The 55,423-nt window shown below is 72.1% G+C and carries 53 protein-coding genes (2 of these 53 running past the window's edge); 23 read left to right on the top strand and 30 right to left on the bottom strand.

The window, feature by feature from the left end:
• The 3 genes from C1N81_RS41430 to C1N81_RS41420 form a co-directional block, all read right to left on the bottom strand.
• Window positions 1-1,177: the 5' portion of an ABC transporter substrate-binding protein gene (locus tag C1N81_RS41430; protein ID WP_394436602.1), read on the bottom strand. It extends 155 nt beyond the left edge of the window; the window shows 1,177 of its 1,332 coding nt (coding positions 1-1,177); it begins with the start codon at window positions 1,175-1,177; its stop codon lies off the left edge, out of view.
• Window positions 1,178-1,307: 130 nt separating this feature from the next.
• The gene (locus tag C1N81_RS41425; RefSeq protein WP_394436601.1) at window positions 1,308-2,171 is read right to left on the bottom strand and encodes an endo alpha-1,4 polygalactosaminidase; all 864 of its coding nucleotides are present in this window, start codon (window positions 2,169-2,171) and stop codon (window positions 1,308-1,310) included.
• A 222-nt stretch (window positions 2,172-2,393) separates the two neighbouring features.
• Window positions 2,394-3,614 (bottom strand): hypothetical protein, encoded by a 1,221-nt coding sequence (locus C1N81_RS41420; RefSeq protein WP_394436600.1) that lies wholly within the window; start codon window positions 3,612-3,614, stop codon window positions 2,394-2,396.
• A gap of 307 nt (window positions 3,615-3,921) precedes the next feature.
• On the opposite strand from C1N81_RS41420, the gene C1N81_RS41415 reads away from it, so the two are divergent.
• Together C1N81_RS41415 and C1N81_RS41410 are read left to right on the top strand one after the other, a co-directional pair.
• A complete protein-coding gene (locus C1N81_RS41415; protein WP_394436599.1) occupies window positions 3,922-6,480 on the top strand; it encodes a discoidin domain-containing protein in 2,559 nt (852 codons plus the stop codon).
• 182 nt (window positions 6,481-6,662) lie between these two features.
• On the top strand, window positions 6,663-7,790 hold the full coding sequence (locus C1N81_RS41410) for an NADH:flavin oxidoreductase (RefSeq protein ID WP_394436598.1): 1,128 nt from the start codon (window positions 6,663-6,665) through the stop codon (window positions 7,788-7,790).
• A 69-nt stretch (window positions 7,791-7,859) separates the two neighbouring features.
• Here C1N81_RS41410 and C1N81_RS41405 read toward each other — a convergent pair whose 3' ends face one another.
• The 9 genes from C1N81_RS41405 to C1N81_RS41365 form a co-directional block, all read right to left on the bottom strand.
• Window positions 7,860-8,669, bottom strand: coding sequence for an AAA family ATPase (locus C1N81_RS41405; protein WP_394436597.1), 810 nt, complete (start codon window positions 8,667-8,669; stop codon window positions 7,860-7,862).
• Between the two features lie 76 nt (window positions 8,670-8,745).
• Window positions 8,746-9,450, bottom strand: coding sequence for a 3-oxoacyl-ACP reductase FabG (fabG, locus tag C1N81_RS41400; protein ID WP_394438553.1), 705 nt, complete (start codon window positions 9,448-9,450; stop codon window positions 8,746-8,748).
• Window positions 9,450-9,614, bottom strand: a complete 165-nt coding sequence (locus C1N81_RS41395) for a hypothetical protein (RefSeq protein WP_394436596.1) — start codon at window positions 9,612-9,614, stop codon at window positions 9,450-9,452. The genes fabG and C1N81_RS41395 overlap by 1 nt, the downstream gene beginning before the upstream one ends.
• Window positions 9,611-10,183 carry a hypothetical protein gene (locus tag C1N81_RS41390; RefSeq protein WP_394436595.1) on the bottom strand — a complete coding sequence of 191 codons (573 nt, stop codon included), beginning with the start codon at window positions 10,181-10,183 and terminating at the stop codon, window positions 9,611-9,613. The genes C1N81_RS41395 and C1N81_RS41390 overlap by 4 nt, the downstream gene beginning before the upstream one ends.
• Window positions 10,184-10,390: 207 nt before the next feature.
• Complete coding sequence (locus tag C1N81_RS41385; RefSeq protein ID WP_394436594.1) at window positions 10,391-11,425, bottom strand: AvrD family protein; 1,035 nt, start codon at window positions 11,423-11,425, stop codon at window positions 10,391-10,393.
• Window positions 11,426-11,628: 203 nt separating this feature from the next.
• The gene (locus tag C1N81_RS41380) at window positions 11,629-12,114 is read right to left on the bottom strand and encodes a MarR family winged helix-turn-helix transcriptional regulator (RefSeq protein WP_394436593.1); all 486 of its coding nucleotides are present in this window, start codon (window positions 12,112-12,114) and stop codon (window positions 11,629-11,631) included.
• 163 nt (window positions 12,115-12,277) lie between these two features.
• A complete protein-coding gene (locus C1N81_RS41375) occupies window positions 12,278-13,924 on the bottom strand; it encodes an MFS transporter (protein WP_394436592.1) in 1,647 nt (548 codons plus the stop codon).
• Between the two features lie 214 nt (window positions 13,925-14,138).
• A complete protein-coding gene (locus C1N81_RS41370) occupies window positions 14,139-15,137 on the bottom strand; it encodes an MASE1 domain-containing protein (protein ID WP_394436591.1) in 999 nt (332 codons plus the stop codon).
• Complete coding sequence (locus C1N81_RS41365) at window positions 15,137-16,036, bottom strand: PP2C family protein-serine/threonine phosphatase (protein ID WP_394436590.1); 900 nt, start codon at window positions 16,034-16,036, stop codon at window positions 15,137-15,139. The genes C1N81_RS41370 and C1N81_RS41365 overlap by 1 nt, the downstream gene beginning before the upstream one ends.
• 547 nt (window positions 16,037-16,583) lie before the next feature.
• On the opposite strand from C1N81_RS41365, the gene C1N81_RS41360 reads away from it, so the two are divergent.
• From C1N81_RS41360 to C1N81_RS41350, 3 genes are all read left to right on the top strand, one after another.
• Window positions 16,584-17,810: a CaiB/BaiF CoA transferase family protein gene (locus C1N81_RS41360; protein WP_394436589.1), complete on the top strand. Its 1,227-nt coding sequence runs from the start codon at window positions 16,584-16,586 to the stop codon at window positions 17,808-17,810.
• A 109-nt stretch (window positions 17,811-17,919) separates the two neighbouring features.
• The gene (locus C1N81_RS41355; RefSeq protein ID WP_394436588.1) at window positions 17,920-19,131 is read left to right on the top strand and encodes a 4-hydroxybenzoate 3-monooxygenase; all 1,212 of its coding nucleotides are present in this window, start codon (window positions 17,920-17,922) and stop codon (window positions 19,129-19,131) included.
• A gap of 90 nt (window positions 19,132-19,221) precedes the next feature.
• Entirely contained in the window at window positions 19,222-20,919 is a 1,698-nt protein-coding gene (locus C1N81_RS41350) for a methyltransferase (RefSeq protein ID WP_394436587.1), read from the top strand.
• On the opposite strand, the gene C1N81_RS41345 is transcribed toward C1N81_RS41350, so the two are convergent.
• Window positions 20,916-21,512 (bottom strand): GPP34 family phosphoprotein, encoded by a 597-nt coding sequence (locus C1N81_RS41345; protein ID WP_394436586.1) that lies wholly within the window; start codon window positions 21,510-21,512, stop codon window positions 20,916-20,918. The two genes, C1N81_RS41350 and C1N81_RS41345, sit on opposite strands and share 4 nt — an antisense overlap.
• A gap of 528 nt (window positions 21,513-22,040) precedes the next feature.
• Between C1N81_RS41345 and C1N81_RS41340 the strand changes: the two genes are divergently transcribed.
• The 6 genes from C1N81_RS41340 (at window position 22,041) to C1N81_RS41315 (ending at window position 29,314) form a co-directional block, all read left to right on the top strand.
• Window positions 22,041-23,456 carry a family 2B encapsulin nanocompartment shell protein gene (locus C1N81_RS41340; protein WP_394436585.1) on the top strand — a complete coding sequence of 472 codons (1,416 nt, stop codon included), beginning with the start codon at window positions 22,041-22,043 and terminating at the stop codon, window positions 23,454-23,456.
• Between the two features lie 61 nt (window positions 23,457-23,517).
• Window positions 23,518-24,816: a family 2 encapsulin nanocompartment cargo protein terpene cyclase gene (locus C1N81_RS41335; RefSeq protein ID WP_394436584.1), complete on the top strand. Its 1,299-nt coding sequence runs from the start codon at window positions 23,518-23,520 to the stop codon at window positions 24,814-24,816.
• 16 nt (window positions 24,817-24,832) lie between these two features.
• Window positions 24,833-25,720 (top strand): geranyl diphosphate 2-C-methyltransferase, encoded by an 888-nt coding sequence (locus tag C1N81_RS41330; protein ID WP_394436583.1) that lies wholly within the window; start codon window positions 24,833-24,835, stop codon window positions 25,718-25,720.
• Window positions 25,721-25,842: 122 nt separating this feature from the next.
• Window positions 25,843-26,373, top strand: coding sequence for a GNAT family N-acetyltransferase (locus C1N81_RS41325; protein ID WP_394436582.1), 531 nt, complete (start codon window positions 25,843-25,845; stop codon window positions 26,371-26,373).
• Window positions 26,374-26,390: 17 nt separating this feature from the next.
• Entirely contained in the window at window positions 26,391-27,014 is a 624-nt protein-coding gene (locus tag C1N81_RS41320) for a TOPRIM nucleotidyl transferase/hydrolase domain-containing protein (RefSeq protein ID WP_394436581.1), read from the top strand.
• Window positions 27,015-27,139: 125 nt separating this feature from the next.
• Window positions 27,140-29,314 carry a hypothetical protein gene (locus C1N81_RS41315; RefSeq protein WP_394436580.1) on the top strand — a complete coding sequence of 725 codons (2,175 nt, stop codon included), beginning with the start codon at window positions 27,140-27,142 and terminating at the stop codon, window positions 29,312-29,314.
• 96 nt (window positions 29,315-29,410) lie between these two features.
• Here the strand turns inward: C1N81_RS41315 and C1N81_RS41310 are convergent, their stop codons facing one another.
• From C1N81_RS41310 to C1N81_RS41290, 5 genes are all read right to left on the bottom strand, one after another.
• A complete protein-coding gene (locus tag C1N81_RS41310; protein WP_394436579.1) occupies window positions 29,411-29,944 on the bottom strand; it encodes a hypothetical protein in 534 nt (177 codons plus the stop codon).
• Window positions 29,941-30,702: an alpha/beta fold hydrolase gene (locus C1N81_RS41305; protein ID WP_394436578.1), complete on the bottom strand. Its 762-nt coding sequence runs from the start codon at window positions 30,700-30,702 to the stop codon at window positions 29,941-29,943. The genes C1N81_RS41310 and C1N81_RS41305 overlap by 4 nt, the downstream gene beginning before the upstream one ends.
• Window positions 30,703-30,913: 211 nt before the next feature.
• A complete protein-coding gene (locus C1N81_RS41300) occupies window positions 30,914-32,134 on the bottom strand; it encodes a sialidase family protein (RefSeq protein ID WP_394436577.1) in 1,221 nt (406 codons plus the stop codon).
• A gap of 135 nt (window positions 32,135-32,269) precedes the next feature.
• On the bottom strand, window positions 32,270-33,010 hold the full coding sequence (locus C1N81_RS41295) for a VOC family protein (protein WP_394436575.1): 741 nt from the start codon (window positions 33,008-33,010) through the stop codon (window positions 32,270-32,272).
• A 107-nt stretch (window positions 33,011-33,117) separates the two neighbouring features.
• Window positions 33,118-34,185 carry a LacI family DNA-binding transcriptional regulator gene (locus tag C1N81_RS41290; protein WP_394436574.1) on the bottom strand — a complete coding sequence of 356 codons (1,068 nt, stop codon included), beginning with the start codon at window positions 34,183-34,185 and terminating at the stop codon, window positions 33,118-33,120.
• Between the two features lie 203 nt (window positions 34,186-34,388).
• Here C1N81_RS41290 and C1N81_RS41285 point away from each other — a divergent pair, with 203 nt between their 5' ends.
• From C1N81_RS41285 to C1N81_RS41270, 4 genes are read left to right on the top strand one after another with little or no spacing between them, the layout of a single operon-like run.
• Window positions 34,389-35,735 carry an ABC transporter substrate-binding protein gene (locus tag C1N81_RS41285; RefSeq protein ID WP_394436573.1) on the top strand — a complete coding sequence of 449 codons (1,347 nt, stop codon included), beginning with the start codon at window positions 34,389-34,391 and terminating at the stop codon, window positions 35,733-35,735.
• Window positions 35,732-36,700 (top strand): carbohydrate ABC transporter permease, encoded by a 969-nt coding sequence (locus C1N81_RS41280; RefSeq protein ID WP_394436571.1) that lies wholly within the window; start codon window positions 35,732-35,734, stop codon window positions 36,698-36,700. The genes C1N81_RS41285 and C1N81_RS41280 overlap by 4 nt, the downstream gene beginning before the upstream one ends.
• Complete coding sequence (locus tag C1N81_RS41275; protein ID WP_394436570.1) at window positions 36,697-37,533, top strand: carbohydrate ABC transporter permease; 837 nt, start codon at window positions 36,697-36,699, stop codon at window positions 37,531-37,533. The genes C1N81_RS41280 and C1N81_RS41275 overlap by 4 nt, the downstream gene beginning before the upstream one ends.
• Window positions 37,534-37,538: 5 nt before the next feature.
• On the top strand, window positions 37,539-38,162 hold the full coding sequence (locus C1N81_RS41270) for a hypothetical protein (protein ID WP_394436568.1): 624 nt from the start codon (window positions 37,539-37,541) through the stop codon (window positions 38,160-38,162).
• Between the two features lie 30 nt (window positions 38,163-38,192).
• On the opposite strand, the gene C1N81_RS41265 is transcribed toward C1N81_RS41270, so the two are convergent.
• The 4 genes from C1N81_RS41265 to C1N81_RS41250 all read right to left on the bottom strand — a co-directional run bounded on the left by C1N81_RS41265 (window position 38,193) and on the right by C1N81_RS41250 (window position 42,014).
• Entirely contained in the window at window positions 38,193-38,756 is a 564-nt protein-coding gene (locus C1N81_RS41265; protein ID WP_394436567.1) for a Repetin, read from the bottom strand.
• A 164-nt stretch (window positions 38,757-38,920) separates the two neighbouring features.
• Window positions 38,921-39,871: a D-alanyl-D-alanine carboxypeptidase family protein gene (locus C1N81_RS41260; protein ID WP_394436566.1), complete on the bottom strand. Its 951-nt coding sequence runs from the start codon at window positions 39,869-39,871 to the stop codon at window positions 38,921-38,923.
• Between the two features lie 310 nt (window positions 39,872-40,181).
• Window positions 40,182-40,787: a flavodoxin family protein gene (locus tag C1N81_RS41255; protein WP_394436565.1), complete on the bottom strand. Its 606-nt coding sequence runs from the start codon at window positions 40,785-40,787 to the stop codon at window positions 40,182-40,184.
• 75 nt (window positions 40,788-40,862) lie between these two features.
• On the bottom strand, window positions 40,863-42,014 hold the full coding sequence (locus C1N81_RS41250) for a CobW family GTP-binding protein (RefSeq protein WP_394436564.1): 1,152 nt from the start codon (window positions 42,012-42,014) through the stop codon (window positions 40,863-40,865).
• Window positions 42,015-42,161: 147 nt separating this feature from the next.
• Here C1N81_RS41250 and rpmB point away from each other — a divergent pair, with 147 nt between their 5' ends.
• Both rpmB and rpsN read left to right on the top strand, forming a co-directional pair.
• Complete coding sequence (gene rpmB, locus C1N81_RS41245; RefSeq protein ID WP_394436562.1) at window positions 42,162-42,398, top strand: 50S ribosomal protein L28; 237 nt, start codon at window positions 42,162-42,164, stop codon at window positions 42,396-42,398.
• Window positions 42,398-42,703 carry a 30S ribosomal protein S14 gene (rpsN, locus tag C1N81_RS41240; RefSeq protein ID WP_394436561.1) on the top strand — a complete coding sequence of 102 codons (306 nt, stop codon included), beginning with the start codon at window positions 42,398-42,400 and terminating at the stop codon, window positions 42,701-42,703. The genes rpmB and rpsN overlap by 1 nt, the downstream gene beginning before the upstream one ends.
• 160 nt (window positions 42,704-42,863) lie before the next feature.
• On the opposite strand, the gene C1N81_RS41235 is transcribed toward rpsN, so the two are convergent.
• Complete coding sequence (locus C1N81_RS41235; protein ID WP_394436560.1) at window positions 42,864-43,322, bottom strand: winged helix-turn-helix transcriptional regulator; 459 nt, start codon at window positions 43,320-43,322, stop codon at window positions 42,864-42,866.
• A gap of 122 nt (window positions 43,323-43,444) precedes the next feature.
• On the opposite strand from C1N81_RS41235, the gene C1N81_RS41230 reads away from it, so the two are divergent.
• Window positions 43,445-44,299, top strand: a complete 855-nt coding sequence (locus C1N81_RS41230) for an alpha/beta fold hydrolase (protein ID WP_394436559.1) — start codon at window positions 43,445-43,447, stop codon at window positions 44,297-44,299.
• Here the strand turns inward: C1N81_RS41230 and C1N81_RS41225 are convergent.
• Window positions 44,271-45,188 carry an SGNH/GDSL hydrolase family protein gene (locus tag C1N81_RS41225; protein ID WP_394436558.1) on the bottom strand — a complete coding sequence of 306 codons (918 nt, stop codon included), beginning with the start codon at window positions 45,186-45,188 and terminating at the stop codon, window positions 44,271-44,273. The genes C1N81_RS41230 and C1N81_RS41225 overlap by 29 nt on opposite strands.
• Before the next feature lie 409 nt (window positions 45,189-45,597).
• On the opposite strand from C1N81_RS41225, the gene C1N81_RS41220 reads away from it, so the two are divergent.
• Entirely contained in the window at window positions 45,598-46,479 is an 882-nt protein-coding gene (locus C1N81_RS41220) for a YVTN family beta-propeller repeat protein (protein ID WP_394436556.1), read from the top strand.
• A 42-nt stretch (window positions 46,480-46,521) separates the two neighbouring features.
• Here the strand turns inward: C1N81_RS41220 and C1N81_RS41215 are convergent, their stop codons facing one another.
• From C1N81_RS41215 to C1N81_RS41205, 3 genes are all read right to left on the bottom strand, one after another.
• Window positions 46,522-47,184 carry a PepSY domain-containing protein gene (locus C1N81_RS41215; RefSeq protein ID WP_394436555.1) on the bottom strand — a complete coding sequence of 221 codons (663 nt, stop codon included), beginning with the start codon at window positions 47,182-47,184 and terminating at the stop codon, window positions 46,522-46,524.
• A 123-nt stretch (window positions 47,185-47,307) separates the two neighbouring features.
• A complete protein-coding gene (locus C1N81_RS41210) occupies window positions 47,308-48,690 on the bottom strand; it encodes an ankyrin repeat domain-containing protein (protein WP_394436553.1) in 1,383 nt (460 codons plus the stop codon).
• A gap of 71 nt (window positions 48,691-48,761) precedes the next feature.
• Window positions 48,762-49,034 carry a hypothetical protein gene (locus C1N81_RS41205; protein ID WP_394436552.1) on the bottom strand — a complete coding sequence of 91 codons (273 nt, stop codon included), beginning with the start codon at window positions 49,032-49,034 and terminating at the stop codon, window positions 48,762-48,764.
• An 88-nt stretch (window positions 49,035-49,122) separates the two neighbouring features.
• On the opposite strand from C1N81_RS41205, the gene C1N81_RS41200 reads away from it, so the two are divergent.
• From C1N81_RS41200 to C1N81_RS41185, 4 genes are all read left to right on the top strand, one after another.
• Window positions 49,123-49,692, top strand: coding sequence for a DUF6328 family protein (locus tag C1N81_RS41200; RefSeq protein ID WP_394436551.1), 570 nt, complete (start codon window positions 49,123-49,125; stop codon window positions 49,690-49,692).
• A gap of 127 nt (window positions 49,693-49,819) precedes the next feature.
• Window positions 49,820-50,590, top strand: a complete 771-nt coding sequence (map, locus tag C1N81_RS41195) for a type I methionyl aminopeptidase (protein WP_394436550.1) — start codon at window positions 49,820-49,822, stop codon at window positions 50,588-50,590.
• A 76-nt stretch (window positions 50,591-50,666) separates the two neighbouring features.
• Window positions 50,667-52,838, top strand: a complete 2,172-nt coding sequence (locus tag C1N81_RS41190; protein ID WP_394436549.1) for an ATP-binding protein — start codon at window positions 50,667-50,669, stop codon at window positions 52,836-52,838.
• Between the two features lie 87 nt (window positions 52,839-52,925).
• The gene (locus C1N81_RS41185) at window positions 52,926-53,105 is read left to right on the top strand and encodes a DUF6480 family protein (protein ID WP_394436548.1); all 180 of its coding nucleotides are present in this window, start codon (window positions 52,926-52,928) and stop codon (window positions 53,103-53,105) included.
• Window positions 53,106-53,121: 16 nt separating this feature from the next.
• Here C1N81_RS41185 and C1N81_RS41180 read toward each other — a convergent pair whose 3' ends face one another.
• The 3 genes in view from C1N81_RS41180 to crtI are tightly spaced (each overlapping or abutting the next) and all read right to left on the bottom strand, a layout consistent with a single transcriptional unit that may run on beyond the window.
• Complete coding sequence (locus C1N81_RS41180; RefSeq protein WP_394436547.1) at window positions 53,122-54,132, bottom strand: DUF5914 domain-containing protein; 1,011 nt, start codon at window positions 54,130-54,132, stop codon at window positions 53,122-53,124.
• Window positions 54,129-55,139 (bottom strand): phytoene/squalene synthase family protein, encoded by a 1,011-nt coding sequence (locus tag C1N81_RS41175; RefSeq protein WP_394436546.1) that lies wholly within the window; start codon window positions 55,137-55,139, stop codon window positions 54,129-54,131. The genes C1N81_RS41180 and C1N81_RS41175 overlap by 4 nt, the downstream gene beginning before the upstream one ends.
• A protein-coding gene (crtI, locus tag C1N81_RS41170) for a phytoene desaturase family protein (protein WP_394436545.1) crosses the window boundary here: on the bottom strand, window positions 55,136-55,423 show its end. Its footprint extends 1,251 nt past the window's final position; only the last 288 of its 1,539 coding nucleotides appear in the window; the start codon falls outside the window, past its right edge; the stop codon is at window positions 55,136-55,138. Before crtI ends, C1N81_RS41175 begins: the two co-directional genes overlap by 4 nt.

The following is a 55,423-nucleotide window of genomic DNA, read 5'->3' as shown; positions in this document are numbered from 1 at the left end:
AGGGCAGCGCGTCGGTCCACACCTCCAGACCGTGTGTCCGTTCCGTGTGTGCGCGCCAGACACGTGTGTCCTCGCTGCCCCGGCTCAGCGGCAGGCTGCCCGCCTGCGCGTCCCAGCGGCTGTCCTGGGCGGGGTCGATGAGCCAGCTGACGAAGGTGCGGGCGGCGCGGGTGCGGGCCTCACCGTTGTCGAAAATCGTCCAGGTGTCGGGTCCTGAGATGGTCACGGCCTTGCCGTCGAAGGTGGGGAGCGGCACCACGTGGTAGTCGACCTTCGCCTGCTGGATGTCGGGCAGCTGCCAGGGGCCTGTCGGCACCATGGCCATCCGCCCGGCCAGGAACACCTTGTACATCTGCTCGCTGCCGGGCTTGGGGTCGACGTAGACACTTCTGTCGCGCACCAGTCTCTGGACGACCTCCAGGGCGCGTACGCCTGCGTCGGCGAAGCCGATGTGTCTGCCGTCCTCGGCGATGACGTCGCCGCCGAGCCCCCAGATCAGCGGCCACAGGCGCCACACGGTGTCCTCGTCGCCGGTGCCGGGCCAGCCGGTGCCGAACCGGCCCCGGCCCGCGTCGGTCAGGCGGCGGCACAGATCGGTGAAGTCGTCCCAGCTCCAGCCGGGTTCGGGCAGATCGAGCCCGGCGTCGGCGAACATCGTCTTGTTGCACACCATGGCCAGGCAGTCGACGACCGCGGGCAGCGCGCGGACCCTGTCGTTGATGGTGACCGCCTGTCGGGCGGACGGCCAGTAACTGTTCCAGGGGGTTTTCCGGTCGCGTACGTAGGACGTCAGGTCGACGGCCTGGGGGCTGCGGGCGACGCTGGCCAGGTCCGAGCCGAAGATGAACGCCACGTCCGGGTAGGCGCCCGAGGCGAGCGCGGCGGTGACCTTCTGCAACATGGTGTCGGCCAGGACACCACCGCCCAGGTCGACACGTATTTTCGGGTGTGCGCGATGGAACTCGGCGACCAGCTTTTTGATCACCTTCAGGGCGGTGTCCGTCTGCCCGTGCCACACCTGGATGGTGACCGTGCCGTCGGCCGCCACCCCGTCCGACGCACCGGCGCCGCAGCCGGTGACGGTCGCACCCGCGACCGCCGCGAGCGCGACGGCGGACCCGGTGCGCAGGACGGTACGGCGCGTCGGAGCCACGGGCGCACCGGGTTGTGCAGTCATCACTACCTCCCTGGGAGGAACGGCTGTGCGGGCAGCCGTGAGAAGCCGCGAAGGGGCGGAACGCGGGGCGGGCGCCCCACGGGGGGCCGGGGAACGGAGCGCCCGCCGCGCCGGCTCGGACAGGCTGCTCTCAGCAGGTCCTGCGCAGGTATCCGCTGCTGCCCGCGGGCGACACGTCGAGGTCGCGGCGGACGATGCTCAGCTTGGAGCCCCACTTCGCGCAGGCGTTGTCCATGCCCTTGGCGGAGTACTCGACGACGATGACGTTGTCGCCGTACTCGGCGGTGAAGTCGCCGCACTCGTCGTAGTAGCCGCACTCCTCGACGACGGCGAAGTCGAGTCCGGTCTCCTTGCCCGCGTCCGCCAGTTCACCGGTGTTCTTCTGGGCGACGGCCAGGCCCTTGCCGTGCGCGTGGCTCGCGAGGAGGGAGATGTACGCCTTGGCCTGGGCGCCGGTGAGGTGGTCGGGGAAGCGGGTGAAGGTGTCGTAGTTGTCGGGCTCGACCGCCTTGTAGCCCTTGCTCGCGCACCCGTCGATCCAGCCGTTGACCTTGGCGGCGATGCGCTTGCGCTTGTCGGCGGTGCGGATGTCGAGGACCGCCTCGCCCCAGGAGTCGTCGTAGACGACGTCGCCGTTGCCGTCGCGCAGGAGCAGGTCGGCGTCCCAGCTCGACTCGGCGCCGGGCTGGGCCTGGAAGGCGTTGACGTAGCAGATGTTGTAGAGCCCGGCGGCCGGGGCGGCGCTCCGGTCCCGGCTGACGACCCTCACGCCGGCCGGCGGGGTGTACGCGCCGCCGATCTGGTAGTCGAAACCGGCGTGCGCGGGCGGGAGGGTGACCGCCGCAGCGGAGGCAGCGGCCGGGGCGGCGGAGGCAGCGGAGGTCGTGGAGGGGACGGCGGAGGCCGGGGAGGGGACAGCGAGACCGGCCGCCGCGGCGGCAGCGGCGGCGGCGGTCACGGTCATACATCTGCGCATCACGTGCTTGAGGCTCATCGCAGAGCTCCAGAGATGGAGGGCACGTCCCCGCCTCGGGCGCGCAAGGCCCTGGCGACTCAGTCCGGGCTCCTGGCGAAGGCCAGCTACCGGCTAGGCGTACCTCTGCGCCGAGTGCTCGGCATCGGCTTGCCAGGGAGTAAATCGAGCCGCGAGAGCCCTGTCAATAGCTCGAACATGCTCGGAGCGACACCGTTTCGAGCAGAAACATGCACGTCACCATCAGGAGAGGCTGGGGACACCCGTGCCGACCTCTTCCGCCTCGTCCACGACGTGCGCCAGCAACCCGTAGTACCGGCCGGGGCGGTTCTCGAAGTCCGCGCGGGCGGACAGGCCCGCCTGCCGACGGGCGTCGGGTGCGCGCAGCAGGTCGACGGACGTCTGGGCGAAACGGGCGGGCAGTCCGTCGCCCTCGGCGCGGGCCACGAGGCGCCGCAGGTGGTCGACGGCGTCACGAGCGGTCTCGCGCTGTTCCCGGCCGGCGCGCAGCATGGTGCGGTACGTCGACGCGGGTCGGGCCGCGTCGAGGGCCCGTCCGAGCTCGGCGGCGAGCGACTCCCCTGCGCGGGCGGTCCGGCGGGCTTCGTCGCCCGCGTCCAGGAGGACTTGGAGCGCGGCGAGCAGCGCCACGTTCTGCTCTGTGCCGCAATCGCCTTCGAGGCGCATCGGCAGGGCACCCTCGACGGCCTCGGCGCGGCGCCGGGCGGCGGCATGGAAGTGTGTGGCGGCACACGTGCTCACACCTATGTGTCGCAGTCCGGACTCTCCGGCCTCCAGCACATCGCGCGCGGTGCGGACCCCGGCCGCCTCCAGGTTGCCGAGCGCGTCCCGGTCGGCGGCCGCCCCCTCGGCCAGTTCGGCGACGGGGAGACGGCCCAACTCCTCACCGGTCCGCTCGTGGCGCAGCGCGTCCCATGCCGTGCGCACGGCGTCGCGCGCCTGCGCGTGGTCGTGGGCCACCTGGCCGGCGATCGCATACAACTCCCGTGCACGGGCTACGGTCCTCGGACGCACACCGCTCAAGCGTGCCGCGGCGCGCATGTTCCCCCCGACGAGTCCGGTGGCGATCAGCGCGATGCCGAAGAGAAGGAGCACGTCGGAGGTGGCGTACGGCTCCGCGTCGGCAGGCTCCAGGTGTCCCTTCCGGGGCCCCTCGGTGTACATGAACCCGGTGTCGTAGCCGTCCGCCTGACCGAGGATGTACACCGTCCGCTTGAACGACGGGTCCCGGTCCGGATCGCACCGGTAGGCACCCTCCATACGACGGCCTCCGTCGTGGTACGGGTCCGTCCAGCGCACCGTGCAGCGGCCGTCGTCCTTCTCGCTGATCACGGCGAGATCGACCGCCTTCACGTCGGGATACGACCAGTAGAGATACGCCGACCACCCGAACAGCACGACGCCGAGCGTCAAAACCCAGCGGAACAACGGCCTGTGCCGCATCGTCACTCCCCCCCATCATCTCGGCCGATGCCCGGCCGACCCCGGGTCCATGATCTACCTGGCCCATACATGCACTCAAGCCCGCCGCACTCCCCATCGGCGTCCAATTCCTGACAGCACGGACCACGGGCCGGGAGCGGTCCGTTCAGGTTCTGAAAATAAGTCGTTCCCGGGGTATTGCCGAACAGTTGCCTTGACCCTTAAATCAAACCTCGAACTAAGCCACCACGTCTGCCCGTTGACTGCCCGTGGACCCGTGCCGCTCGCGGCGCGGGTCCCTCACCCACCCCCGCACGGAGTGAAACGCATGAGACACAGATCGATGGGGATCGCGCTCGCCACGGCGGCGGCGCTGCTCACCATCCCCGCCCAAGCCGTGACGGCCGCCCCGGCCGCCGCCGCGGACACGCCGCTCTCCCAGGGCAAGACCGCCACCGCCTCCTCCACGGAGAACGGCGGGACGCTCGCGGCGGCCGCCGTCGACGGTGACCTCGGCACCCGCTGGTCGTCCGCCGCGACCGACAGCCAGTGGCTCCAGGTCGACCTCGGCTCCTCGGCGAGCATCGGCAAGGTCGTCCTCAACTGGGAGGCCGCCTACGCCAAGGACTACAAGATCCAGGTCTCCGACAACGGGAGCACCTGGTCCGACCTGAAGTCCGTCACCGGCTCCGACGGCGGCACCGACACCCTCGACGTCTCCGGCAGCGGCCGCTACGTCCGTATGCAGGGCGTCTCCCGCGCCACCACCTACGGCTACTCGCTCTGGGAGTTCCAGGTGTTCGGCGCCGGCGGCAGCACCCCGCCCGCCGACACCTGCTCGAGCGCGAACGCCGCCCAGGGCCGCACGGCGACGGCCTCCTCCACCGAGAACGGCGGCACCCCCGCCTCCGCCGCGTTCGACGGCAACACCGGCACCCGCTGGTCCAGCGCCGCCTCGGACCCGCAGTGGGTCCAGGTCGACCTCGGCTCCTCGCAGAGCATCTGCAAGGTCGACCTCAACTGGGAGGCCGCGTACGCCAAGGCGTTCAAGATCCAGGCGTCCACGGACGGCCAGAGCTGGACGACCCTGAAGGACGTCACGAACGCCACCGGCGGCACCACCTCCTACGACGTCAGCGGCACCGGTCGCTACCTGCGGATCTACGGGACCACCCGCGCCACCGCCTACGGCTACTCGCTGTGGGAGGTCGCCGTGCACACCGGTTCCGGCGGCTCCGGCGGGCCCATCCAGGGCGGCGGCGACCTCGGCTCGAACGTGATCGTCGTCGACCCGAGCACGCCGAACCTCCAGGCCAAGTTCGACCAGGTCTTCCAGCAGCAGGAGTCGAACCAGTTCGGCTCGCAGCGCTACCAGTTCCTGCTCAAGCCGGGCACGTACAACAACATCAACGCCCAGCTCGGCTTCTACACCTCGATCTCCGGTCTCGGCCTCAACCCCGACGACACGAAGATCAACGGTGATGTCACGGTCGACGCGGGCTGGTTCAACGGCAACGCCACGCAGAACTTCTGGCGCTCCGCCGAGAACCTCTCCCTCAACCCGGTCAACGGCACCGACCGCTGGGCCGTAGCGCAGGCCGCCCCGTTCCGCCGTATGCACGTCACCGGCGGCCTCAACCTCGCGCCGAACGGCTACGGGTGGGCCTCGGGCGGCTACATAGCCGACTCCAAGATCGACGGCACCGTCGGCCCGTACTCGCAGCAGCAGTGGTACACCCGTGACTCGTCGGTCGGCGGCTGGACCAACGGCGTCTGGAACATGACGTTCACCGGCGTGCAGGGCGCCCCGGCGACCAACTTCGACACCGGCCCGTACACCACGCTCGACACCACCCCGATCTCGCGCGAGAAGCCGTTCCTGTACCTGGACGGCAGCGAGTACAAGGTGTTCGTCCCCGCGAAGCGCACCAACGCGCGCGGCGTCTCCTGGCCCGCCAACGCGGGTTCCTCGCTCCCGCTGAGCCAGTTCTACGTCGTCAAGCCCGGTGCGACCGCGGCCACCATCAACCAGGCGCTCGCGCAGGGCCTGAACCTGCTGTTCACGCCCGGCGTCTACCACCTCGACCAGACGATCAACGTGAACCGCGCCAACACGGTCGTCCTCGGCCTGGGTCTCGCGACGATCGTCCCGGACAACGGCATCGACGCCATGCACGTCGCCGACGTCGACGGGGTGAAGCTCGCGGGCTTCCTCATCGACGCGGGCGCCAAGAAGTCCGACACCCTCCTCCAGATCGGCGGGTCCGGCGCGAGCGCCGACCACGCCGCGAACCCGACCTCCATGCAGGACGTGTTCGTGCGGATCGGCGGCGCGGGCCCCGGCCTCGCCACCAACTCCGTGGTCATCAACAGCGACGACGTGATCGTCGACCACACCTGGATCTGGCGCGCCGACCACGGTGAGGGCGTCGGCTGGGAGACCAACCGCGCCGACTACGGACTCGTGGTCAACGGCGACGACGTCCTCACCACCGGCCTGTTCGTGGAGCACTTCAACAAGTACGACGTGCTCTGGAACGGTGAGCGCGGCCGCACGATCTTCTTCCAGAACGAGAAGGCGTACGACGCGCCGAACGCCGCCTCGATCACCCACGACGGCATCGTCGGCTACGCGGCCTACAAGGTCGCCGACAGCGTCAACACCCATGAGGCATGGGGGCTCGGCAGCTACTGCAACTTCACCTCGGACCCGAGCATCGTGCAGCAGCACGGCTTCCAGGTCCCGGTGAAGTCGGGCATCAAGCTGCACAGCATCCAGGTCATCTCGCTCGGCGGCAAGGGCCAGTACGCCCACGTCGTGAACAACACCGGTGCCCCGACCTCGGGCACCAGCACCATCCCGTCGAAGATCACGTCCTTCCCGTAGGCGCGATCCCGATTCGGTGAGAACGCCGCGCGCGGTGTGCTCCGGTCCGCCCTCACAAGGTGGCCTGGATCACACCGCGCGTGTGCGTGGTGACGGAATGCCGCGGGGGCCGTATCGGTTGGCACGCGAGAACGTATTTTATGCGTGTGCACATACTGACTGGTATCCAGGAGGAACGCTCCGTGACTGACACCGCGCCGCCCGCGTCCCGCGCCGCCGAGACCCTGTCCCGACCCCTCGCGCTGAACGGTCTGACCGTCCGCAACCGCATCGCGATGGCGCCGATGACCCGCATGTTCTCCCCCGGCGGTGTGCCCGGCGAGGATGTGCGCTCGTACTACGCGCGCCGCGCCGCCGCCGGTGTGGGCCTGATCGTCACCGAGGGCACCTACGTGGGTCACCCCTCGGCGGGCGAGAGCAGCCGGGTGCCGCGCTTCCACGGCGAGGAGCAGCTGGCCGGCTGGGCGAAGGTCGCCGAGGACGTGCACGCGGCGGGCGGCGCGATCGTGCCGCAGCTGTGGCACATCGGCATGGTGCGCAAGCCGGGCCGCCCGCCCTTCGCGGACGCCCCGCCGGTCGGCCCCTCCGGGCTGCGGACCGACGGCAGCAAGGGCGAGGGCAAGGTGATGACCCAGGCCGACGTGGACGACGTCATCGGCGCGTTCGCGCAGGCCGCCAAGGACGCCGAGCGCATCGGCCTCGACGGTGTCGAGGTGCACGGCGCCCACGGCTACCTGCTCGACCAGTTCCTGTGGGCCGGGACGAACCGCCGCACCGACGCCTACGGCGGCGACCCGGTGGCCCGCACGAAGTTCGCCGCCGAGATCGTCGCCGCGATCCGCGCGAACGTCTCCGCCGACTTCCCCGTCATCTTCCGGTACTCGCAGTGGAAGCAGGACGCCTACGACGCCCGGCTCGCCGAGACCCCGGAGGAGCTGGAGGCGATCCTCACCCCGCTCGCCGCCGCCGGCGTCGACGCCTTCCACGCCTCCACCCGCCGCTACTGGGTCCCGGAGTTCGACGGCAGCGACCTCAACCTCGCGGGCTGGACCAAGAAGCTCACCGGCAAGCCCACCATCACGGTCGGCTCGGTCGGTCTCGACGGCGACTTCATCGCCGCCTTCGCGGGCGAGAACTCCCGCACCAAGGGGATCGACGACCTCCTCGACCGCCTGGAGCGCGACGAGTTCGACATGGTCGCCATCGGCCGCGCCCTGCTCCAGGACCCGGAGTGGGCGGCGAAGGTCCTCGGCGGCCGCTTCGACGAACTGAAGCCGTACGACGTCGCCTCGCTCAAGACGCTGAGCTGATGACGGCGGCGGCCGGTGGGCGACCTGGGTCGCCCACCGGCCGCCGCCTCGACGGGGCCGTCCGCCCCGTCAGAACCGCAGCGCGTACGAGACGCGCCGCCGCAGCGACTTCGCCCGCTGTGCCTCGTGGTACCGCGCGTCCTGCTCCACGACCCGGATCGCCTCGGTCACCTTCACGCCCGCCCGCTCGATCGCCTCGTCCAGCGACATCACCAGCGGCAGGTCGAAGATGTCGACGATCTGCTCGATGCGTTCCCGGACGCTGCCGCGGACCACGTGGTACGGGATCTCCAGCTCCTCCAGGGTCTCGATAAGCAGCTCGTCGGACATCCTCCGGAACGGCTCGGAGACCGGCCGGTGGCCGTCCGCCTTCATCTCGAACTCCACCGGCAGATGCACATAGGCGTCGTAGATCCGCTTGGCCCGCGCCTTGGCGACAGCGCCGTACGCGTCCATGTACTGGCGGTAGAACCGCTTCACCGGCAGCCCGGCGACGTTCTTCACCGTGCGCAGGAGCAGGTTCGCGCCGGGGTTGATGCCGACCCGCATCCGGGCCTCGCCGTAGATCCACTCGTGGATGACGGAGCCGTCGGAGATGAACGCCCCCTCGCCCGCCTCGTTGTGGATGCGCTCCTCCAGGCGGCGCAGGCCGAGCATCGTCAGCTCCATCGCGTTGAGTTCCTGGAGCTGCTTGCCCGGGACGATGTCCATGAGGATCTCCCGCGCGGTCATCGCGTGGGTGCGCGGGATGCCCGTCGCCATGGACAGCGTCTCCGCCGTGGTGCTCTTGCCGCTGGAATAGGTGCCCGAGATCGCCAGGTGGAGGCCTCGCTCCTTCGTGGGGGTGAAGGGGGCGGTGGCCGTGCTGGTGTTGCCCATGATGGGTTCTCTTCCCGTCGTGTGTGGCCCGGCCGCGCCGGGTGTGCATACGTGTGTGGGTGGTGGTGCGGTGCTGTCAGCCGCCGAGGCCCAGGCCGCCGCTGACCGGGAGGACCGCTCCGGTGACGAAGCGGCCCGACTCCCCCGTCAGGTAGCGGACGGCGGCGGCGATGTCGTCCGCCTCGCCCACGCGCCCTAACGGCGTGATGGAGAGCAGGTGCGCGCGCCGTTCGTCGGTGATCTCGCGGCTCATGTCGGTGTCGATGAGGCCCGGCGCCACCACGTTGACCGTGATGTTGCGCGGGCCGAGTTCCCAGGCGAGGGAGCGGGCCATGCCGAGCATCCCGGCCTTCGCGGCCGCGTAGTTGACCTGGCCCGGTGCCCCGTACGCGTAGGTCATCGACGAGATCAGCACGATCCGGCCCCAGCGCGCCCGCATCATGCCGCGCACCGCGCGCCGCACGGTCCGGAAGGCGCCGTGCAGGTTGACGTCGACGACGTCCGTGAAGTCCCGCTCCTCCATACGCAGGACCAGGCCGTCCCGGGTGATGCCCGCGTTGACGACGAGCACTTCGACGGGGCCGTGCGCGGCCTCCGCCTTCGCGAAGGCCGCGTCGATGCTCGCCGGATCGGTCATCTCCGCGGGCACGCCGAGCAGCCCCTCGGGCGGGCCGCTGTCGCGGTGGGTGACGGCGACCCGGTCGCCGTCGGCCGCGAGCGCGGTGGCGACGGCGAGCCCGATCCCGCGATTGCCCCCGGTGACCAGGACCGAGCGTCCCATCATCGCCTCCCCGCGGTGGTGACGGCACCGGTCGGCCGCGGACGGTGGCCGGTGCGCGCCAGGTTGCGCGCGGCGGTCGCGGCGAGCAGCCGGCCGAGCCCGTACCGGCTGAGGTCGTCGGGCATGAGGTCCGGGGACTCGTCGCGGTGCTGTGGCTGCTTCACCGGGCACCTCCGCAGAGCGTCTCCGACGTGCACGGGCGCAGCGCCGCGCCGTCGAACAGGTGGTGCACGGCCGCCGCGAACCGGTCGGCGTTGAGCGTGTGCGGCTGGAGCCTGCGCGCGAAGCGCGGGTTGGGCACCGCCCCGTCCACCGGCTCCTCGGCGAGCAGCGGTGGCAGGAGCGCCTTGGGCGTGCGGGCGAGGACCGCGTCGCTCTCGGCGAGGAAGCGCCGGGCCCGCTCGCGGTGGGCCGGCGGCAGCCAGTCGAGGAACGGCAGCCTGACCTCGACGAGTTCGTCCGTGTCGTGGGCGAGGTTCTCGCAGCGGACGCCCGCCAGTTCGCGCATCAGGCGGCGGGACGCGGCCTGCCACTCCTCGCGCAGCAGGGGTACGCGGCTGCGCGAGTCGTCGAGGAGGACGAGCAGCGGGCGTCCGCTGTCCACATGGGCGCGGACCTGGGCGTGCTGCGCCTCGTCCGGCCACAGTCCCGTCGGTGTCCAGGCCCTTTTTCCGGGTACGGCCGCGGGCTCGTTCCAGAGCATGCGGGCCGGCCCTTCCAGTATGACGAGCACGTCTCCTAATCGGAGCGTGGGTGTAAAACGCATGACGAATTGCCCCCGTTGATTTTTCGTTGCGTTCTCGTGAACGAGCGTCCCGAACAATGCGCCATACAAAGAATGTGAATGTGCTTGTTCCGGGTATGGCGGTCCCGTAGACGAGTACGGACCGGCCATTGTTGCCGTTCGGTGAATACGCCGGAAACGGCGTGTGTTTTTCGGTTACGCGGCGGCGGGCAGGCGGTGGGCCAGCCAGCAGCGGCCGCCGATCCCCGCGAAGTCGTCGACCGCCAGCTCGGCGGTGCGCCAGCGCGCGTCGCCCATGGACAGGATCCGGGTGCCCTCGGTGGACACGGTCGGGACGAAGCTGCGCCCCAGGGGACGCACGGGCGTGCGCGCGCTGATCACGAAGCGCCGCATCCAGAGGGTGTCGCTGTCACCGCGCTCCAGGCCGTCCTGCGCGTAGAGCAGGACCTGGGCGAGCTGGGCCACGCCCACGAGCGCGTCGACCAGGGAGACCGACGGGCCGTAGGCGGCCTCGGCGCCGTGGGCGGGCGCGGCCGCGCCCTGGGCGACGACGCGCTGCAGGACGCGGACGCGCCGGCGCTCCAGGTCGACGCGGACCTGCTCCCCGTACTGGTGGTGCTGTTTGTAGCCGGTGCCGTAGTGGCGCGTTCCCGCAGGTCCGAGGGCCTGTTTCTCGTCGGCGTAGGCGGCGGGGCCAGCAGACCCCGCGCCCTGCTCGTGCACGAGCGTGCAGCGCACCTTGAGCCTTCCGACCCGGCACTCGAACGTGCTGGCCAGCAGGGACTCCTCACCCTCCACCCCGGCTACGTCGACGAGCTCGCCCCGGACGGGAAAGTCCGCGAGCTCCTCGTGCGGGCTGCTGCCGGCGCGTACGTCGGCGTGGCGCAGCCAGACCCGGCGCCGCTGCGCGGGGTCGAGGCCGAAGGAGCGGGCGAGGTGCACCTCCGCCAGATTGGCGGCGAGGACCAGGGCGTCGATGCTGCTCAGGTGCGGGCGCAGATCGCCGCTGCCCGCCTTGCGGGACCAGTCACGCGGGTACGTGAGGGTGCCGCGGGCGGTGACGCGCGCGCCCGGCCGGGCGCTGCCGTCGGTGGTGATGTCCCTGAGCGTCTGGGTGACGCGCTTGTACCCGCTTCCGAAGAAACGGGTGCTGCCGGGTCCGAGGCAGCTGTCGAGAGATCCGTAGAAGAGTTCCGAGCTTTTCTTGCCGTTCTTCTCTATGCAGTTCATTCCCCGTTTAACCTTCCCCCGTGTCAGGGCCGCGCGGCCCTGACAGAAAGACATTAACACGGCAAGCCGTGGGGGAAGCGATTTGCGGGTGGAGGTGTGACTGCCTCCACAGATCAACCCAAAGTAATCCTCAAAAAGGGACTATTCAATTCCTGTTCCGTTTTTGCCGAACGCGGCACCGGCCGAATTGACATGTACGGGGTTCAGTCGCAGGCGATCACACGCGGCCAGCGGTCGGCGAGCAGGTCGCCGAGGAGCGCGCGCAGCCGCTCGCGGTCCTCCGCGGGCACGGCCTCGAGGAACTCCCGCTCCACGGCGTCGACAGCGCTTCCCGCGCGGGCGAGCGCCGTACGGCCGTCGTCGGTGAGCCGCAGGATGTAGCGCCGGCGGTCCGCGGGGTTGCGCCGCCGCTCCACGTGTCCCGCCCGCTCCATCTCGTCGACGAGGGCGACCATGGTGGTGGGATCGAGGTGCAGCAGCTTGCTCAAGTCCTGCTGGGAGAGGGTCAGATCGCTCTCCAGGGCGGCGAGCACGTAGAAGTAGCGCAGCCGCATGCCCTGCTCCGCGAGGGCCCGCTCCGCGTCCTCCATCAGGATCGAGCCGGCCTTGTTGAGCAGGTAGCCCGTTCTGCGGACGAGAGGGAAGTCGAGGCCGGTGGTCTGCGCCGGGGTGGGCGTCGCCTGTGTCATGAGGCCGTTCCCCCTTGTCGTGTGCTGTCGCTGCGTACGAAGTGGTGTCGAGCGTCGTGCCCGCCGAACGTCCGGTGCGCCGATCGTCGGTTCCGCAAAGCGTACTGGCGGTGGCGCCGGGCCTGAAGGCCGGTGCCACCGCCAGTGCATCGCGCCGGAGCCCCTACCGCTCTCCCCCGGCGTGTGCGGTCGCCACAGAGTCGGCCGCGACGGGCGCACCGGCGGCCCCCTCCACCGCCGGGGCGCCTTGCGACGCGTCCTCCGTGGCTACGGCCTCGCCCCTGGCGCTCTCGTGCAGGTCGCGTGTCCGGATGAAGAGGAAGCCGACGAGCGAGCCGACCACGGCGACGGCCGCGCAGACGAACATGACGTCGGTCAGGCCGTCCACGAAGGCGGTGCGGGCCGCCGATTCGAGCGCGGGGGCGAGCGCCGACGGGGCGCGACCGACGGCTTCCGCGCCGCCGCCCGCCGCGACGGCCTCGCCGAACTCGTGCGCGGACGAGCCGAGTTGGCGCCCCGCGTCGGACTGGGCGAACAGGTCGGTGACCCGGCTCTGGAACGCCGCGCCGAAGCCCGCGATGCCGATCGCGACACCGACCTGCTGGAAGGTCTCGTTGATGCCGGAGGCCATGCCCGCCTTGGACGGTTCGACGACGGCGATGGAGAGCGACGCGCGCGGCGGGTTGAAGAGGCCCATGCCGAGGCCGATGCCGAACATGCTGGGCAGCAGCGCCGTCCAGGCGGTGTCGGGACCGGTGAGGGCGACGAGGGCCAGGCCGAGGGCGATGAGCGCGAGGGACGCCCCCATCAGGAGCCGCTGCGGCACCCGCGTGGTCAGCGATCCGGCGATCGCCGCCGCGATGAAGAGGGTGCCGGTCAGCGGCAGGAACCGCAGCCCGGTCTCCCACGGCGAGAACGCGAGCACGTTCTGCACGTACGACACCAGGAGGAAGATCGCCGCCATGGTGGCGGCGGGGCCGAGGAGCGTCACCACCGAGACGCCGTTGAAGGTCCGGTTCCGGAACAACGAGAGCTGCAGCATGGCGCGTTCGCCGAGACGCCGCTCCACGAGGCCGAACACGCTCAGCAGGACGGCGGAGCCCGCGAACATGGCGACGATGGGCGCGCTGCCCCAGCCCTCCGCCTCACCGCGGAGAAGGCCCAGGACGAGCAGGGTCAGCGCGCCGGTGAAGAGCACCTGCCCCCACCAGTCGACGGCCGGGGCCGCCTCGTCGCGCGACTCGCGCATCCGCACGCTGCTGATGGCCAGGGCGAGCAGGCCGACCGGCACGTTCACCAGGAAGATCCAGCGCCAGCTCAGGCCGTCGGTCAGGGCGCCGCCGATGAGCGGCCCGAAGGCGATGGACAGGCCGGCCACACCGCCGAAGATCCCGAACGCCTTGCCGCGGTCCTTGCCCTGGAACTCCTGCCCGATGAGGGCGGGGCCGACGGCGAAGAGCACCGCTCCGCCGAGGCCCTGGATGCCGCGGGAGACGGAGAGCACGACCACGTCGCCCGCGAGGCCGCAGGCGAGTGAGGCCAGGAGGAACACGACGAAGCCCACGTTGAAGACGCGCTTGCGCCCCAGGCGGTCCGCCAGTGATCCGGCCGTCAGGAGGACCGCGGCGAGCCCGAGGGCGTACGCGTCGAGCACCCACTGCAGCGAGGTGAAGCTCGCGTCGAAGGCGTCCCTGATGTCGGGCAGCGCCACATTCACCACCGTCAGGTCGAGCAGCAGCATGAACGTGGCCACGCACACGACGGCCAGGGTCCACCCCCGCCCGCCGGTCGGCGTCGTTCGTCCGGACATCGTTCCCCCGAAATCTTTATGATCCAGAATCTAAATCATCGATATCCCCAACGATCCGAAAAGCTATGAATCCTGCGGAGGCCTGTCAACGGAAGCCGTGCGTCTCGGCCATGATCCGGCCGAAAACGGACGGTCTCGCGCAGGTGTCCACGCGCTCCTGGCGGTCGGGCACAGCGGGGGCGTACGTGACGTCGACGAGAGGATCCGCGCCGCACTAGGGCGCGTCGGGCGGTGCCTTGCCCGGGGGTTCCGGGTCCTCCCCCGCGGCGAGATGCTCCAGGACCTCGGCCAGTTCCGTGCACGCCCGCTGCACCGAGCGGCGGGTCGCGCGCTGCTCGGCGACCAGGGCGGAGAGGAGCAGGGCGGTCAGCGCGGCGGTCCCGTTGAACGCCTGGAGCTTCACCATGATCTCGACGCCGGACAGGCCGGTGAACGCCCCCTTCCGCTGGTTCGCCGCGAACGTCGTGAGGACGGACGCGACCAAGGCGCACAACATGCTCCCGGCCAGCTGGAAACGGAGCGCGGCCCAGACGAGCAGCGGGAAGATGAGGAACAGCAGGCTCATCCGGCTCAGCACCTCCAGCGGTACGACGCTCACGGTGACGAGCGTGAGGCACACCGCCTCCCCCCAGTGCCCTCGCGGGAACTGCCGCACCGATCGCATGAACAGCACGAGCAGGAGCGGAGTGACGAGCAGGACGCCCATCGCGTCGCCGACCCACCACGCCAGCCACACCGTCCAGAACGCCGACACCTCCAGGCCGCCCGTCCACACCTGCGGGGCGATGCCTATCGTGGCGCTGACCAGCATGGCGCCGAGCCCGCCGAGGAAGACCAGGGCGAGCCCGTCCCGCAGGCGTGAGACGTCCAGGCGGAAGCCGACGCGGCGCAGCAGCAGGTAGGAGACGAGCGGTGCCGCCGTGTTGCCCGCCACGGTGACCAGCGTCGTCAGCTGCGGGGTGGTGAGGCTCAGGATGACGAGGAACGAACCCAGGGCGATGCCCGGCCACACGCCCACGCCGAACAGCAGCAGGGCGGCGACCGCGACGCCGGTCGGCGGCCAGACGGGGGTGACGATCACGCCCTCGACGACGAGTTGGCCCAGGAGGCCGAGGCGCCCGGCCACGTAGTAGCAGGCGGCCACGGCCAGTGCCTTCGCGGCCGTCTCCACGGCCGGCCGTGGGGACCACCGGGTAACCAACACAGCAGCCATCAGACACCGGCCGGACCTTCCCGGCCATGTGGACGCCCCCGCCCGTGTCCGCTCAGGTCCCCGGCGGCGCGGCGCCAGGCGGCGCCGACGTCGTGCCCGACGACGAGCACGGCGGCGTCGTCCTCGTGCCCCACCGAGTCCGCCAGCTTCATCACGCCGCCGACCAGGGTGTCCACGCCCAGGCCCGCCGCGGCGGTGACCTCGGCGAGGCGCCGCACCTGGCCGAGCCCGTCGTCGAGGTCCAGGGACGGCCCCTCCACCACGCCGTCCGTCGGCAGGACGAAGACGCCGCCGGTGTCGAGGCGGTGCCGGGTCACCGGGTAGGAGGCGCCGGGCAGCACGCCGAGCGGGGGGCCGCCCTCGCCGTCGTCGATGCCGGAGCGTCCGTCGGCGGTGGCCCAGATGTGCGGGATGTGTCCGGCCCGCGCGGACTCCAGGATGCCGGTGGCCGGGTCGAGGCGCAGGAAGGTGCAGGTGGTGAAGAGATCCGCGTCCAGCGCCAGCAACAGGTCGTTGGTGCGGCTCAGGAGTTCTCCCGGGTCCCCGGTGACGGAGGCCAGGGCGCGCAGGCCCACGCGGACCTGGCCCATGAACGCGGCGGCCCTGATGTTGTGCCCTTGCACGTCCCCGATGGAGAGCCCGATACGGCCGTCGGCCATGGTGAAGGCGTCGTACCAGTCGCCGCCCACGTTCAGGCCCCGGTTGGCGGGCATGTACCCGACGGCGAGCCGCACCCCAGGCGGCTGCGGCAGATCATTGGGCAGCATCCCGCGCTGCAGCGCCACGGCCAGTTCGACCCGGGAGCGCTGCATCTGCGCGAGCTCCCGCGCCCGGGCGGTGAGCGCCCCGAGCTTGGCCAGCAGTTCCTCACCGTCCTCGGCGGACCCGCTGCGGAACATGTTTTCGCCCCCGCTCCACGAGACACCCTCATCCACTGTGCCCGCGGGGACGACACCCCGCATCTCGGCCAGGGGCTCCGCCCGGGGTGGGGATCTGCTGGGGTGCGGAGTGCGGGTGGGGCCCGGGGTTCTGCTGCGGCCCGGGGATTGGCCGGGGCCCGGGGCGTTGCTGGGGCCCGGAGCTTCGCCGGAGCCCGGGGCTTCGCCGGGGCCCAGCGGCGTACGTGCTTGCCCGGGTGGGGGGCCGGGGCACGTCACAGTCGTCCGGCACCCCGTAAGCGGGGCGCTCGGCGCCTCAAGGCAGGCCACCCGCAGCCGGGCGGTGCCTCCTCCCGCGCCGCGCGCATCCCTTGTGGGCCGCCGCCACCGCCCCGTAGAAGTGACCGAACACCGCGCGCGGGCGGAGCGGGGCGTCGTGCAGCCCCGGCCGGCTCCCGCTCGCCCCCGCCGCACACTCCGGCGACGGCACCCGCACACCCCCGGCGACGCACCCGCACCACCCGGCAAGGGCACCGCCCAGACCCCGCCCCTCCCCGAAAGGCACCCCGTGACCCACCCGCACCCGCTTCCCCTCGACGGAGTCACCGTCGTCAGTCTTGAGCAGGCCGTCGCCGCGCCGTTCGCCACTCGGCAGCTCGCCGATCTCGGAGCGCGGGTCGTCAAGGTCGAGCGCACCGGTGGGGGTGACTTCGCCCGCCGGTACGACACCACCGTGCACGGGCAGGCCAGCTATTTCGTGTGGCTCAACCGGTCCAAGGAAAGCCTCTGCCTCGATGTGAAGTCGCCGGAGGGGCGGGAGATCCTGGAGGAACTGCTCGCGGGCGCCGACGTGTTCGTGCAGAACCTGGCGCCGGGCGCGGCCGACCGCATGGATCTGGGAGCGGCCGCGCTCCAGGCCAGGCACCCGCGCCTGATCCCGTGCACGATCAGCGGCTACGGCACGACGGGCCCCTGGGCCCACCGCAAGGCGTACGACCTGCTCGTGCAGTGCCAGACGGGCCTGCTCTCGCTCACCGGGTCGCCCGAGGAGCCGGCCCGCGCGGGGATCTCGGTCGCCGACATCGCCGCCGGGATGTACGCCTACAGCGGCATACTGTCCGCGCTCTACACCCGGGCCACGACCGGCCGCGCGCCCACCGTCGAGGTGTCTTTGTTCGAGGCGCTGGCCGAGTGGATGGGCCAGCCCGCGTATTACACCCGCTACGGCGGCACGCAGCCGCCCCGCGTCGGCGCGAGGCACGCCACGATCGCCCCGTACGGCCCGTTCACCGCCGCCGACGGCAAGGACGTGCTGCTGTCCATCCAGAACGAGCGCGAGTGGAACGCGCTGTGCGCCACGGTCCTGGGCCGCCCCGAACTCGCCGACGACCCGCGTTTCGCCACCGGCTCCGCCCGCGTCGCCCACCGCGACGAGGTCGACGCCGCCGTGGCCGCCCGCTTCGCGGAACTCGGCAGCGAGGAGGCCATGGCCCTCCTGGACGAGGCGGGCATCGCCAACGCGGGTGTGAACTCCGTCGCCGAGTTCCTCGCGCACCCCTCGCTCGCCGGGCGCGACCGCTGGCGCGACATCGGGGTGCCGGGCGCCCCCGGCCCCGTACAGGCGCTCCTGCCACCGGCGGACCTGTCCGGGGTGACGCCCCGCATGGACCCCGTACCCCTCGCCGGGCAGCACACCGCGGACATCCTCACCGCCCTGGGGCGTGACGCCGCCGCCATCGAGCGGCTCCGGGCGGACGGGGTCGTCGATGGTCCGCTACCGGGGCAGGACCACTGACTCCGCCCCATGCCGACGGAGTCCGGTCCCGGACGCTTTGCGGATACTGTGCGTACGTTCAGGTGAATTGGGGAGAGTGCGCGCATTTTCAGTGCATAAGCTCCGCTCCGTGACAGAAAGTCAACCCGCCTTGCCACCCCCCGAGTCGGCCGACGTCGTCGTGCTCGGCGCCGGTCCGGCCGGGCTCGTCCTCGCCAACGTGCTCCAGGCGCGCGGCATCGACTGCGTCGTCCTGGAGCGCGCCACCCGCGACCACGTCCGGACCCGGGCGCGCGCCGGATTCCTGGCCGCCAACACCGTACGGATCCTGGACCGGCACGGCCTCGCGGACGGACTGCACCGGCACGGTCAGACCCACGGCACCTGCGAGTTCCGCACGGACGACGGCCGCTTCCGGCTCGACTACGGCGGCCTCGGCCTCGGCGAACGGCACACCGTCTACCCCCAACAGGCCCTCGTCACCGACCTGTTGACGAACTACCTGAAGGCCGGCGGCCGGATCCGCTTCGAGACCGAGGCGCTCGCCGTGCACGACGCCGACACCGACGCTCCGTCGGTGAGCGTGCGCGCCCCGGACGGCCGCCCCGGCCGCTGGCGTGCGCGCTACGTCGCCGGGTGCGACGGCCGGCACGGGGCGGCGCGCCGCTCCCTGCCCGAAGGAACGGTCCGCCACTTCCGCCGCGACCACCGGGTGACCTGGCTCGGGCTGCTCGCCGAGGCGCCGCCCAGCATGGACGCCGTCGGCTACGCCGTGCACGCGCGCGGGTTCGCCGGACACATGGCCCGCACCAGCGACATCACCCGCTACTACGTGCAGTGCGCGCGCGGCACCCCGCCGGACGCCTGGTCGGAGGACCGGATCTGGGACGAGCTCGACCTCCGGATGCGCGCCAAGGAGTACGGGCCGCTGCGCCGCGGCCGCGTCGTGCGGCGCGACATCGTCGACTTCGAGTCCGACGTCCTCGAACCGCTGCGCCACGGCTCCTTGTTCCTCGCGGGCGACGCCGCGGGACTGATCAGCCCGTCCGCCGCCAAGGGCGCCAACCTCGCCGTCCTGGAGGCCGAACTCCTCGCCCTCGCCCTGGCCGACGCCGTCGTCCGCAGGGACTCGACCGGGCTCGACACCTACTCCGCGCGCTGCCTCGCCCGCATCTGGCCCGCCCAGGAGTTCTCGCACTGGCTGATCGAACTGCTGCACAGATCGCCCGGCGGCGACCACGAGGCACCGTTCCACGACCGCCTGCGGCGCGCCCGGATGACCGCGCTGCGCACCTCGCGCAGCCAGCAGGACTGGTTCGCCGAGCGCTACGTCGGCGTATGACCCCGCACCCCGCGACCGCGACTGCGCCCACGCGCCCGCACCCGCACCCGCACCCGCACCCGCACCACACGGAATGAGGAACCTCCCGTAATGATCACGGCGTTGTCGGACGACACGTCGCGCCTGCGCGCGACGGTCGACTTCGTCTCCGCGCAGGACAGCGAGACCCTTCTGCCGCTCCTGCTCCCCGGGCTCGACGGCCCGGAACTGCGCGCGCTCGTCGAGCGCTGCCGCTTCGCGCACGCCGCACTGCTCCTCTTCCCGCCGGACGCGCGGACCCTCGACGAGACGTTCGCCGAGTGCGGGCTGCCGCCGGGCACGGCAGCGCGGCCCAGCGTCGTCGTCCGGGACCGGCTCGCGCTGCGCCACCACCGCGCGGCGGCCGACCTGGACGTACGCATCCTGCGCCCGGCCGTTCAAGGCCGTGACGGGCGGCCCCGTACGGTCGAGGTGTTCGCCCTCACCGTGCCGCCCGGCTCCGACCTCGTACAGGTCGCGGAGCGGGAGCGCGCCCGCCACGAGGAGGCGCACGTCGCCTTCGAGGTCGCCGCCCCCGACCCGCTGGTCCTGCGCGGTCTGCGCGCCGCGTTCGCCCGCTACGGGGCCCTTCCCGACGGGGGCGGCTACAACCCGCACGAGAACGGCACGGTGTTCTACTTCGCCGCGCCCGCCGATGCCAAGGCCGACTACCGCCGCATCGAGCTGTACGCCCCCGGCGACCACCGCGACCAGCTCGGCGCGCACCTCGACGCGTTCCGCGCCGGGCAGCCCGCGGAAACGATGCTGCGCCTGCTCACCGGCGCCTGGACCACCCAGGCCCTGGCCGTGTTCGCGCGACTCCGCGTGGCCGATGCCATGGACACCGGGCGGGCCGGCGACCTTGGGGCGCTGGCGCGCGCGGTCGGCGCCGACGCGGACAGCCTCGCCGTGCTCCTGCGCTTTCTGGCGGGCCTCGGCGTCGTCGCCGAGGAGTCACCCGGCGGCTTCCGCCTCACCTCGCTGGGCGCCTTGCTGCGCGTGGACGACCAGGGCTCCATGCGCGCGCTGGCGCTGATGTACGGCGGCCCGTTCTACGAGTCCTTCGGCGCCCTGGACCACACGGTGCGCACCGGCGAGGTCGCGTTCGACCACGTCTTCGGCAGCCACCACTTCGAGCACTTCGCGCGCGACCCGGAACTCGCCGCGCTCTTCGACGCGTCCATGGCGGCGAGCCGGCGCATGTTCGAACCGCTCCCCGCCCACCCGGTGCTCACCGCCGCCGCACGCAAACCGCGGGGCGCGACGGTCGTGGACGTCGCGGGCGGCAACGGTGAACTCCTCTCCCTCGTCCTCGCCACCCACCCGGGCCTCGACGCCGTCCTCCTGGAGCGCCCGCACGTCATCGGCGCCGCCCGCACCCGCCTCGACGCCGCCCGCTGCGCCTTCCTGCCGGGCGACTTCGCCGACGTACCGCCCGGTGCCGACGTCTACCTGCTCTCGCGGATCCTGCACGACTGGGACGACGCGCGCTGCCGCGACATCCTGCGCCACATCGCCCGCGCCATGCCCGCCGACGCCGACCTCCTCATCGTCGAACGCCTGCTGCCCACCGACTCGACCCCGTCCCTGGCCCCGGCCTGGGACCTGCACATGCGGTGCAACGTCGGCGGCCGTGAACGCACCGCCGACCACTACGCCCAGCTCCTCACCGACGCGGGCCTCACCCTCGTCGGCCACACCCCGCTCCCCCTGGACGGCCGCGTCCTGCACGCCCGCAGGAGCAGCGGGGGCGAGGACCTGTCGTCCTAGAGCCCCCGCCAGATGTTGTCGAACGCGGCGTTCTCGATCGCCCTGCGCTGACGTACGGCCTGCAGTTCCTGCACCGCCGTGCCGACCGCGACCAGGACGGTGAGCAGCGCCTCGTCGGTCGGTTCCGCGGCCGGTGCGTCGCGGAGCCCCGCGGCGGCGGCCAGCGCGGTGAGGACGGGCTCGGCCGCGGCCCAGCGCTCCTCCGCCTCGCGCCGGGCCGGGGAGTCGACCAGCTCCGTCCGTCCGGTCGGCAGCGTGCGGCGGCGTCCCCGCCTCGGCACCGCGAGCCCCGTGCGCTCGAACTCGTCGGTGTACGCCGCGGACAGCCCGCGCCCCCGGCGCCACAGCCAGTCCTCGACCGACTCGTACGGTTCCTCCCGCAGGAGCGCCGAGGCCGCCTCGTCGAGGAGGCCGTCGCCGGTGAGCGCCCGGTCGCCGGGCACGAGGTGTTCGCCGTCCAGTGCGACGGCCCGCGCCGCGACGAGGTCGAGCACCTCGGCGCCCGCGAGCGCGAGCGACAGCTCGCCCTGCTCCACCGTCCCGTCGGCCGCGCCGCCGAGGGCGACGATCGCGAGGTCCCGTGCGGTGGTCATGAGCGGCTCCTTGTGCGGTGACGGCGTACGGACGAGAGCGCCAGCGTAGGCCGCCGGGGGCGCGGACGCGCGGTGCGGGTACCCGCCGCGGTCGAACACCGCCGATCATCGGTCCCGCCGGACCCTTGTCCGATTTTCGACGCCGCGACACGCGGACGCGCGCCGCCTTGACGCGCCCACCAGTGGGGCCGCGCCGCCGCGGCCCCGACGCCCCACCGGAAACAGGCCGAGTTCCGCCCCTACCTGGTCAAACATCCGGTGGCCGCGATCATCGTTTCGAGTTAACGTCCCCGGCTTCTCTTGGATCGGCGGGCGAAGCCGCCACTACTGTTCTCGCGAAATCCCGACAGATTCCCGTCTGTATCCCGGCATTTCGTCCTGTTGTCACATCCCGCAACATGCTCGTCATCACATCCCCGTCAGCACATCCCTGTCGTCACATCCCCGTCGCCATACCCCGTCGTCACCTCCCTTCGTCCGATCCCGCACGGGCACCCGCAGCCGCCCGACCAAGGAGAGCTCCCCCCGATGACAACCGTTGACTCGACCCCGGAGGCTCGCACCGAGCCGCCCCGGCAGACCAGTCTGGGCACCGCCGCCGCCCGCAACCTCTCCACCACCACCAAGTCCGCCCCGCAGATGCAGGAGATCACCTCCCGCTGGCTGCTGCGGATGCTTCCCTGGGTCGAGACGACCGGCGGTACCTACCGGGTGAACCGGCGCCTGACCTACACGGTCGGCGACGGCCGCGTGGAGTTCATCCAGGACGGTTCGCACGTCCGCGTGATCCCCCGCGAACTCGGCGAACTGGCGCCGCTGCGCGGCTTCGACGACGTGGACGTCCTGACCGCCATCGCCGACAAGTGCGTCCAGCGCGACTTCGCCGCCGGCGACACCCTGGTCGAACGCGGCACGCCCTCCGAAGAGCTCCACCTCATCGCGCACGGCCGCGTCCGCCAGCACGCCGTCGGCGAATACGGGGACGAGGTCACGCTCGACGTACTCGCCGACGGCGACCGGTTCGGGGACGACGCGCTCCTGGACCCGAACGCCCTCTGGGAGCAGACCGCGGTCGCCGAGACCTCCGGCACGCTGCTCACCCTGTCGCGCGCCGACTTCGCCGGCGTGCTGGACAACGCGCCGAACCTGCGCTCCCACGTCGAGGAGTTCAAGTCCCGCGCGCAGCGCGGCCAGAACCACCGCGGCGAGGCGGAGATCGCCATGTCCGCCGGCCACTCGGGCGAGCACGAACTGCCCGGCGCGTTCGTCGACTACGAGTCGCAGCCGCGCCAGTACGAGCTGTCGGTGGCGCAGACGATCCTGCGCGTCCACACCCGCGTCGCCGACCTCTACAGCGAGCCGTTCAACCAGACGAAGGAACAACTCCGGCTCACCATCGAGGCGTTGCGCGAGCGCCAGGAGGACGAACTCATCAACAACCGCGAGTTCGGCCTGCTCCACAACTCCGACTTCAAGCAGCGCATCCAGCCGCACTCGGGCCCGCCCACCCCGGACGACCTGGACAACCTGCTCTGCCGCAGGCGCGGCACGAAGTTCTACCTCGCGCACCCGCGCACCATCGCGGCGATCGGCCGGGAGTTCAACGCGCGCGGCCTGTACCCGGACCACGTCGACGTCGGCGGCCAGCAGGTCCCGGCCTGGCGCGGCGTCCCCATCCTGCCGTGCAACAAGATCCCGATCACCCCGGAGCGGACCAGCTCGATCCTGGCCATGCGTACGGGGGTCGAGGAGCAGGGCGTCATCGGACTGCGCCAGACCGATCTGCCGGACGAGGTCGAGCCGGGCCTGAACGTCCGCTTCATGGGCCTCGACGAACGGGCGATCACCTCCTACCTCGTCTCCACCTACTACTCCGCGGCGATCCTCGTGCCGGACGCGTGCGGCGTCCTGGAGAACGTGCAGATCTCCCACTGGCCCCGGTAGCGGGTCCGGCGCGTGAAACGACAGGCACTCACCCCACCGAGGAGTTCCCGAGGAGTCATGGATGCCCCCGCCTGAGCTCACCCCGCCTCAGTCGACCGTGCCGGAGGCCGCCGCGGGCTTCGGGGCGCGCGTACTCGCCGACGCGGCTTCGCACGCCCGCGACATCAGCGCCTTCCTGGGCGGCGGCGCCCCGGCAGCGCCGCCCGCGCAGACCACGGTGGTCGAGACGCCGGCTCCGCCGATCGACGTGGCGCGGCTCCTGCGCGGGCCCAGCGGACTCGGCACGGCAGGTCTGCGGCTGAGCCCCCGGGAGGAGGCGCCGTGCCCGCCGGAGGCGGTGGAGCCCCCGGCGGCTCCGCTGCCCGCGCCGTCCGCCGGGTCGGGGCCGGCGGTCCCGGGCCTGTACCACCACCCGGTGCCCGACCCCGATCCGGTGCGCGTCGAGGAGGTCGGCCGGCGCATCAAGTCCTGGGCGATGGACGAGGTCTCCCTGTACCCGGACGACTGGGAGGAGGAGTTCGACGGGTTCTCGGTGGGCAGCTACATGGTCGGCTGCCACCCCGACGCGCCCAGCGTCGACCACGTCATGCTCGCCACGCGCCTGATGGTGGCCGAGAACGCGGTGGACGACTGCTACTGCGAGGACCACGGCGGCTCGCCCGTCGGCCTCGGCGAGCGCCTCCTCCTCGCGCACACCGCCCTCGACCCGCTGCACACGACGGCCGAGTACCACCCGCAGTGGGCGCAGTCGCTGCACTCGGACGCGCCGCGGCGCGCCTACCGCTCCGCCATGGAGTACTTCGTACGGGCGGCCAGCCCCTCCCAGGCCGACCGGTACCGGCACGACATGGCCCGTCTGCACTTGGGCTATCTCGCCGAGGCCGCCTGGGCGCAGGAGGAGCGTGTGCCGGAGGTGTGGGAGTACCTGGCGATGCGCCAGTTCAACAACTTCCGCCCCTGCCCCACCATCACCGACACCGTCGGCGGCTACGAACTGCCCGCGGATCTGCACGCCCGGCCCGAGATGCAGCGGGTCATCGCCCTCGCGGGCAACGCCACGACCATCGTCAACGACCTGTACTCGTACACCAAGGAGCTCGACGCACCCGGTCTGCACCTGAACCTGCCGGTCGTGCTCGCGCGGCGCGAGGACCTCTCCGAGCGGGACGCCTACCTGAAGGCGGTCGAGGTCCACAACGACCTCATGCACGACTTCGAGAACGAGGCGGCGGCCCTGGCCGCGGCCTGCCCCGAACCGCACGTCCATCGTTTCCTGCGCGGCGTCGCCGCGTGGGTCGACGGCAATCACCACTGGCACCAGAACAACACCTACCGCTACAGCCTGCCCGACTTCTGGTAAGAGATTGGAACCATCTGTGACCAGCACCGAACTCACCGCCCCCGCCACCGGCGTCCCCCACCTCGTCCCCGGCCCCGCCACGCCCTACCAGGGGGACATCGCCCGGTACTGGGACGGCGAGGCCCGGCCGGTGAACCTGCGGCTCGGCGATGTCGACGGTCTGTACCACCACCACTACGGCATCGGCGAGGTCGACCGCTCCGCGCTCGGCGACGGCCGTGACAAGGACAGCGAGCAGAAGCTGATCGCCGAGCTGCACCGCCTGGAGTCGGCGCAGGCCGAGGTCCTGTTGCGGCACCTCGGCGACATCGGCCGCGGTGACACCGTGGTGGACGCCGGCTGCGGCCGCGGCGGCTCGATGGTGATGGCGCACCAGCGCTTCGGGTGCAAGGTCGAAGGAGTCACCCTCTCGGCCAAGCAGGCCGACTTCGCCAACGGCCGCGCCGCCGAGCTGGGCATCGAGGACCATGTGCGGGCCCGCGTGTGCAACATGCTCGACATGCCCTTCGAGACCGGGCAGGCGGCCGGTTCGTGGAACAACGAGTCGAGCATGTACGTCGATCTGCACGACCTGATGGCGGAGCACTCGCGCGTCCTGTCGGTCGGCGGCCGCTACGTGACCATCACCGGCTGCTGGAACCCGCGGTACGGGCAGCCGTCGAAGTGGGTGTCGCAGATCAACGCGCACTTCGAGTGCAACATCCACTCGCGCCGTGAGTACCTGCGGGCGATGGCCGACAACCGCCTCGTGCCGCAGGCGGTCATCGACCTCACGCCCGACACGTTGCCCTACTGGGAGCTGCGGGCCACTTCCTCGCTGGTCACGGGGATCGAGGACGCGTTCATCAACTCGTATCAGGACGGCTCCTTCCAGTACGTACTGATCGCCGCCGACCGCGTCTGACCGCTCGACGCCGACGGGGAGGGTCCGGATCGCCGGGCCCTCCCCGTCGGCGTCTCCCGTTCCCGGCGTGGACCCTCACCTCTGGATCTCCGCCCCGCCGGCGCGCCGCATAGGCTGCCGCCGTGAACGACAGCGCGCACGACCTCCGCATACGACCGGGCACCCTGGCCGACGCACCCGCCGTCCTTGACATGCTCGACGGTGCCGTCGCCTGGATGAACGCCCGTGGCAACACCGAGCAATGGGGCACGACGCCGTACTCGCGAAAGCCCGGCGGGGTCGCGCGGGTCGAGGGGTACATGAGCGTGCACACCCCGTTCATCGCGGAGTGGGACGGGCGGATCGCCGGCGCCGTCGTCCTCGATTCCGGGCCCAGTCCGCAGATGCCGATCACCCCCGCCGACGAGCCCGAACGGTACGTCCGGCTGCTGGTCACCGACCGCCGGCGGGCCGGTCTGGGCATCGGGGCCGCCCTGCTGACCCATGCCGCGCGGGAGACCCGGCGCGCGGGTGTGGAGCTGCTCCGGGTGGACTGCTGGGCGGGCGGCGGGGGCGAACTGGTCGCGTTCTACGAGCGCAACGGGTTCACCCCGACCGAGCGGTTCACGGTCGGGACCTGGCCCGGCCAGGTGCTGTCGCGGAGAGTCGCCTGAACGGGCAGACTCACGTCATGGTGGACATGAGGGCGTTCCAGGACGCGGTGACCCGCTGGGCGGCGGGCGGCCCCGGGGAGCCCGCGCGCCGTCTCGCCGAGGAAGTCGGCGTGCGCACCGCCGTACTGCTCGAAGGGCTCAGCGACCTCGCGGCGGTGGAGGCACTGGCCGCGGCGCGGGACAGGGACCTCGCCGCCGAAGGGGTGTGCGTCGTGGCGATGGGCGGCGCCATGAGCGTCGGCCGGTACGCCGGTCTCCTCGGCCCGGCCGGCCTCGGTCTGCGGCTGACCGGGCTCTGCGACGAGAACGAGAAGGGTTTCTACGAGCGCGGCCTCGCGCGGGCACAAGCGCGGCCCGACGCGATCCAGGTGTGCGCCGCCGATCTGGAGGACGAGTTGCTCCGCGCCCTCGGCACCGCGACGGTCGAGGACATCTTCCGCGCCGAGGGCGACTTCCGGGCCTGGCAGACGTTCCGCCGCCAGCCCGCGCAGCTCGGCCGGTCCGTGCATCAGCAGGCCCGGCGCTTCCTCGGCACGAAGAAGGGCCGCAAGATCCGTTACGGCCGTCTCCTCGTGGAGGCCCTCGCCCCTGACCAGGTGCCGCCGCCGCTCGACGACCTCCTCGCCCACCTGCACACCTGAGACGCCGGCCGACCGACACACACCGCGGCACACCTGAGACACCGCACGACACACATCCCGGCACACCTACTCCTGCGCAAACAACTCACATGCGGCGCCCCGCCCGCCTCTGCGATCCTGCCCGCATGGCGCAGAGTCTCGAATCGCTGGTCGTCCGGCACACCCACCGTCTTCCCGCCCCCGCCGGGTCCGCCGGCCAAGGGGCCGTCGCCGCGCGGCAGTTCGACGCGGCGCTGACCTCGGTCGGCTTCAAGCTCTCGGCCGAGCTGCTGCACCGGCTCTCCGGTCTCTCCGAGGCCGCGGTCCTGCACACGGCCAGGCGGACCCTGCGCACCGTCGCCGAGATGGTGGGCGACCACGTGCGGCACAACACATACTTCATCGACTTCCCCGCGCATGTGCCGGACACCGAGGAGTTCTGGACGCGCTGTGTGGCCGAGGCCCTCGGGGACGAGAACGCACGAGAGAGGGTCCTCGCGCAGCTGGCCCGCCACACGCTCGATCTGCTCAGCCTCCCCGCGTACGGCCGCTACCGGCACACGTACGAGGAGATGGTCGCCCGGCACGACGAGCTGATCGCGGCGGCGGGCGACCGGGTCACCGTCCTGCACCTCGGCGGGGACCTTGAGGACGAACTCACCGAGCTGTACCTGGCGTTGGCGGGCAGTGTCACCCCGCTCGGCGAGGACGACCTGCGCGACCTCGCCGTGCTCGCCGCGCGGTGCGCCCTCGGCCCGCAGCCGGAGACGATCCCGGTCCGCGAGAACCGGGCGGTCGTCAACGTGGCCCGCCTCGGCGTGGGCGCCGGACTCCTCCTCGACACCGTCACCGACGTACTGCGCCTCGCCTGTGCCCTGTCGGGCGGCGACGTGACCCTCCGGGAGCCGACCCGGTTCCGTACGCTGCCGCGGCCGGTGCGCCGCGCGCTGCTCGCGGGGCTCGACGCCGTGATCGCGGCGAACCCGGCGAAACTCGCCGACGTGCACGCCCACCGTGAGCCCTTCAAGCGGCTCGGAGAGCGGCTGCACCCGCACGAGTACCCGCGTTGGCCGCACGCCGCCGACGTGTTCGCCGTCGCGCGGGGCGAGAAGGAGGCACCCACCTTCGGCAGCCGTGTCGAGGCGCTGCTCGGCGCGACCGACGTGCTCGGGGCGGTCAAGCTCCTCGATTCCGCTCCGGGCCGGCTGTTCCGCGCCCTCGACCACCTGCTGCGCGTCGCGGATGGCCAGGAGGAGCGGGACGCGGTGGTGGCCGCCGCGGTGCGCGCCGCCCCCGGCGTCTCCGGCCGGGTCGTTCTCTCGGTGCGCGAGCACCTGCACAACCGGCAGCGGGAGACCGGCGAACCCCGCATCTTCGTCAACGGCCGCGGCCGCGCCTGGGTGGCCCCGGACGCCCGGCCGCCGCTGCCCGCCGCCGACCGCGACCGGCTGATCGCGGCGCTCGACGCCGAAGTGCGCCGCAGGCTCCCGGCACCGCGACGGCTGCTGCTCGACCCCGACGTCCTCGACGTGGCGCTCCCGCTCAGCGGCAAAGCGACCGCGGCCGGGCTCGGCGTCCTGCCGCGCGGCTCGGTCTCCCGGGTCGACGGCGACCACCTGCGCTTCTTCGTGTACTGGAAGGAGGCGGGGAAGCGGACCGACTACGACCTCTCCGCGCTGCTCCTGCGCGGCGACTACAGCACCGACACCTGGCTCTCGTACACGTCGCTCAGGACCGTCGGCGGCCGGCACTCGGGCGACATCACCGAAGCGCCCGACGGCGCCTCGGAGTTCATCGACCTGTCCCTGGACCGTGTGCGCAGCCCCTTCATCGCTCCTCAGGTCGACATCTACGCGGGCGAGGGCTTCGACGAGGTCGAGGAGTCGTTCTTCGGGTTCATGGTGCGGGACGGCGCGCGGAAGGGCCGCCCGTTCGAGCCGCGGACGGTGCGGATGAAGTCGGAGCTGCGCGGGACGGGCCGGGTGGCGCTGCCGCTGGTGTTCCGGCGCGGCGACGACGGACGGTGGCGCGCCAAGTGGCTGCACCTGTACCTGCGGGGCATCTCGTCGGGCAACCAGGTCGAGGAGAACCAGGCGTCGGTGTCGAAGGTGGTGCGCGCCGTCGTGGAGCGCGACCAGCTGACGGTGGCCTACCTCGCCGACCTGATGTCCGACGAGGCGACGACCGTGCATGTGTGGGAGAGCGGTGCGCCGGTGCCGGACGAGCCGGTCACGTACATCGGTCTGGAGCGGCCCGAGGGGCTGCACCCGGACTCCCGCGTCATCACCCTCGGAAATCTGCGCGACCTGATACCGGCGTGAGTGTTAGCGTTGCCCGTGGCGAGGCCATGAAGGGGCTTCCTTCTCACATCACTCTCTGAAACAAGCCTCTTCGCTTTCCTCGCCCTTTTTCTTGCCCTACTGCTGCTCCTGCTCCCGCTCCTGCTCCTCCTTCGCTGCCTCGTCCGCGCGGGACGCGCGCCGTCCCCGTGTGACGGCCAGGACGGTGCCCACCACGGCGATCACCGCGATCGCGATGGCGATGCTGAGCCCGCCCTCGGTGTCCCAGTACACGTCCTCCAGGCTGATCAGGAGGGCCGCCTCGTCGATGACGAGGGCCATCCCCACCCCGTAGGCGAGGCCGAGCCAGGCCCGGGCGCGCGGCGAACTCTCGGACAGCGCGGTCGCGCCGACGATCATCAGGAGCAGGATGCCCCACACGTAGTGGTGCAGGTGGACCCCGCCCGCGCTGACGTCGCCGAAGCCGCCCACGTCGATGTGGATGAGCCAGGTGAGCAGCCGCATCCCGCCGAAGGTGAGCGTGAACCCGTACCAGGCGAGGACGTAGCCGCGGCGCTCGGGCGAGATGCCCGGCAGCAGGCGCAGCAAGGGCGCGAACTTCTTCGGCTCCTTGGACGAACGGGACCGGTCGCGCAGGGGCGTCGACATCATGCGGGTCCTCCGGGGCCGTCCGCGATGAACTTCTGGACCAGCGTCGCCATGGCGTCGGGCGCGCTGTAGTGGGCGGCGTGGGCGGCGCCGGGGATCTCGGCGGTGCGGCCGTCGGCGACGAGGGACGCGATCCGGCGCGTCCAGGGCGGGGACGCGAGGGGGTCGCCCTCCCCGCGGACGACGAGGGCAGGGACCTGGACCCGCGCCAGATGCGCCTCGAAGGACCCGGCCGCGTCCCGCAACGCGTGCCGGTACTCGGCGGCACACCGCAGCAGCCCGGTGACCAGGTAGTCGAAGACCGCGAGCCCGAACAGGCGCAGCGGTTCGCGGGGGGCGTCCCGGACAAGGAGCGCGCACTGGCGCCAGGCCGGCACGGCGGGGTCGAGCGCCGGGCCGACCAGGACGAGCCGGCTCACCATGTCCGGGTGCTCGGCGGCCAGGGCCGCGGTGACCTGGCAGCCGACGGAGTTGGCGACCAGCACGACCGGGCCGAGGCCGAGCCGTCGGTGCCAGTGCGCGAGGGCGCGGGCGTGCTCCGCGATGTCCGGCGCGCGGGAGGCGGCGCCCCGCGAGCGCGCGTTGCCGGGCAGGTCGGGCACGAGGACGCTCGCTCCTTGTGCGGCGAGCCGCCGGGCGAGCGGAACGAAGTAGCGGCCCGAGAGCCCCAGTCCGTGGACGAGCACCACGGCCGGTTCGCCCTCGCGCGGGGGCGCACCGAACGCGCGGGTGAAGAACCCGCCCCTTTTCGTCAGATCCATCGGCCCACCCTTACCTTGTGCGCGGCCCGTGGCCGTGGCGGCCCCGCCGGGTGCGGGGAACTACCACTCCCCGGACATGGCAAACGGGGGGCGGGCGGTCTGCGGTGGTCAGGGCCGGGGTCATGGCGACCGGTTGCCCGTGCAGTCCACAAGTAATCGGTTCCGCCCCGCGACCCCACCGTGGGCGCGGGGCGGCGACAGCCGGGCCGCGTTACGCGGAGGGCACCGAGCCGGTGGCGTAGTAGGGCTTGCAGACCGTCCCGTCGTAGTCGGTGGCGATCTCCAGGAGACTGCGGCCGTCGGCCGAAGGGAGCAGCGCCGAACTGTAGTTGGGGCAGTAGTCGACGGTGGTCGAGGACACGGCGACGGGCGCGGCGATCTCCCGCCAGGCGCCCGCTCCCCCGTTGTCGTTGACCCACACGGTGCGCCCGCTGCCCGCCGCGACCGAGTCGTCCTTGTTGTGCATGACCTGGCCGATCAGGAAGAGGCGGCCGGTGGCGGAGCCGCTCAGGGGCGCCCAGGCCACGGTCGGCGCGTGCTTGAAGTACTTGCCGTCACCGGTCTCGGGGCGGTAGCCGAGGTGGGCGGGATCGCCCCAGTTCCAGCCGTCGGCGGAGGTGCGGTAGTGCACGACGCACACGTACTGCCCGGCCGCGGCGCAGATCTCGTACGTCATGAAGTACGTGCCGTTGGCCAGGCGCCGTACGACGGCCATGCCGGGCCGGTCGGAGGCGAGGTTGCTGGCGATGGTGGCGTGGTGGCCGGACCAGTTCACGCCGTTCGTGGTGCGGGCGGCCATGAGTTTCTGGCTGTGCGCGGCGTCGGTCTCGTCGGAGTAGTGGGCGACGAGTTCGCCCGCGGCGTCGACGGAGAACTCCGGTTCCCACAGGCCCTTCTCGTTGCCCGCGGTCGCCACGGTGGAGAGGTGGCTCCAGGTGCGGCCGGTGTCCGAGCTCTTGAAGACGCGCAGGGCCATCCGGCGGCCGGGTTCGTCCTGACCGACCGAGGCCGCCCAGAGCAGGGTGCCCGCGGGCAGGTTCCCGATCTGGCGCGGGAGTTCGAAGAGGGTGGAGCAGCACAGCCCCTGACCGCCCGCCGCCTCCGGGTCGGTGACCGTGCCGACCTGGCGGAAGGTGCGGCCGCCGTCGGTGGACTCGTGGACGGCGCCGAGGCCGTTGTTCCCGGAGAAGGTGACGACGGAGGCGAGGACCCGCCCGTTGGCCGATCCGCTGTGTTCGAGGCGGATGGCGCGCGGGTAGAGGCCGGTGCCGTCGCGCAGCTTGGTGCCGGTGGCCGCGTCGGCGGTGCCGGACTGGACGGCGCCGAGCAGCGAGACGAGCAGCCCGAGGAGCACCACGGCGGTGAGGGCCGCTCTTCGCCGGGGGACTTGGGGGACCGGTTCGAGCGGGCGCACGGGCGACTGCGGCTGCATGGAGCCTCCTCCGGTGAACGATTTACATCGTTGTACTCAGTGGGTGAAGAGGCGTCAAGAGGCGGTGCTGTGCGGCATGAGAGGCCCCATGCCGCACAGCGCCGCAGGGAGAAACAGTGTCCCGACTACCGGATCTCAGCCCCGGCCGAGCACACAGAACTCGTGGCCGTCGGGGTCGCTGAGGCACTTCCAGGAGACGTCGCCCTGGCCGAGGTCCAGGTCCGTGGCGCCCAGCCCGCGCAGGCGCACCACCTCCGCCTCCTGGTCGTCGCCCGCGTACGGCAGCAGGTCGATGTGGACGCGGTCCGGCACCGTCTTCGGGCCCTGGCGGAGGAACTCGACGTAGGGGCCGACGCCCTTGGCGGAGCGCAGCCTCGCGTGGTCGTCGTCGACGTCGTGCAGGGTCCAGTCCGTGGCGGCGTCCCAGAACCCGGCCATGGCGCGCGGGTCCACACAGTCGATCACGATCGCGGCGATCGGACCGGTGTCGCGGTACATGTCGCGCGGTTCGAGCACGCAGAACTCGTTGCCCTCCGGGTCGGCGAGGACCACCCAGGGCACGTCGCCCTGTCCTACGTCGACGGGGGTCGCGCCGAGCGCGCGCAGGCGGGCGACCAGCTCCGCCTGGTGCGCCCGCGAGGTGGTGGCGAGGTCGAGGTGCACCCGGTTCTTGGTGGCCGACTTCGGTTCCGGGACGGTGACGACGTCGACGCAGACGGCGGACGCGTCCGGCCACACGAAGCCGTCGCCGGGTTCGACGTTGGTGACGCCGGGGGCCTCGCTGGACACGCCCCAGCCGAGCGCCGCCGCCCAGAAGCCGCCGACCACGGCGTCGTCCAGGGCCTTGATGTTCACGTTCACAGGTCGCAATGCCATGGCGGTGACCCTACGCATCCGGCGCGGGCCCCGACAGGTGGCGTCACCGAAGAGAGATCGACTTGCCGCGGCCGGCCCGGCGCCCGCTCCTCACGAGGGCCTGTGCGTCACGGCTTGAGCGGCAGAGGCAGCGGCAGCGACAGCGGCTGCCGCGCCGCCGCCGTCGACTCGCGGACGTCCAGCCAGTGCGGCGCCACGTGCACCTCGAACGGCAGCGGTTCGCTCGCCCGGATGCGGGCCGCCAGGCACTTCACGGCGAGGGCCGCGATGGCGCCCTTGTCGGGGACGAGCGTCGTCAGGGACGGGGTGGCGTAGAGGGCCTCCTCGGAACCGTCGATACCCGCGAGCGCGATGTCACCGGGCACGCTCAGGCCCGCTTCGTGGACCGCCCGCTGCGCGCCGACGGCCAGCAGGTCGCTGAAGCAGAAGACGGCGTCCGGGCGCAGCTCCGGAGGGAGACCCAGCAGGGTGCGCATCGCGAGCAGGCCGTTGGCCCGGTCGAACTCCCCGATGGCGGGCGCGAGCCGCGGGTCGAACGGTAACCCGGCGTCGTGCAGGGCGAGTTGGAACCCTTCCAGGCGCTGCCGGCTGGTGGCCGACGCCTTCACGTCCGCGCCGATCGCGGCGACACGTGTGCGCCCCAGGCCGACGAGGTGTGCGGTGACGTCCCGTGCCGCCGCGACGTTGTCTATGAGGACGTGGTCGGCGACGACATGGTCGCGCTGGTAGCCGCGCTCGCCGAGCAGGACGAGCGGAAACGCGTCGGCGACGGGCGCGAGTTCGGTCGTGGAGACGTGCAGCGGCGACAGGATCACCCCGTCGAGCAGCGAGGCGCCCACACCGGTGGCGAGGCGCAGCTCCTCCGCCGGGTCGCCGAGGGTCTCCTCGATGAGCACGGTGAGGCCGAGGGCGGTGGCCTCCGCGCGGATATGGTGCGCGAGTTCGGCGAAGTACGGTGTGGTCAGGTCCGGGACGGCGAGCGCGATCAGGCCGCTGCGGCCGGTGCGCAGTCTGCGGGCCGAGGGGTTGGGCCGGTAGCCGAGTTCGCGGACGGCGCGCAGGACCCGTTCCCGGGTGGCCGGTGACACCTTGGGCGCGTCGCGTACAACGTTGGACACGGTCTTGATGGAGACGCCCGCCCGTATCGCCACGTCTTTGAGTGTCACGGCTGTCATGGAACGACCCCCTTGGTCAAGTTGCCCATCGATTATGCACTTTCGAGCAGCGCGGGCCAGCGGGCGGTGGATGCGGACTGGGCGGCGCCGAAGGGTTGACCCCGTGGACACACGGAAGTTACAACGTTGGAACCACAGTCCACGGCAAGCGCTTGCTGCCGTGCACGCAGGGCGCGCCTGTCCGAACCTTCCGGGAGGACCGCATGTCTCCGCACCCCCCATCCGCTCCGCCGGGTCCATCCGCTCCGCCGGGTCCATCCGCTCCCCTGGCCCGCAGGACCGTCCTCGGCACCGCCCTGGCCACCGCGCTCACCGGGTGCTCCACCGCGAGCGGCGGCTCGGGCGGCGGGATCTCCCTCACGTTCACGTGGTGGGGCAACGACGACCGGGCCGCGCGCACCGAGAAGGCGGTCCGCCTCTTCGAGAAGGAGCATCCCGGCGTCACCGTCCGCACCTCCAACGCCGAGTTCGGCGCGTACAAGCAGAAGCTCGCGACGCAGGCGGCGGGCGGCGGCATCCCCGATGTCGCGCAACTCGACTACCGGCAGATCTCGCAGTACGCGGGCGGCGGCGCCCTGCTCCGCCTCGACGACGCCGTCAGGGAGCAGCGCGTCCGGACCGCGGACATGGACAAGACCTTCCTGCGCACCGGGAGCTACGAGGGCGGGCAGTACGCCGTGCCGATGGGGCGCGGGATCACGGGTTACGCCTACGACGCCGCCATCTATGGGAAGGCGGGTGTCCCCACGCCCGAGCCGGGTTGGACCTGGCAGGACTGGACGGACGCCCACCGGCGGATCGTCGCGCTCGGCCTGCGCTCCCCCGACGGCCGCCCCTACACCGGCTGCAACGACGGCGGCGGCAACGAGGACGTCTTCGAGGACTGGCTGCGCGGCCGCGGCGGACGCCTCTACGCCAGCCAGACCCGGCTCGGTTTCACCGAGGACGACCTGACCGAGTTCTGGACGTTCTGCGACCGGCTGCGCAGGCAGGGTCTCGTCGCCGCCGCCAGGGACTCCACGCAGGCCAAGTCCACCGAGACCAGCCCGATGGGCCGCGGCCTCGCCGCCGCCGACTTCACCTGGGACGCCCCCTTCCCCGGCTACCCCGCCCTCCTCGGCGACCAGGTCCACTACGCGCCGGTCCCCACCACCGGCGGCCGCCAGGGTGCCTACTTCAAACCCTCCATGCTGCTCGGCGTCGGGGCGCACAGCGCCCACCCGAAGGAGGCCGTCGCCCTGGTCGACTTCCTCCTCAACGACACGCGCGCGGGCGACATCCTCGGCTTCACCCGCTCCACCCCGCCGAACCGCACGATCGCCGCCCGCGTCGCCGCGACGCTCGAAGGGGCGGAACGCGAGATCTACGACTACGCGCAGAAGATGGAGAAGTACGGCCTCGATGCGCCGCCCACCGCACCGCCCCGCGGTGACGTCCCCCTCCAGATCGCCTTCGGGCGCGCGTACCAGCGCGTCATGTTCGAGCAGACCACCCCGCGTCGGGCGGCACGCGAACTCATCGACGAGGCCCACCGGGAGCTGCGGTCATGAGCACAGCCACGACCGGCGCGCCACCGCGCGCGCACGAGACCACCGAGCCACGGAAACCGGCGGGAGGGCGTCGCCCACGGCGCGAACGGCAATGGCCCGCCTACGTGTTCCTCTCCCCCTGGATGATCGGCGCACTGGTCCTGACGCTGATCCCGATGGCCGTCTCGCTCTACCTGTCGTTCACGGACTACAACCTGTTCGACCCACCGCACTGGATCGGCCTGCGCAACTACACGGAGATGCTGACCGAGGACCCGCGCTACTGGCGGTCGGTGGGCACGACCCTGCTGTACGTCGTCATCGCCGTACCGCTGAAGCTCGCCTTCGCGCTCGGCGTCGCCATGCTGTTGCGCAACCTCGGCCGGGGCCGCGCCTTCTACCGCTCCGCCTTCTACGCGCCCTCGCTGCTCGGCGCCAGCATGACGATCGCGCTGGTGTGGCGGGCCCTGTTCAACGACGGCGGCTCCGTCGCGCACGTCCTGGACGCGGTCGGCATCCACACCGGCGGCTGGATCGGTGACCCGGACCTGGCCGTGTACGCGGTCGTGCTGCTCACGGTGTGGCAGTTCGGCGCGCCGATGGTCATCTTCCTGGCGGGGCTCCAGCAGATCTCGCCCGACCTGTACGAGGCTGCCGCACTCGACGGCGCGGGCCGCTGGCGCCAGTTCCTCTCCATCACCGTTCCGATGCTGTCCCCCGTCGTCTTCTTCAACCTGGTCCTGGAGATGATCCAGTCCTTCCAGGTCTTCACCCCCGCCTTCGCGATCAGCGGCGGCGACGGCGGCCCCGCCGACTCGACGCTCTTCTACACGCTCTACCTCTACGAGCGCGGCTTCACCGCCTCCCACATGGGCTACGCGGCGGCGATGGCCTGGATGCTGCTGATCGCGGTCGGCGTCATCACCCTGATTCTCTTCAGGACGTCCCGGTCCTGGGTCTTCTACGCGGACGAGGAGGGGCGATGAACACCGCCACCCGGCGCCGGCTGCCACACACGATCGCGGCCGTGGCCCTGCTCCTCCTCCTGTACCCGCTGGCCTGGCTCCTCGCCACGTCGCTCAAACCCGCCGACGAGGTGGTGACCAGCCTCGACCTGTGGCCCAGCCACCTCGAGTGGTCCAACTACACCACCGCTCTGGACGGTGTCTCCGGCGTCTCCGTCACACGTCTGCTGAGCAACACACTGGTCATCGCGGTCGGCGCCGTCGTCGGCAACGTGCTGTCCTGCTCGCTCGCGGCCTACGCGTTCGCCCGGCTCCGATTCCGGATGCGCTCGGGCATGTTCGCGTTCATGGTGGCGACGCTGATGCTGCCGCACCACGTCGTCCTGATCCCGCAGTACATCATCTTCAACCGGCTCGGCCTGGTGGACACCTACTGGCCGCTCATCCTGCCGAAGTTCCTCGCCACCGAGGCGTTCTTCGTCTTCCTCATCGTCCAGTTCATGCGCGGACTCCCCCGCGAACTGGAGGAGTCCGCGCGTATCGACGGCTGCGGCGCCTTCCGCACCTACTGGTCGATCACGCTGCCGCTGAGCCGGCCCGCGCTGATCACCACCGCGATCTTCACCTTCATCTGGACGTGGAACGACTTCTTCACGCAGATGATCTATCTGTTCGCCCCCGAGAAGTTCACCATCACCCTCGCGCTGCGCAGCTTCGTCGACCAGTCCAGCACGTCGGCGTACGGGCCCATGTTCGCCATGTCGGTGATCTCCGTGCTGCCGATCGTGCTCTTCTTCTTCGTCTTCCAGCGCTACCTGGTGCAGGGCATGGCCACCTCCGGACTGAAGGGCTGAGACACATGCGGACACCTGTCGAACCGCGCGGGCGGCGCGAGGCCGGAGAGGTCTTCGGTTCGGGTTTCTCGCTCTTCGCCGACATGTTGCTCGTCGGCCTCCTCACGAGCGTCGCCTGCCTGCCCGTGCTGACGCTGCCCGCCGCGTTCTGCGCCGCGTCCGCCACGCTCGGGGCCGGCGCCCGCACCGGAGCGCCGGTCACGGCCGCCGCGTACGTACGGGCCCTGCGGACGCACCTGACCGCGCGGAGCCTGGCCGGTGGGCTCCTTCCGCCCCTGCTCGTCCTGGTGCTGCTGGTGGACGCGGCGCTCCTGGACAGCCCGCTGCCCGGGGCGCCCGTCATGGCACCCGTCCTCGTCCTGCTCGCCCTGGGGGCGGCGACCGTCGGTCTGCGCTCCACCGCGCTCGGCGGCGCGGACCGGCTGTCGGTGCGCGAGGCGCTGGCCCGTTCGCTCGCGGACCCCCGCCCGGCCGCGCTCCTGGCCGCCGCCGTGCTCCTCGCCGCGCTGCTCGCCTGGTCGATACCGCTGCTCGTGCCGCTGCTGCCGGGCCCACTGGCGTTCGCGGCGACCGTGGTGGAACTGCGGGCCCCTGCCGCTGCCCGCGGTGCACCAGAGCCCGGAGCCTGACCCCGTACGTCGTCCTGCCGGCGGCGCACTCTACAAGTTCGGCTGCCAGGGGACGACCGTGTAGTCGCCCGTGCCCCGCGCGACCTTCTCGAAGGGTGCCGAGCTCACGCACTTGGGCATGGCGCCGGTCTCGACGGGCGTGCCGGTCGAGGCCCAGCTGTAGCCGAGCCGGTCGTGGCGGCCGAGGTCGTGGACGGTGATGCCGACCTGTTTCCCCTTCGCGCCGGGCAGGTCGGAGTCGGTGATGACGCCGGAGACGACCGCTACCTTGCCCCCGGTGACAAGGCAGTTGATCTTCGCCTTCGCCCAGGCGCCGTCGCCGTCGAGGTAGTGGCTCCACTCGAAGGTCCCCGTCGCCTTGAGCGGGTTGTCCGTGTCCTTCGCCGCCAGGTGCGCGTCGAAGGAGAGGGTGATGTCTTCCGCGCTGGACCGCTGCAGCTTCGCGGTGCCGGTGAGAGCGGCGGCCTCCCGTCGGTGGTCCCCGTCCGCGTCCCCGTTCGCGTCCCCGTTCGCGGACGCGGCGGTGGATCCGGCCGCCGCGGCGGTGAGCAGGAGCGTGGCACAGAGTACGGCGGTCCTCGTACGGCGGTTCATGGCGGTCCTCCCGGTGAGTGGGTCGCTCGGACGGCTTCCACTCTCCGGGCTGCGCGCTCCCGCCACATCGCGCCCGAGGTGGCATCGGACGTCCGCCGGAGGGTGGGAGATCCCGAGCGGCCTGCGTCCCCAGGAGGACACGCGCGTACGACCGAGGTCGCGCGCTAGCGGGCGAAGCCCCAGTCGAGCATCTTGGCGGCGTCGCCGAAGACCTCGTGGTCGGCGCCGACGATGGCGCCGACCAGGGTGCGATGGTCGCGCTCCGCCGCGAACACGAGGGAGTAACCGGCCTCGGCGCCGCTGCCGGTCTTGATGCCGAGAGCGCCGTCGTAGGTGCTCAGCAGGTCGTTGGTGGTGTTCCAGGTGTAGTAGCGGGTGCGGCCGTTGGCGGCGGGGGCCTCCGTCTTGTACTGCTTGAGCTTGACGATGTCGGCGAAGACCGGCTTCAGCATCGCGCGCTGGCCGAGCTTGGCGAGGTCGCGGGCGGTGGAGCGGTTGTCACCGTGCGAGATGCCGTCGAAGGAGTCGAAGTGGGTTCCGCTGAGGCCCAGTTGACGTGCCTCGGCGTTCATCCGGTTCTCGAAGTCGGCGACGCGCGCCTCGATGGTGTCGCCGGTGCCGAAACTGTCGGCGAGGGCCATCGCCGCGTCACCGCCGGACGGGAGCAGCATGGCGTGCAGGAGCTGGCGGGCGGTCAGCCTGTCACCGACCTGGAGGTCGGCCGTGCTGGCGCCGTTCTCCGTCACGTAGTCGCGGTACTCCTGCTTGACCGTGATCTGCCGGTCGAGCGACTCCGGTTCCCTGAGCACCACCAGGGCCGTCATGATTTTGGTCGTGCTGGCCATCGAGACGCTCTCGTCGGCCTTGACGCCGGCCCACATGGCGCGCTCCTGGCTGCCGTCGCGGGCGTCGAGGAGGAAGGCGTGGTCGGCGGTGATGTCGGGGGCGGCCTGGTCGCTCGCGGTCGTCGCGCCCTGGTCCCGGGGTGCCGGTGCGGCGGTGGCCGCCTCGGCGAGGCCGCCGGCCGTGACCGGCAGGACGGCCCCGACGAGCGCGACCGTCGCGATCCTCGCTCCGGTGCGGTGGATCCGGCTGGGGCGGGCGTGCGAACCCATCAGGCATCCTTCTTTCCCGGCGCGGGCGCGTCGGCTCGTGGCGGATCTCGGTGCACCGCGGAACCCGGTACACAGCGGAACTCGGTACACAGCGGACTCGGTACACCTGCGGAAGCAGGTACACCTGAGGAACTCAGTGCATACCGAACCTACTTGCGCACGGACGCAGATTGTCAAGATCGCCATGTCATGGCCCCGTAACAGGCTCTACAACGATGGAGATGTCGTGCAGACACTCGGCGGGTCCTATGACCCGGACAGCGTTGCGCACAGGGCCGACTCCGCTCCGCCACCGGCGCGGGGCCCCGGTTCAGGTCGGCGGCGCGGGCACCGGGTGGTGGTCGAGGGCCCGGGCCACATGGACGAGGTGGGAGGCCATGGCGCGGCCGGTCGAGGTGGCCCAGTCGTGGCCGCGGTCGTCGTCCAGGTAGTCGGGGCCCGGGCCGGGGCCGAGGTGCCAGTAGGTCCACGCCTGGCCCGGAATCGTGTAGCCGATGTCGCCGAGGGCGCCGTGGATCTCGCTGATGACGTGGTGGGCGCCGTCCTCGTTGCCGGTGACGACGGTTCCGGCCACCCGGTTGAAGGCGACGGGGCGCTCCTGGTCGTCGGTCTCGGCGAGCATGGCGTCCATCCGCTCGAGCACGCGCTGGGCGACGGAGGAGGGGCGGCCGAGCCAGGTCGGCGACGCGATGACCAGGATCCGCGCCGCGAGCAGCTTCTCGTGCACGTCCGGCCAGTCGTCCCCCTCCCCCATGTCCGTCTCGACGCCGGGCTTCAGGTTCAGGTCGACGGCCCGCAGAAGGTCCACCTCGACTCCGTGCCCCTTGAGGGCGGCGATGACCGTGCCGGCGAGTGCCTCCGTGTTGGAGGGTTGTGGTGAGGCTTTGAGGGTGCAGTTGATGACGAGTGCTCGCATGGGGCGAACCCCCCCGTTCCCCACCGGTGCCGAGCGCCCCTGACACGTATTCACCCGGCCGTGTGCGCAGGTGTCTCAGGCGGCGTCGAGCAAGGTGTCGAAGGCGGACGGCAGCCGCTTCCACGCGTCGCGCCCCGCGGCGTACTCCGCGTCGGTGAGGAGGCAGGAGTCGAGCAGCCGGGCGAGGTTGTCGCGGTCGAGCCCCGGTGACGTGAAGACGAGGTGCTGACAGCGGTCGCCGTGCGCGGGATGCCAGTCGAGCGCGGCGGCCGCCCTGCGCACGGGCGGGACCAGGTCCCAGGCGGCGTCGGGCAGCGAGGCGAGCCAGGGCCCGGCGTTCTCGACGCACAGGGCGCCGCCCGCCGCGTCCCAGGCGAGCAGGGTGTCGGGGCGGTCCGCGAGCCAGAACCGGCCGCGGCTGCGCGCGGCGGCGCAGCACAGGTCCTCCAGGGCCTGGTAGAGGCGGCCGGGGTGGAAGGGCCGGTCGTGGTGCCAGACGAAGGTGACGACCCCGGACGCGTCCGCCTCCTGCGGCAGCAGCGCGCAGGCCGGGTGCTGCGCGGCGGCCGCGCTCTCCACGTCGAACCCGGCGAAGGCGAGGCCGGCGAGTTCGGCGGACCCGGCGGCCACGTGCCGGGCCAGCGGGTGGAGCTGGGCGAGGAGCGCGCGGTCCTCGTCGTCGGCCTCCTCACTGTCGACGACGGCGAGGACCGGGGCGTACTCCAGCTGCCTGGCCCAGGTGTCGCTGACCGTCCGCTGGTCGCTCGCCGCGGCCGCGAGCCCCACGTCGGCGAGGTCGTCGCCGTTGCCGAGGCAGGGCAGGACGAGGGCGGGGTCGACGGCCGTGACGACGTTGGTGAGTGCGAGTACGTCACCGGCGTGCGCGGCGACGACCTCGGCCATCGCCCTGGGCTCGACGGAGTCCCACAGTTCGACGATCGCGAGCCGGGTGAGCCCGCCGTCCGCGAGCCGCTCCAGCTCGGGGACGAGGTCCTCGCGCAGGGCGCAGCACGCGCAGTCGTTCACGAGCGCGGCCTCGCCGCGGGACAGCTCGCCCGAGGCGTCGCGCAGGACGCGCAGGACGGTGCCGTCGCCCGCGGTGGACAGGTCGTGGTGGAGGGCGACGCTGTCGGGGACGGTGCGCAGCAGGCCCTCGACCGTTTCCCGGCGCGCGGCGGAGTGGAGCCCGGCCACGATCACGACGGGCATGCGGGTTCCGTGGTTCATAGGTGTCCTTCGGGCGGGCGAGCCCGGGGGCTCGGTCTGGGTGCGGGGCGCGTGTGCATCGCGGCGGATGCCATGACGTACTCTAATGACAATGGTTTCCATTTCCAAGTCACCTGTCCGTGCTCACCCCCCGAAAGGCAGGTCCACATGTCCGCCCACTGCCAACTGACCGGCGCCCGGCCGGGCTTCGGCAACTCCGTGTCCCACTCGCACCGGCGCACCTCGCGCCGCTTCGACCCCAACATCCAGCGCAAGCGGTACTGGCTGGCGAGCGAGGGGCGGCACGTCCGCCTCACGCTCAGCGCGCGCGGCGTCAAGACCGTCGACCGCATCGGCATCGAGGCCGCCGTCGCCCGGATCCGCGCCCAGGGAGGAAAGGTCTGATGGCCAAGAAGAGCAAGATCGCGCAGAACGAGAAGCGCAAGGTGATCGTCGCCCGGTACGCCGCACGCCGCGCCGAGCTGAAGCGCGTCATCGGGCGCCCGGACACCCCGCCCGCCGAACGGAGCGCCGCCCTCGCCGAGCTTCGCCGCCAGCCGCGCGACGCCAGCGCGACCCGGGTCCGCAACCGCGACAGCGTGGACGGGCGCCCGCGCGGTCACCTGCGCAAGTTCGGGCTGTCGCGCGTACGGGTGCGGGAGCAGGCCCATGCCGGATTCCTGCCCGGGGTCACCAAGTCCTCCTGGTGAGCCGTGAGTTGAAGAGCTGAGGGGCACGCAGGGTGGTGCGGCGCCCTGCGGGTCCCGGGCGGTCAGCCGGGGTCATCGGGCGGCAGTCAGCCGGAGTCATGGGCGGCAGTCAGCCGGGGGCACCGGGCGGCGGGCGCCGGGCCGCGGGCGCCGGCTGTCGCTACGCGGGGGCGTCCTCCTGAGCGAACCGCTCGTTGGCCCGGTCGATCTCCGGCATGTGTGTCTCGGCCCACTCCCGCAGCACGGCGAGGGGTTCGTCCAGGGAGAGGCCGAGCGGGGTCAGCCGGTAGAACACCCGGGGCGGCACCGTCGGTTCGACGCGCCTGGCGACCAGCCCGTCGCGCGCCATGCCCCGCAAGGTGACCGACAGCATCTTCTGCGAGATGCCCGGCATCCGGCGCCGCAGCTCCGCGAACCGCACCTCGCCCGCCCCCTCGGTCTCCCCCGCCTCTTCCGCCTTCTCCGCCTCCTCCGCCTCCTCCGCCTCCTCCGCCAGCACCTTGACCGCCATGGAGACCCACTTCGTGCCGATGCGGTCGAGGAGCTTGCGGGTCGGACACGCGGGCGCGAAGAGATCACCGCGCGGACCGGTCGCGCCCTGCGCCGTCGAGTCGGTCATGGTCACCTGGACCTCACCACCTGTCGCCGAAGTGCCGTCTTCCGGTGCCCAGCCTAGCCACCTAGCGTGCCCTGGTATCCGATGGTTACCGGTCCTGATCACCGGTTGTCGAAAGGTGCGCCATGTCCTCTCCCTCCGCCCAGGTGGAACTTCGCCGTGTCCGGGTCAACGGCGTTCATCTGAACGTCGCGCTCGCCGGACACGGCCCCGCCGTCCTGCTGCTCCACGGTTTCCCGCACACCTGGCAGGTCTGGGAGCGTGTGCTCGGGCCGCTGTCCGCCCGGCACCGGGTGATCGCCCCCGATCTGCGCGGATTCGGCGCCAGCGAGCGCGCGTCCGCCGGCTACGACGCCGACACGCTCGCCGACGACGCCCGCGCCCTGCTCACCTCCTTGGGGGTCGCCTCCGCCGCGGTGGTGGCCATCGACGCGGGGGTGTCCCCGGCCCTCTCCCTCGCCCTGCGCCACCCCGGCCTCGTACGACGGCTGGCCGTCATGGAGGCGGTGGCCGGTGGGCTGCCCGGGGCGGAGGACTTTCTGGCCGATGGACCCCCGTGGTGGTTCGGTTTCCACGCGGTGCCCGGCCTCGCCGAGTCCGTACTGGCGGGCAACGAGGCGCGGTACGTGGACTTCTTCCTCGACAGCGGAACCCTGGGCGAGGGCGTGCCGCCCGCCGTGCGGGACGCGTTCGTCGCCGCCTACAGCGGCCGCGACGCCCTGCGCTGCGCCTTCTCGTACTACCGTGCCCTGCCGGAGAGCGCGCGGCAGTTGCGGCGGGCCACGGAACGGGCGCGGCTCACCATGCCGGTCATGGTCGTCGGCGCGCACCCGGTGGGCCCGGCTCTGGAGCGTCAACTGACGCCCCTGGCCGATGACTTGACGGGCCATTCACTCGACGACTGCGGTCATATCGTGCCGCTGCACCGGCCCGCCGCCCTGCTGCGACTCCTCAGCCCTTTCCTCGCGTCAGCGTCTTGAGGAGCGCCCCCGCCATGGCCTCCTGCCCCTTGGCGTTGGGGTGCGCCGGGGCGGCCGGTGAGGTCGGGCTCAGGGGTTCGATCCAGCGGTCGGCGGGGGCTTTGCACATGTCGTGTCCCACCGTCGGGCGATACGTGTCGACGTAGTCGGCCCGGTTCAGGTGTGCCACGGCGCGCAGCATGAGGTTAAGCCGTTTCTGGGTGTCCCGCAGGTAGGGGAAGTCCTTGGCCGCGAAGGGGACGGTCGGGTAGCAGCCGGTGCCGTCGTCGGGCAGGAGCGCGGGATAGCCGACGACGACCACGCGGGCGTGAGGCGCTTTGGCGTGCACGGCCCGCAGGACGCGGGTGACCTTGGGCGCCGTCTGGAGGATCTTCAGCGTCAGCGCGTCGTAGCCCGCGGCGTTGTAGTGCTTCTGGCAGGGGTTGCCGGACAGGTCCTGCGCGCCGAGTCCCGCGCAGGTGCTGATGATCGAGCCGAAGCCGATGTCATTGCCGCCGATCTGCAGGGTCACGAGGTCGGTGTCGCGTCGTACGGCGTCCAGCTGGGGCTTGTTGGTGCCTTGCGCCTGCCACATCTCGGCGGTCGTCGCGCCGCCGCAGCTCACGTCCGTGAACGACGTGAGGTGACGGCTCCGGGCGGTGAGCGACGGGTAGTTGTGGTCGGACCGCGCGCAGCCGGCGTCGACCTGGGCCGGAATCCCGGGCCCCGAGGTGTAGGAGTCGCCGAGCGCCACGTAGGCCGGGCGGTGGCCTCCCGACGGTGCGCCGGGGGCGGCGGCCGCGGCCGTGCCGGCCAGTCCCACGGTGAGCGCGCAACTGCTCAGCGCCGCGAGCGCCGTCGTCGTACACCGCTTGGCTGTCGCTGTGGCCGCACGCGTCCCACGCCTCATGTTGCCCCTCCCCTGGAACAGGCTCTCCGGAAGATTCGCACCTTACCCCGGCGCCGGGGCCGTTGGAGTGTCGCGGCCGCTTCTCATATGACTCCCGCATGTATGGGTAAGGGGCGGATTGCCACGGGCCCGGCCACCGAAAGAACGAATTCCCTTTTCGCCCGCACCCTTGCCCGTACGGAATGCGCAATGCGCGCGTTTGGCTGGATGTGTCCGTCCCGGGCCTCCCCCCTTCCCCCCACACACACCACAGCGAAAGGCATTCATGGGCCGCCGCCGTTTCTCCGTCCGTCTGACGTTCGGGTGCCTGCTCGCCGTCCTGGCGTGCACGTCCCCCGCGCTGTGCGCCCCGCCGCCGTCACCGGAACGTCCCGCGCCGAAGGGCGGCCACGGTGCGGAAGGTTTCCCGATGCGCATCGTCGCCTTCGTCGCCAACAGCGGCTCGAACAACGTCTCCGCCTTCGACGTCCGTCTCGAACGGCCCCTCAGAACCGTCTCCGTCGGCAAGGAGCCGACCGGTGCCGGCGCGGCCCCGGACGGTGCGCACGCATACGTGGCGAACGGCAGGGCCGGGACGGTTTCCTTCATCGAGACCACCGGCCAGAAGGTGGTCGCGACCGTCCCGGTCGGCCCCTTTCCCTATTCCGCGTTCCCGAGCCGCGACGGGCGCCGGGTTTTCGCGGCGAACTGGGGCAGTGACGATGTGTCGGTCATCGACACGCGCAGCCGAAAGGTCGTCGCGACACCGTGGACCGGCGCGCTCCCGCACAGTGTGGCGACGCTGCCCGACGGAACCGCTTATGTCACCGACAGCGGCGGCAACGACGTCACGGTCCTGTCCAAGGAGAACAAACCCGTGGCCCGTATTCCGGTGGGCGATTTCCCCAGCGGAATCGCCGCCACCGGGAAAGGGGACCGGGTCTTCGTCGCCGATACGGGTGCCGGCACCATCTCGGTGATCGACCCCGCCACCCGGAGGACCACGGCGACCTGGCCGGTCGGCAAAGCGCCGCTGAGCCTCGGCGTCAGCCCCGACGGACGGCGGCTCTACGCGGCGGACTCCGGGGCCGGTCAACTCCTCGTCATCGACACGAAGTCCGGCCGCGTACTGTCCCGGGTACCCGTCGGCAAGAACCCGCAGGGCCTCGCCGTCGCCCCGGGCGGGAGCCGGGTCTGGGTCACCAACGAGGGTTCCGACACCGTCTCGGTCGTCGACCCGACGGTCCCGAAGGTACGGACGACCCTGCGCACCGGGCACGGGCCCGAGGGCATCGCCATCACACCGAGGTGACTCGCCATCACACCAAGGGGAGCGGAGCGGTAGCCGCCACGCTCAGTCCCGGTCGACGTGCTCGCGGAGCACCTTGAGGTCGGCCGCGTCGATGTCGTACGTCGTCTTGTTCCAGTCGCCGGTGTTCACTACGTCGACGGACCAGACGGCGGCGCCCTGGTCCGTGTCGTCGAGTTCGACGGAGGTGACCGTGCCCTTCGTCCTGCCGGTCGCGGTCCCGGCGGCCTGCTGCGGCGTCACCTTGGCCTTGGAGAGCAGGCCGGCGAGTTCCTTCTTGTCGTCGGTGTCCTGGTCCGAGTCGGTCCGGGCCGCACCTGCCTTCCCCGTGACCGCGTCCACGCGGACGGTGCTCTTCGTCCCGTCGTCCGCCGCGACCTCGGCCTCCCAACTCGGCTTGTCCGCTGGGCCCTTGAGCTCGATGGAGACCGGCTTCGAGCCGCTGACGGCCTTGACGGCGGTGTCCATCGCCTTGTCGTAGCCGACCTTGGCCTTCGGCACGAGGGCCTTCCGCTCGGCCTGGTCCCCGGTGAGCTCACCCGCCGAGGCCGAGGGCGACATCGAGCCCGAGGCGGAGTCCGAACCCGAACCCGAGTCCGAGGGCGACGTCGACGCGCGGGCGTTGTCGGGCGCGGACCCCGTCTGCGCCGGGTCGTTGTCGTCGCCGCACGCCGTGAGAAGGACGCCCGCAGCGGCGACGGCGCACACCAGACCGATACCGCGAGAGACGCTCGCGCGACGGCGCACAGGGGCAGAAATATTCCGTTCTGTACTCATATCGCAACGTTACGACGCGCCGGAGCCGCACCAGGGCCCCGCACGGCACAGCCGTCACCCGGCTGCCCCCGCCGCGTCCCTCCGTCGGCTCCACTCCCGCAGCGCATTGACCCGGTGATCGGGCCACGAACCGCCGAGCAGTGGCTCCACGCGCGCGTAGGCATCGGCGGTGCGCCGGTCGTCCCGCATGGCGAGGCCGTAGGCGGCCTCCAGACGTACGACCGGGTCGGCCGCGCCGAGCGCCGCGTACAGGGCGTCGGCCACGGCCGGGTTCCGGTCCGGGGAGACCGCGAGGGTTTCCACCGCCTGGGACGGCGGCTCGGCTCCCGCGTCCGCGAGCAACCCGAGCAGGACGCCGGTGTTCTCGGCCCGCAGCCCGGCGTCCCCCGCACTCGCCACACAGGCCGCCAGACGCACGCCGGGATCCGGGTCGCGCAGCAGGGTGCGCACAGCGTCCCTGGCCCCGGAGGTACGGGCGCCGCGCACCGCGCAGAGGAGGTAGGGGACTTCGCGGCGTACGCGCGGGTCGGGATGGTCCGCGTAGCGGAGGCCGACGGCCACCCCGTCACGGTGCTCGCGTTCCGTGTAGGCGTCGAGGAGCCTGGCGAGGACCGCGCCGTCCGTTTCGTCCGCCGCCCACGCGACGAGGACCTCACAGTCCTTCTCCTCCCACTCGGGACCGAGGTCGTACACCCCGCGCATCCACAAGTAGTCGGCGGCGAACCGGCGATACGCCAGGTCGGGGGCGTGGCGGTGAGCCGTCACGGCCGACCAGGTCCACGACGCTCCGGGGCCACGGCGGTCCGCGAGGGCGGAGCAGGCGGCCCACCAGTCCACATGGTCCTCGTCCTGGTCCTCGTCGAACCGGCCGACCGCGCGGGCCACCAGTTCGTCGACGGGCACCCGCACCCCGAAGCTCGTCTCCAGTGAGGTGAGAACGGCGCCGTGCCCCGCGCGCACGGCCATGGCGCCACCGACCGAGACCCGCTCAACCCAGTGCAGGCCGTGCGCGTCGTCGTGGACCCGGACCGTCGTGACCGGGCCCCGCACGCCCGCCCTGCGGCGCAGTTCCGCCACCGCGCCCTCCTCGTACCACGTGCGGGCGAGCGCGAGCAGAGCAGCCCGGTCGGCCTCGGGCAGACGGGTCAGAGGGGCGGCGCCAAGGACCGCCTCGACCGTCGCCGGGGAGCCGCCTTCGACGGCGCGGAGCAGCGGCGTCGTCCCGTCCGGCAGCTCATGGCCGGGGTCCGCGCCGCCGTCCACGAGGGCCTCGGCCACCGGAGCGTCGTAGGCCGCGACGGCCAGGCACAGCACCGGCAGGCCGTCCGCGTCGAGCGCGTTCGGGTCGGCTCCGTCGCGCAGCAGGTCCCGGACCGCCCAGGCGTCGCCCGCCTTGATCGCCGCCCGGAGCCGTGGGCCGAGTTCCGCCTCGGTCATGTCGCCGCCCCCGTCGCTCGCACCAGGCCACCCTAGGCCCGGCCGTCAAAGGCGGTTCGACGGCCCGCGTTTCAGAGGCTGCGCGGCGGTGTGTTCCGGATCGCGGAGCGCCTTGCCCAGAGTGCGCAGCCCAGCAGGACGAGGCCGGCCAGGCCGTATGCCCAGGCGTCCATCGTTCCGGCGGCCCAGCCGATGCCCCAGGCCACGGACCACAGGGCGAGCAGGACGCACAGCGCGGTCCACGCCTGGGCCCACATGCGGTGGCGTGCCTCGGTGCGGTGCGGGGTGCCGCGCTCCATCTCTCCCATGTCCGGCGCGGTGTCGTGCTTCTCGTGAAGGCTCATGCCGCCCCGTATGCCCCCGACGGGCTGGTGGAAGCGTCACGTATTTGTCGCGTCCGGGGGCATCCGGCTCTCTACGAAGGGAGTTTCCGTGAGCATTGGTGAGATATCCAGAACGGCCGCCGAGCGGCACGACACCGAGAAGGCAGCGCAGGAAGAGGCGCGTGAGCGGCACGACAGTGAGAAGGCCGCGCAGGAAGAGGCGCACGAGCGGGCCAACCGGCAATGGGCCGAGATCCTGCAGGAGACGCGCGTCGCGCAGACCGGTGTGCAGATTCTCTTCGGCTTTCTGCTGAGCGTCGCCTTCACCCCGAGCTTCGACGACCTCGGCGCCTTCGACACCACCGTCTACGTGGCGACCGTGCTGCTCGGCGCCGCCGCCACCGGCGTCCTCATCGCCCCGGTGTCCCTGCACCGGCTGCTCACGGGCCAGCGGATGAAGGACGACCTGGTGCGTACGGCGGGGCGGCTGATGGTCACGGGGCTCGTCCTGCTCGCGCTCACCATCAGCGGCACGGTGCTCCTGATCCTGCACGTGGTGCTGCCCAATTTGCTCGCAGAGGTCCTGGCCGCCTTGATCCTCGTGTGGTTCGCGCTGTGCTGGTACGCGCTGCCGATGCTGCTCAAGAAGCGCTCGGACCGTCGCCAGGCGGCCGCCTGAGGGGCCACTCCGGGGCGACCGCCCGGGGGCGGCAGTGCCGGTCGATCACGTCTCCGATTCTAATACCGGTATAGTAAGCCCGGTATAGTTATTGGATGCCCGCGCGGCTACGTGAGAAGAGCATGACGTGATCGAGATCCTGAACCCCACCCTCCTGAGCCGGGCCAAGGACACCGGCGCCCTGGTCGGGTCCATCCTCCAGGAGCTGCGCAGCCGCAGCACGGTCGGCACGAACCTTCTGGACATCGACCGGTGGACCCAGAAGATGATCACCGAGGCGGGTGCGCAGTCCTGCTACGTGGACTACGCGCCCTCCTTCGGCCGCGGCCCGTTCGGCCACTACATCTGCACGGCGGTCAACGACGCCGTCCTGCACGGACTGCCCCACGACCGCACCCTGGCCGACGGCGACCTCCTCACGCTCGACCTGGCCGTCTCGCTGAACGGGGTCGCGGCGGACGCCGCCATCAGCTTCGTCGTCGGCAAGCGCGAGGACCCGGCGGACATCGCGCTGATCGAGACCACCGAACGCGCCCTCGCCGCCGGCATCGCCGCCGCCGGACCCGGCGCCCGTATCGGCGACCTCTCCCACGCCATCGGCACGGTGCTGAGCGAGGCGGGCTACCCGATCAACACCGAGTTCGGCGGCCACGGCATCGGCTCGACGATGCACCAGGACCCGCACGTCCCCAACACCGGTCGCCCGGGCCGCGGTTACACCCTGCGCCCCGGACTGCTGCTCGCCCTGGAGCCGTGGGTCATGGCCGACACCGCCGAGCTCGTCACCGACGACGACGGCTGGACGCTGCGCAGTGCGACCGGCTGCCGCACCGCGCACACGGAGCACACCATCGCCGTCACCGAGGACGGGGCCGAGATCCTCACCCTGCCGAAGTAGCCATAACGCCCCGCCGTACCCTGCCGAGTTGATAGCACTGACGGTGAACCACGTCACACCACGCAGGAGTTGAATCATGGCGGCGGACAAGCAACGTGAGCGGCGGGCGGGTGAGCCGCCCCGGACGACCGGTGATCTGGTCGGCCGCCGGACGGAGCTGGCACAGGTCGTGCGGGCGCTCGGCCCCCGCCAGGTGGTGACGCTCGTCGGCGTCGGGGGCGTGGGCAAGACCCGCCTTGCCCAGGGCGTCGCCGCGCAGCTGCCGCCCGAGCTGCGCGACGGGGCGTACTGGGTGTCCCTCTCGGGGCTGCGCGACGGCGCGCTGCTGCCGCACACCATCGCCGAGGCGCTGCCCATGGCGCACCAGACGGCCGTCCCGGTGATCGACGCCCTGGCGCACTACCTCGCCGGGCGCCACCTGCTCCTCGTCCTCGACACGTGCGAGCACCTGACGGCCGAACTGCGGCCCGTGGTCGAGCGGTTGACCGGTGCCTCCCCAGGTCTGCGGATCCTCGCGACGAGCCGGCGTCCGCTCGGCGTGGCGGCCGAGGAGTTGCTGGCCGTGGAGCCGCTGCCGGTGCCGGGCTCCGCGCAGGCGGCGGCCCGGCAGGGCGGCCCGGACGCGGACGCGCTGGTGCTGCTCGCCGAGCGGGCGGCGCGGGTCGTCCCCGGGTTCACGGTCACCGAGGCGGGCCGGCCCGATCTGGAGCGGCTGTGCCGGCAGCTGGAGGGCCTGCCGCTGGCGATCGAGCTGGCGGCGGCCCGGCTGCGCGAACTGTCGCCGGGTGAGCTGGCCGACCGCCTCGCCGACCGGATCTCCGACCGCTTCGCGGTGCTCGACGACGGCAGCGCGACCGTCGACGGTGCTCCGGGGACCGGGCGCGAGGACGCCGGTCAGGCCGACCCGCTGTGGCACCAGGCGCTGCGCACCGCGATCGGCTGGAGCCACCAACTGTGCACCCCCGCCGAGCGGTTGCTGTGGGCGCGCCTGTCGGTGTTCGTCGGCAGCTTCGACGCGGAGGGCGCCGTACAGGTCTGCGGCGACGACCGTCTCGACCGCGCCGACATCCCCCGGCTCCTGTCCGGACTCGCCGAGAAGTCGATCATCACGTGGGAGCCGACGGCGGCCGGTGAGCGCTACCGGATGCTCGACACGATCCGCGAGTACGGCGAGGACTGGCTGCGCAGCCTGGGCGAGGGCCGGGAGTTCCGGCGCCGCCACCGCACCTGGTACCTGCGGCTCGCCCGCGAGGGCGACGCGGCCTGGATGGGGCCCGACCAGTTCTACTGGTACGAGCGCATGCACGCCGAGTTCGACAACCTGCGGCTCGCCCTGGAGTCCTGCCTCGGCTCCGCCGACAGCCGGATCGGCCTCGGCATGGCCGGTGACCTGTGGTTCCTCTGGTACGCGTGCGGGCTCGCCCGGGAAGGACGGCACTACCTCGACCGCGCCCTGGCCGCGTTCACGGGACCCAGCCCGCTCCGCCTCAAGGCGCTCTACGCCCAGGGCCTCGTCCTGACCGAACTCGGCGATCTGCCCGCCCTGGAGGAGATCGACGTCGAGTGCGCCGCCCTCGCCCCGCGGTTCGGCGAGGAGGAGGACAGCCTCGCCAAGTCGGTGACCGTGGTGACGGCGGCGCTGCGCGGTGACGCGATGACCGTGCTGAAGCTGACCGACGAACTGCGCGCCCGGCACAGCCGCTCCCCCGAGACGATGCTCAGCGTTCCCGGCCTCGGCTCGCTCTCCGTCGGCAGCCACGCGCGCGTGGCGATGGGGATGGCCGAGGACGCCCTGCCCGGCCTGGACGAGATGCGGCAGGTGTGCGACGCCGCGGGCGAGACATGGATGCGCGCCTGGGGCGACTCCATCCGCGCCCAGGCCGAACTCGCCCTCGGGCGCGTCGCCGACGCCGAACGGTCCGCCCGCGCCTCCCTGACCGTCAAGCACCGGATGCACGACAGCTTCGGCTCCGGGATGTGCCTGGAAGCCATCGCCCAGTGCGCGATCGCCGACGGCCAGGCGGAACGGGCGGCCCGGCTGCTCGGCCTGGCCCACCAGCTGTGGGACACCCTCGGCCGCCCTCAGGTCGGCATCCCCTCCTGGGTCGCGGCCCACGAGGACTGCGTCGGCCGCACCCGCGCGGCGCTCGGTGCGGCCGCCTACGACCGCGCCTTCGACACCGGCTACCGGACCGACCTCGACGCGGGCATCGCCGAGGCGCTGAACGGTGCGGCGGCCGGATCGTGAGCGGGCCGGGCCGCGCGTGAGGCGGCCCACGGCGCCCGTCCTCGCGCCCGACATGCGGGCATGCCCGGCGCGAGGGACCGTGGAGGGATGACGCACATACAGGTACCCCCGACGGAGACACCCCCGGTGGAAGGCTCGATCGCCGAGGCCCATCAGGAGCGCGCCGACGGCGGGGTGTGGGAACACCCCGCCTGGTGGGTGTGGCTCATCGTGATCGGCGCCGTCCTGGTCGCCGCCTTCTTCGCGGCCCGTATCGCGGGGCTGTGACAGCGGCGCCCCGGCGTCAGCAGGGCAGATCGCCCCGGGAGCGCAGCGCGTAGCGGCGTTCCGCGTAGGCGAGGTCGTCGCGCCACAGCCGTCCCGCCGCCGCGCGCATCAGCGGGCGCAGGGCGGCGGAGGCGTGGCGGGCGAGGGCGAAGCCGGGCCGCTCCGACGTGGCGATCACCGCTTCCACGACGGCGGTGCGGGGCGCGGGGTGGCCGGCGGGGGTGAGCGGCGTGGCGTGCGTCTCCACCACGGAGTCGCGGCCTTCCCCGTCGGTGATGTGCATGACGACCGTGCGGGGCTCCGGCGCGGTGAAGACGGCGCGGACCGGGACGACCAGCCGGGACGTGAGCCGGAAGGAGACCTCCACGACGAACGCGTCGTCCGCTTCGTCCGTATCGCCCGCAGGGCTGTCGACGACGCGCAGGTCGACGAACGAGTACGGGTGGAACCAGGCGCCGTGCCAGGGGTCGAGCCGGTTCGCGACGATGTCCTCCGGTTCGCAGCGGCCGACGCCCGTGTAGACGGCGTGCAGGGACCTGTCCGGCTCCGGGCGCGGCGGGACGACCGGCCGGTCGAGCGGCTGCTCGTCGCCCGCGCCGTTCAGACGCACCCACATCAGCACCCCGTCGTCGTGGACGGGCAGGGTGCGCCAGCCCGCCTTGCCGCCCGTACCGAGGGCGAGCCCGTGCCAGTGGCAGACCACTTCGCCGCACCGTACGGGGCTGTCCTTCAGCGGCGCGCCCAGGTGCGGGCAGGCGCCGGGGCCGGCGGCGAGGTTCCCCTCGTCGTCCCGCCAGACGATGAGTTCCCGGCCCGCGACCGTGCGGCCGAGCGGCTTGTCGCGCGGCACCTCGTCGGGGGACCCGACCACGTACCAGTTGCCGGAGGGGCGGGTCTGGGAGCGTTTCAGCGCGGCCTCGATCAGCGCGGGGCGGGCCGCGCGCCAGGTGGGCTCCTGGCGGTGCCAGGCGGGCGGGTTCCTGCGCAGGGTCAGCGGGAAGCGGGACCGCGTGGGCCGGCCGCTCATGCGGCCCCCCGGCAGACGGGCTCGCCGGTCGCTTCCGCGTGCACGCTCACCGGCGCGACGGGCGGGGCCGGGGGCGCGGAGCGGTGGCTGAGCCGGGCGTGCGCGATGCGGGCCAGGCCGTCGAGGGCGACGACCGTGCGGCGGCGGCGCGGGACCACCGCGCGGCGGTGCAGCACGCGGTAGCCGTCGTCGGCGACGGCGTCGAGGATGCCGGAGTAGAGCACGAAGGCGCTGCGGATGCAGGGGCGGGAGACGGGGTCGAGGAGGGCGATGCCGGGGAGCGCCTGCCGGTACACGCCGCGCGTCAGCTCCTCGAAGGCCTTGAGCGCCCGTGTGACACGGGGGTCGCGGCGACCGGTGTCCCGGCTCCAGCTCAGCAGTCCGCGATCGACGCCGTGGGCGCTCAGCAGATCGCCGGGGACATAGATCCGGCCCCGGTCGAGGTCCTCGCCCACGTCGCGCAGGAAGTTGGTGAGCTGGAAGGCGACGCCGAGGGCGGCCGCGTACGGTTCCGCCTCCTCGCGCGGCACGGTGGTGCCGAGGACGGGGACCATCTGGAGCCCGATCACGGCCGCCGAGCCGTGCATGTAGCGGCGCAGGTCGGCGTAGGTGGGGTAGTCGGTGACGGTCAGGTCGGCGCGCATCGCCGTCATGAAGTCGTGGAAGTGGCGGGTGTCGATCGCGTAGCGCCGCGCGGTGTCGGCGAGCGCCCGCACGACGGGTTCGCCGCTGGTGCGCGCGCTCAGGCCGTGGCGCAGGCTCGCCGACAGCCGGTCCAGCGCGGCGGTGCGCTCCAGGGGGTCCGTCCGGCCCGTGTCGACGATGTCGTCGGCCCAGCGGGCGAAGCCGTACAGGGCGTGGACGGCCGGGCGGCGGTGGGCCGGGAGGAGCCGGGTGGCGAGGAAGTACGTCTTGCCGTGCCGGGCGTTGAGGCGGCGGCAGTGGGCGTACGCCTGGCGCAGCGCCGGCTCTGTGATGCCTGCGGCGTCGAGTTCTCGGGCGGTCACGAGGGCGCTCCTTCTGAGGTCGTGAGCCGGTAGGGGGCGCGGGGCGACGGGGTGGTGCGCAGGCCGGTGATCCTGGCGGCGGCGAGCTTTCCGGACAGCAGCACGGTGGGCACCCCGACGCCCGGGGTGGTGCCGCAGCCCGCGAGGACCGCGTTGGCCGTGCCGCGCACGAGGTTGCGGGGGCGGAAGGGGCCGGTCTGGGCGAAGGTGTGGGCGGCGGAGAACGGGGTGCCCGCCGCGTGTTCCTGGGCGTGCCAGTCGGCCGGGGTGACGAGGCACTGCTC

It is taken from the genome of Streptomyces sp. SGAir0957 (assembly GCF_043523415.1).
The sequence above is the reverse complement of the archived record's forward strand: the minus strand, read 5'-3'. Positions and strand labels throughout refer to the sequence as shown.

Bases quoted from the DNA above. Each gene is read 5' to 3' on its own strand.
- C1N81_RS41320 (WP_394436581.1), top strand. From the start codon at position 26,391: ATGGTGGACATGAGGGCGTTCCAGGACGCGGTGACCCGCTGGGCGGCG.
- C1N81_RS41280 (WP_394436571.1), top strand. From the start codon at position 35,732: ATGAGCACAGCCACGACCGGCGCGCCACCGCGCGCGCACGAGACCACC.
- C1N81_RS41340 (WP_394436585.1), top strand. From the start codon at position 22,041: ATGACAACCGTTGACTCGACCCCGGAGGCTCGCACCGAGCCGCCCCGG.
- C1N81_RS41350 (WP_394436587.1), top strand. From the start codon at position 19,222: ATGATCACGGCGTTGTCGGACGACACGTCGCGCCTGCGCGCGACGGTC.
- C1N81_RS41345 (WP_394436586.1), bottom strand. From the start codon at position 21,512: ATGACCACCGCACGGGACCTCGCGATCGTCGCCCTCGGCGGCGCGGCC.
- rpmB (WP_394436562.1), top strand. From the start codon at position 42,162: ATGTCCGCCCACTGCCAACTGACCGGCGCCCGGCCGGGCTTCGGCAAC.
- C1N81_RS41290 (WP_394436574.1), bottom strand. From the start codon at position 34,185: ATGACAGCCGTGACACTCAAAGACGTGGCGATACGGGCGGGCGTCTCC.
- C1N81_RS41255 (WP_394436565.1), bottom strand. From the start codon at position 40,787: ATGCGAGCACTCGTCATCAACTGCACCCTCAAAGCCTCACCACAACCC.
- C1N81_RS41190 (WP_394436549.1), top strand. From the start codon at position 50,667: ATGGCGGCGGACAAGCAACGTGAGCGGCGGGCGGGTGAGCCGCCCCGG.
- C1N81_RS41375 (WP_394436592.1), bottom strand. From the start codon at position 13,924: ATGTCCGGACGAACGACGCCGACCGGCGGGCGGGGGTGGACCCTGGCC.
- rpsN (WP_394436561.1), top strand. From the start codon at position 42,398: ATGGCCAAGAAGAGCAAGATCGCGCAGAACGAGAAGCGCAAGGTGATC.
- C1N81_RS41260 (WP_394436566.1), bottom strand. From the start codon at position 39,871: ATGGGTTCGCACGCCCGCCCCAGCCGGATCCACCGCACCGGAGCGAGG.
- C1N81_RS41425 (WP_394436601.1), bottom strand. From the start codon at position 2,171: ATGAGCCTCAAGCACGTGATGCGCAGATGTATGACCGTGACCGCCGCC.
- C1N81_RS41205 (WP_394436552.1), bottom strand. From the start codon at position 49,034: ATGAGCCTTCACGAGAAGCACGACACCGCGCCGGACATGGGAGAGATG.
- C1N81_RS41380 (WP_394436593.1), bottom strand. From the start codon at position 12,114: ATGACACAGGCGACGCCCACCCCGGCGCAGACCACCGGCCTCGACTTC.
- C1N81_RS41385 (WP_394436594.1), bottom strand. From the start codon at position 11,425: ATGAACTGCATAGAGAAGAACGGCAAGAAAAGCTCGGAACTCTTCTAC.
- C1N81_RS41365 (WP_394436590.1), bottom strand. From the start codon at position 16,036: ATGTTCCGCAGCGGGTCCGCCGAGGACGGTGAGGAACTGCTGGCCAAG.
- C1N81_RS41415 (WP_394436599.1), top strand. From the start codon at position 3,922: ATGAGACACAGATCGATGGGGATCGCGCTCGCCACGGCGGCGGCGCTG.
- C1N81_RS41265 (WP_394436567.1), bottom strand. From the start codon at position 38,756: ATGAACCGCCGTACGAGGACCGCCGTACTCTGTGCCACGCTCCTGCTC.
- fabG (WP_394438553.1), bottom strand. From the start codon at position 9,450: ATGGGACGCTCGGTCCTGGTCACCGGGGGCAATCGCGGGATCGGGCTC.
- C1N81_RS41300 (WP_394436577.1), bottom strand. From the start codon at position 32,134: ATGCAGCCGCAGTCGCCCGTGCGCCCGCTCGAACCGGTCCCCCAAGTC.
- C1N81_RS41275 (WP_394436570.1), top strand. From the start codon at position 36,697: ATGAACACCGCCACCCGGCGCCGGCTGCCACACACGATCGCGGCCGTG.
- C1N81_RS41185 (WP_394436548.1), top strand. From the start codon at position 52,926: ATGACGCACATACAGGTACCCCCGACGGAGACACCCCCGGTGGAAGGC.
- C1N81_RS41225 (WP_394436558.1), bottom strand. From the start codon at position 45,188: ATGAGGCGTGGGACGCGTGCGGCCACAGCGACAGCCAAGCGGTGTACG.
- C1N81_RS41230 (WP_394436559.1), top strand. From the start codon at position 43,445: ATGTCCTCTCCCTCCGCCCAGGTGGAACTTCGCCGTGTCCGGGTCAAC.
- C1N81_RS41180 (WP_394436547.1), bottom strand. From the start codon at position 54,132: ATGAGCGGCCGGCCCACGCGGTCCCGCTTCCCGCTGACCCTGCGCAGG.
- C1N81_RS41370 (WP_394436591.1), bottom strand. From the start codon at position 15,137: ATGGCTGCTGTGTTGGTTACCCGGTGGTCCCCACGGCCGGCCGTGGAG.
- C1N81_RS41235 (WP_394436560.1), bottom strand. From the start codon at position 43,322: ATGACCGACTCGACGGCGCAGGGCGCGACCGGTCCGCGCGGTGATCTC.
- C1N81_RS41405 (WP_394436597.1), bottom strand. From the start codon at position 8,669: ATGGGCAACACCAGCACGGCCACCGCCCCCTTCACCCCCACGAAGGAG.
- C1N81_RS41220 (WP_394436556.1), top strand. From the start codon at position 45,598: ATGCGCATCGTCGCCTTCGTCGCCAACAGCGGCTCGAACAACGTCTCC.
- C1N81_RS41315 (WP_394436580.1), top strand. From the start codon at position 27,140: ATGGCGCAGAGTCTCGAATCGCTGGTCGTCCGGCACACCCACCGTCTT.
- C1N81_RS41250 (WP_394436564.1), bottom strand. From the start codon at position 42,014: ATGAACCACGGAACCCGCATGCCCGTCGTGATCGTGGCCGGGCTCCAC.
- C1N81_RS41335 (WP_394436584.1), top strand. From the start codon at position 23,518: ATGCCCCCGCCTGAGCTCACCCCGCCTCAGTCGACCGTGCCGGAGGCC.
- C1N81_RS41285 (WP_394436573.1), top strand. From the start codon at position 34,389: ATGTCTCCGCACCCCCCATCCGCTCCGCCGGGTCCATCCGCTCCGCCG.
- C1N81_RS41305 (WP_394436578.1), bottom strand. From the start codon at position 30,702: ATGGATCTGACGAAAAGGGGCGGGTTCTTCACCCGCGCGTTCGGTGCG.
- C1N81_RS41420 (WP_394436600.1), bottom strand. From the start codon at position 3,614: ATGCGGCACAGGCCGTTGTTCCGCTGGGTTTTGACGCTCGGCGTCGTG.
- C1N81_RS41310 (WP_394436579.1), bottom strand. From the start codon at position 29,944: ATGATGTCGACGCCCCTGCGCGACCGGTCCCGTTCGTCCAAGGAGCCG.
- C1N81_RS41295 (WP_394436575.1), bottom strand. From the start codon at position 33,010: ATGGCATTGCGACCTGTGAACGTGAACATCAAGGCCCTGGACGACGCC.
- C1N81_RS41270 (WP_394436568.1), top strand. From the start codon at position 37,539: ATGCGGACACCTGTCGAACCGCGCGGGCGGCGCGAGGCCGGAGAGGTC.
- C1N81_RS41210 (WP_394436553.1), bottom strand. From the start codon at position 48,690: ATGACCGAGGCGGAACTCGGCCCACGGCTCCGGGCGGCGATCAAGGCG.